The sequence below is a fragment of the Paenibacillus sp. FSL K6-0276 genome (assembly GCF_037977235.1).
In the GTDB taxonomy this organism is placed as follows: domain Bacteria; phylum Bacillota; class Bacilli; order Paenibacillales; family Paenibacillaceae; genus Paenibacillus_AQ.
In genome coordinates this window covers 173,015-230,685 of sequence record NZ_CP150276.1, presented here as the reverse complement: position 1 = coordinate 230,685, position 57,671 = coordinate 173,015, and the positions used below count along the sequence as shown (strand labels likewise).

Here is a 57,671-nt window from a genome sequence, read left to right as displayed (position 1 = left end):
CTATGTTAGCCTTTTTTATCCCTTTATAGAGTCTTTGGCTAAGGCTACTTAGATTTTAATAAATCACAGTTATATTTCCTAATGGCTACTGGATGGCTACAATTTAGTCCATAAACAAGAAAAAACCCGCTATATTAGCGGGTCTTTCAAATGGAGCCGAACCGTGGCTTTGCAAATCCACAATTCGCCGCAATATGCTGACTCGGATGTTTTCTAACGGCATCTCATTTGCTGTCTCTAAACGACTATAATATTCACAGAAGCTTTACCCATACTCTTCTAGCCATGCAACCCTCCCGTTAAACGAGGGCTATGACGATAGGGTCCTACCGGGACTTGGATTAGGCTGGTTAATCCTTGTGAATTCATCTTGTAGATCTCATCACATAATCGGGCATCAAATCCGAGGAGCGGGTGTCCCCCTAACCCGATAGCTGATGCTGCTAACAGCAAACGCTGTACAAGCATCCCTGCTTCCATCTGTTGGATGCGGTATCCCCTATACCCCATCGTTGTTGTAAGATGATCCTTGCTCCCTGCAATATGAAAACATAGCGGTACTTGGAACAGGTTCACATTATCGGAAGGCATTCCTTGCTGCAGCTGAAGCCGATGATCCCCATGACGTATCAATCGTAACGCATGAGCAGCACTATAATAATGGTAAGCTCCTTCCGGAATACCATCAACGTTATACAGACATACGTACAGTGAGACGCGGGAAACAGAGTTCTCATGGTCTCCATCTAAATCATTCCAATACCTGAAGGAAGCCGTGGCCTCCTGCAACAGTAAGGCCAGCTGCTCTTGGCTTACCTTGCTCAACATAAAATCACTGTCCGGCGAATACCGCTTTCGGCTTACTGACGCCAGATCATACAACAACCGATTCACATGGGGCAGAGCCACCACTTGATCTTCGCAGTGAACGATCTTCTCTTCCCCAATTCGCGGTATCGACTGAAGTGATTCGAATAGGGATGCTTCGTTCATTTTGATTAACATCGGAAATTCCTTGACCCTCCGGGACCGGACGTAATGATCATGCTGAACCGTTGGCAACTCCCGGCATAATTCGGTGGTAGAGACACCCCCTTCTCCTTCATTCCTATTGGCAAACCCAGGGATCCCAGGCTCCACCGACAGCGGAATCACCGCATACACGCTTTCCTCTTGTTCGGATACCCCAAGAAGATGATTCAACCCTCGATCAAGAAACTGGAAATACACCCCCGATGCAAAGCCAAACCGTTTAGCCACTTCCAAGAGCTGCCCGATCAGCGCACCCGCATCAAGTCCTTGCAGGCGGTAGGAAAAGTTATTGTATTTGACGGATTGTCAAGCTAAGTGCGACACTTCGGACATGAAAGATTCGTGAGCAGACTTCCACCCCAGACATTTCCGGGGGCGGTGGTTGATGAGATCTAGGGCGTGGGCAAGCTCCTCATCTGAAACTTGTGCAAAATCATGGCCTTTGGGAAAGAACTCTCGAAGGAGTCCGTTGCCATTCTCGTTAGACCCTCGTTGCCAGGACGAGTAGGGATCAGCAAAGTAGACATCCAGTCCATGAAAGGCTTCCAGAGCGCTATAGCAGGCGAATTCCTTTCCTCGATCCGCAGTAGCCGTTCGGAAAGTTTCTTGCGGATACTGGCTAGCCACAACACCAAAGGCGATCTCCATCGAATGAGCGGTACGGTCGGGCATCTTTACGGCCAGATACATCCGTGTCTTGCGCTCGATAAAGGTCGCGGCACAAGCACGGCTTTTTCCTCGGCTGGAAACCACCGTATCTAGTTCCCAGTGCCCGAAGGAATCTCTCTTTCGTACTCCCTTTGGCCGTTGACTAATGGTTTTCCCCACGAGGAATCGACCACGTGTCTCCAGTGGTTTACGTCGTTTACCCTTATGCCGTAGCACCTTTACTTCGCCTGCAACCAGACGACCTGCATATAGCCAACGGTAGATCGTCTTGAAGCATACGAAGGGTTGACCACTGGCTCTACGCTGTTCAGCAATCTGCTCGGGCGACCAGGTAAGTCGGAGTTTCTCATTGATCTCTCCGGCCAGTTCCGCGGTGAAACGACCTGTCGACTTACTCCCTTGTCGACGTTCGCTATACGCGATCTGAGCGGTCTCAGCAAGATAGGTATTTCCCTTGCCTCCTCGCTTCCGTTCTCTGGCAATGACGGAGTGATGACGTCCAAGTTCTGCCCCAATCGCTCGACTAGACCATCCCAATCCGTATAGTACTTCTAGTTTGCTTCGCTCCGTTATGCTAAGATGAGTGTAACCCATGGTGTGATTCTCCTTGTGTGAATGGTGTGTGGTAACTTCATTCTACACGAATCCCCATGGGCTTTCTCTGTTTAGCTGTCGCACTTCATATTACAATCCGTCATTTAAAAAAGTTTTTCCAAAACATGCTCGATACAAATACAGCACCAAAGCAAGCGGACACGTCATAGCGATTACCAAGAGCCCGTGCTAAATAGGAATCGAAGTCGCCTTCGCGCAGCAACACCAAACGATGATGCGCCACATCATAATGATATACCCCCGCAGGCAAATCCTCTATTTTCAGATACACATATAATTCATTCGGATATAACGCTCCCCCGGAGGGAGAAAATCGCCGATACAGCTGCAGCAGGCCCATGGTTTGCACCATGGAATTCGAGGCAAGGACTGACTGGGACAATTGAGTCAGCCCGAATACGTACCAGAGAAAATGACCCATTCGACGAAGGTCGGGCTTCACCAACGCTTCACTGCCTTCGAGCGTCAGCGGTACTTCCGGAGATAACGGAACCACGGGCAAACCGCGATAGAGCTTATATGCAAGCGGTCCGTCTTCCCAATCCACCACCAAGTCCGGCGGTTTGGTCTTATCAATGTCATAATGCAGATTGTGCAGAAACGCTTCCAGACTCATCCTTGTCCCTCCTTATATGAACGAGGGTGGTCAACCACGCCACGTTATTATACCTATGGAAATGGATGCGGATATGGATTGAGATCTTCTAGCTCAAGTTGCTCCTTCACGTACCCGAGTTCCGCAGGTACCTGGAGCACCCGCTCCAACCCTGCCAGGCGGGTAAAGTGATGTCCAAATGTCATCGGCAGCATCCCAGGGATCAGCACTTTCACGCAATGCAGCCCATACCGATTAATTTCCGGCGCGGTTACATCCACCACGATCACATCGAGATTCAGTCGGTGGAATGCATTAAGAATGTCCTTCAGATCATCCGTTAAATCAGTATGCCTTGCCCCCCGCTCGAATTCCTCTTCAAACGTTCGCAACGGGCGATTTTCATCCAGCAGAAATTGCAGGCGCTCCTGCGCTTGCGGCAATCCGTAAAGCAGTGAATGATCCTCCATCTGCTGCACCAGGGATGAATCATGGAACATTCGAACATACGCCTCCCGGTCCGCATCCAATTTCTCGTCAAGCGACTGCACCATGCCGGCCAACTCGTGAACCGCACTTTTCACGGCCCGTACCGGATCCGGGTGAGCTCCGGCCGTACAGATGAGATTCACTCCTGTTTGCTTCCTGTTTTTCGCTACTCCCCATACACTTGGAATCCCATTCTCCATCGTCGAATTAAAGAAATGCACATCAAACCCCGCCACTGCCTGTAAACGATCGATCATCAATCGCAATTCTTGGTCATTAGCGGAGTTTAGGTCAAGCCGCGGGAGAGGCAGCTGCGAATACCAAGTCATCAGAAACGAATCCCGCTCCACCACTTCCAATATGCCGTAAAAAATAGCCTCTTCCAAACTTCCGCCTAACGCGCACCCGTTGGAAGTTTCAAACACAAAGTTGTGCCCACAGCCCATGCTGTAATAGGCGAGCTGCTCCGGAACTAGAATTGGACGCTCTTGTAAAAACGAATAGCCCCATACCCAATCGATGGGGTGGTCAGGATTAAATGGTGTGAACGGAACCCCCGGTTCAGCATACTGTTCCTCCGTGTGCACCCCTACTTTGACGGGGTCGAGCGCTTGATCTTTCAGATCTCGGAAGCTGCCACGGACTACCGTCCGTTTGCTTCGCGGTGCCAGACCGCAGTACCGCTCCAATCCCTCCAATATGGCGGTCAGCTCGCTCGCCGCATATGAATGAGACCGACCTGCCGTTCCCACGTCCTCTGCAAACAACGGCAGATTCACACTCACATCGGCAAACGGCGACTTAAGGTCAACCATTTTCCCGTTCAAAAAACCGGTCCGACCATCCAGATAGTCTTTCTTCAGAACTTTATCCAGCTCATCCATCGAGCGACAGCGGTAACTGTCTGTGCCGATCTTTGGACTAGGCTGCAGCGAAATATGGGCTGCTGTTGATGAATCGTCCGGCAATTGACTACAAACCGGACACAACGGGTCAGGGAGCACGAGGTGAAGTGTGCTCTCCATCGTTTTCAGGTTGATCAAAAACAGCTTCCCTGCCGATTGAAACGTTTTGCCTTGTAACACCCTTCGTGTCTCTTCTACCAGCAAGTGAGCGACCTGCAAAAGTCCTGTACGTGACGCCCATGCATCACGTGGCATCCCCCCCTGTGTCACCAGCCTCTGCTGCAGCTCCCGCATCTCCTTGCGTTCGCGTCCCGCCATGAGGCGCCGCGTGTCTGCACACTGGGAGCAACCTTGTGTACCCGGACGAACCAGCGGTCCGATCACGCCTTCACCAAATGCAACGAAGCCTCGCAGCCAAGCGATGCCGGCCGGCTGCAGCACCTCTTCTGCCTTTTGATGAACGTAAGGATGCCAAGCATCGTGCAACACCAGAACCAAATCCACCGTTTCAGGTACTCTTGCCTCGAAATCGATCTGACGAACGACATCAAATTGGGCTGACAGTTCCCCATACACGCAGTCTGCCAACACCCCTTCTCCAACAATCACAATGATAGCGCTCACCGGGATCCCTCCTCTCGCAGCACCACGCCAAACACCCCTGCTATTTCCTCCTTCAAGAACGGTTCTACTGCCAGATCAAGGACCAAGAGCCTCTTACGGTTCCGATTCAAAATCTGCAAGGCGGACTGTAGAACCTCTGGTTGTGACGTTGCTTCACATGCAGGGATCTCGAGCCTTATTGGTACCTGTTCTTCCAGATGCACGGATGAAAACTCCAATGCTTGCGATTTGAGGCAATCCGGTTGGTTTTGTGCTGCTAGCAGAGCCTGTTGTAATGCCTTCCGCAAAGCCATTGTCACATTTAAGCCTACATTGCCATACCAACCATCCCTCGTACCGATCCACACCACAGGAAATCCGGACACTTCCTCTCCCAAGGCGATCATCGGCTCTCCCTTCATTGTCGTTAATGCCTGCAAATAAAAAAGGCAGTGTTTATCTACTACCGTACCTAACTGTACCCGGGAGACAAAAGGCAACTGACACGCCTGCTGCGTGCCCAGTACTTCGTCCAAACACCTTTGCAACCCTCGGCAAATACCTTCTGCAACCGTTTCTCCTGCTCCTATGCCAATAAACTCCTGCGTTTCTATCCTGCTGCCCTCTACTCCCTGATGGGAGGGCAGCGTAGAAACGAGCAGACCGGCTATTCTCGACACATATGCTTCAATCCCAGCTAGCCCCGCTTCCCGCCGCGCCTCCTCATGCGTCAGATCGGTACAGATCATGTCCGGCAGCAGCCCAGCCGGTCCTTCCGATAGCGGATCAATTGCCTGAACGCGACACTGAGAGAGCGGCAGCTGCTTTAAATACCCCTCCTCCCAAACATGAAAAATTCCTGATTCCGTCGATGTCAATCGGCTGAAGTAAGGAATCAATCCGTTATCACTTTTGTTGGATCTCCGTTCAAGCTGTAGATCGAAATCATGAATCCATTCAGGTGTGCTAAGTCCGGTCACAAGCGGATGAGGCATGAACGAATGCCACTTTCCTTCCAAAGTCTCCAGATCTAACAGATAAAATCGATTATTCTGTTCTGAATCGTTCGCTCCCGTCAACTTTTTAAATAATTCAAACACGATCACATTGGCCAACATCGCTCCCGCTGTGGAAGAAAAGGTGTGCAATTGCGGGTCTTTAGAAATCGCAGATTGGTGTATGCGACGCCATGCTGACTCCCAGCATCCCTCAACGTCCGGATGCACTAGCGGTCCCGCCAGACCCACCTGTTGCAAGCATACAGCAGAAAGAAACACCTTCTTCTCCTCCCTGCAAGCGGCATGAAAAGCTTGAAGTCCCTCGATATCGTCCTCCCGTGACACGAACAAAATCGAATCAAACGGCCTCACAACCTCCCGCCAACAACTCCCCTCCTCCTTTTGCAAGGTAACCTCCTCAACTGCCACCTCGGAATCCGTTTTATGGGCATGTACCGCCAGTTCTGCCATCCGTTGCCGATCAGTCGATTCTGAACCCGATACCAGGACATAAAACTTGGGCAACCCGGATTCAAGCAGCGCAGAAATCGCCGAGATCAAAAATGGACCAGAACCGACCACCAATACTTTGGCCTGACGATAGGACTGAAACCGATACGCACCCGAATCACCGAAATGATCCAAAAACTCAATTTGAGAAGCATACTTTTTGAGAACCTCTTCCGGCAATTGATGTGGAGCATCTTGGCTCACATCTTGCGCAAAGCCGTTACGATATAAAACTTCTGCAATTTCATATACCTGGTTACGGTGTTGGTCCGGCAATCCGTCTGTCAAATCCCCCAATCTATGCTCCCCATTGAATATCGGTATCAGCTTTTCAATCCACTGATCGATCGCCTCACCTTCCATGCGGAACGAGCTTACATTGTTTCGAAAATACACACCTCTCGAATCAGGGAGAAAAAATGTATCCCTTTTCACCTTTAGACACATGGAAGGGTTCAAATCTGTCATTCTATTCCTCCTCCGTAAACTGTTCTCAATCTGCCCCAACACTTCACAAATAATCTTATGTACAGCTATTTGTCCCTCATGTCTGTAACTTTTAGACTTCTGTCCTTTCATTGCCAACGCAAAACACCCCCTAAATTAGATTAGATTAACCCAGGGGTTTTGGGTTTTTCTAATATCTATTTTAGGGGGCGCACATCAAATTGATTCAGGGACCTTTCTCTTCTCATTAAGCAGCCGCTGTCTCCGTTAGAAAATTAGTAATAGTAGGCACAAACATTACCTTATCGGGTAAAAGACACCTTATCGTCCTCCACGGTGACAGTTGTGGCAGTTCTGGCAGTTCTGGCAGTTGTGGCAGTTATGACAGTTATGACAGTTATGGCAATTGAAGCAGTTGTGACAATTGAAACAATTGAAGAAGCAATTAAAACAATTGAAGAAGCATAGACGAGCTGATTGTTCTTCGTTTTGAGCGTTCCAAGGAGTCACCTCACTCGCCTTAAATTTGGAAACATTCAATTTCGCTAAATCATTTTGGAAATCACTCATACTCTTACCTCCATTTTTAATAAATCGTTTTGCTGGAAGAATAAACTGGCACTGGATGAAGAACAGAACCAAGATGATCAAGTAGAAACGACTGCCTCTGTGAGATCCGCCAATTCTAATACTCATGACAACATATGAATCGAGTTCCGCTCTTGTTACTGATCTAAATGCCTATATTTTATTTTTCTTCGTTAATTCAAGTTGGAAATTGCCTCTCCCTCTTAGCTGAGACTCATCAATATAAAAAAGAGCTTTTCCTACTGAACAGAGTTATACGGTGAAATGCAAAAAGGAACCTGCCACCTTTACAGTGGAAAGCTCCTTTTTCGTTGTTGTGGATTTACAGTATGGAGCCGAGCCGTGGCTTGGTAAATCCACAACTCACCGCCGCGTGAAGTTGAGCAGGTTGGGGAGAGATAGCGTAAAGCTTTAAATAGAGATAGTGGCGTCATAACCAGTTTTTCTTTACTACTTTTTGATAAAGAATTCATAATTGTATTTAGTATTAAATACCATTGCAAAAAAGTAACATACCTCTATTTTCAGAACAATGAACTTAAACCAATCGCCACTTGCGCAACCATTACTCTCTCATCTCTTCCCGCACAGGCTTCACATGCTGCGGAATTTCACGCTCCGGGATGGGAACGTACTCGATATCGAAAGAACCACTATACCCGAAAAGCGGGCCGAAGAATTTGTTGTTCACCTTTACGTCAATTCGGAACTTCTCCTTCTCATCGTCGTACCACTCACAGACATCGGCATAACCGGAGAACATCATTGGAAACCGAAAGCCTAGAATCCCCTCATAAAAATATTGCTTCCCTGACCGCAGCCTCATACCGCCATTCTCCGCAACGAACATATCAATTTCCACGGCCAAATGCTGGTGCGTGCCTAGATAGTCAATGATTTTTTGTCTTTTCTCGCTGTAAATCATTGTGGCGTCAAAGCGTCTGACCCGATTGGGAAAATGATACGTTCGAACCCAAGTAACAGTCTCTCGCCCGAAGCTATCCTGGTAAGCGTAATTCTCAATTGTGAAAGGGATTTGTGCCCCTCCCTGCGGGAAAAGGATGTTCCGCCACGTACCGAGGGCCAGGAACGGCAGCGTATACCATTTTCCATACCAGACCTGTTCCATAATCCCTGTGCCGATGGATGCTATTTGATTCTCGCTGCCGAAGCCAAATCGCTTCTGAATCTGGGGGTGAAGCTTGGCGAAGTCTTCACCAAGGACCTTATCGTAGATTGAGGTCATGCTTATTTCCTCCTTCACGAGAGCTACGCAGACACCTTGCGGCACTCGGAATCTCCGATGTGCTCAGTAAACTGATCATAGACAAGGCAATCATCGCCACATTCAGAGTGATCGGATTGAATGGCGCGACATAGGTCGCTGGATGTGCCCACGCGCTTAATCCAAGTAGGATTAGGATCACTATATTGGTCTTATGCAGAACCTTCCGCTTCTTTCCTCGCAGGATGAGGAATAAGAGGCCTAATCCGATTTCACCTAACCCCAACAAAGTCAGGAGGGGTCTCTCATAACCAGCAAGACCAGCTATCCCTCGCAAAATATCCATCTCTCCCGAGTCCGGTACTAATAGCTTAGGCACCAGTCCTTGATACACCCAAATCATAAACAGGCTGAGCGTTTGTATTAGCTCTATAATAGAGCGCCTAAATGATACACTTGGGGGAGTCCCCTGCTCCAGCCAAAGACGTAAACTGTCAAAACTCCAGGCTGTCGCCCACCCCATTATCGGTCGAAATAGAAACCGATCGAGCCAACTGCCGAATGTGCCAAAACGTGTCCTGTAATCATATCTAGTTAAGAAGCGAATACCGTCATCTGTCGGTACATACCGCCAGAAACCACTCCCCTCAGATATTAGTGATATCGGATTGGCGGAACTGAATTTCAGGCTAGAGGTCATGATGCCTTCCTTCTCCATCGAACCGGCCGTCTCGCCTTCTCCAGCAATACTGAGTCCAAAGCCGATATTGGTCTTATATAAAAAGCGCTGAGGCTGTTCTTCATGGGTTTTGGGCATATAAGTAATCTCTGAGAACCTTAAATCCCATTGTTGATGTATGTCAGGCGTCTGGGTGTATGTCCACAGCGTTTCCATTGTTGTTTTCATAAGGATTTCTACATAAATGGGTTTTCTTTTGACCATGGTTACCTCCTACTGCCTCCATTATTTAATCTTCTATATCATTCGACTTAATTGGATATTTCCCCTTTTATAGTATAAATAACTATGGTCCTGTTACGGATGGTACACATTACGTTAATTACTATATCTTTTGAAATATTAGAGTCGCCTCATCTCATTTGTAACAGTTGTGTAACGCAAAAAAAAGCTTGCCACCGTACTTCAGTGGCACAGCTCCTTTTGGTTTTGTGGATTTACAGTATGGTGGAGAGGGGAGTCGAACCCCTGTCCAAAGATAACGGCACATAAGCTTCTACGGATGTAGTCACAGTTTTGATGTTACCCGAGTATCGCTCCTCATCCAAAGAAAGTTTTATAGAAGACGAACCATAATATTTACACCGATGCTTGTGACTGAATTGCAGCTTAAATTCTCAGCATGTAGTCCAAATGATGCCGTTCCTCTCTTATGTGAAACTGAAACATACCACGTAAATACTTAACTCGTAAGAATGGCTGCGCAATCACATCATTTAACTTCCCATCCGCTGCAGTAATAATATCATTCACTTGCCTCCTCAATCTATCTATAACCTCAGCGAAGGACGGCGGCTCTTCAGTCCACGCACTAGGCCTGCTTCATTTTTTGAAACATATATAATAATATTGTGGCATGAATAAGTTTCGTTGACCTTTACTTGGCCTTCTTCAACGCTGGGTATTAAACGTTCTCCTGAGGCATAGATCTTGAGGAGCTCGAGAGAATATTTTTGAAAAGCAGATTAAATTCTTTAACTGCCTATCCTTTTGAAGATCCAAACATACAAATGTATGGTTCACAACATTCACCATCTACCAAAGCAGCTATTTTATTGCCCCCGAACTATAGCATGGCTAAAATTATCAAATCTCTCGCCCGGAAAAATATAATGGTAGAACCCATGGAGTAGCACTCTTACATCATTTCCCAAAACAAAATATTCTCAAATTGGATGTTTCCACCAATGATGTGAATCGAATTGGTTATGGTATTGAGCTAGTTATGAATGTAATAATATTAGAAAAACCAGCCAGAGGAAGTCTCTTCCTCTCGCTGGTTTGTTTTGTTCTAAAGAGTTTCTCTCCCATGCGGGAAGTACATCACTGGTTATGGATGTTGAATTTCTTAATATTGTCCTCCAGATCCTTAGAAAGTCCCTGCAGCTGAGTCAGATAACCTGCTATATCATCAATCGTAGCCAGCTGTTCCTCTGCTGCCGCGGACACCTCTTGGGTAATGGCGGCATTCTCTTCCGTAATCGCTGAGATACTGGTGAAGATGTCTGTGAGTTCATGGCGTTTTTCAACCATCAACTGGACCTGGTCGTCAACCTGGTTCGTCATGTCCATTTGGCTGTTCACGGACACCATAATATCGTTAAAGATGGATTCGGTTTCTCGAACCGCCGTTTCCTGGTCTATAAATAGTTCGCGGGATGTGCCGATGGCCTGAACAGCCGCTCCCACCTGGTTTTTTACAGTTGAAATAATGTGACTGATATTATTCGCAGCAGAAGCTGATTGCTCCGCGAGCTTGCGGATCTCGGCAGCTACCACGGAGAATCCCCGCCCATGTTCACCTGCTCTTGAAGCCTCAATGGACGCATTTAGAGCCAGCAAATTCGTCTGAGCGGAGATTTCAAGAATCGTACCGAGTATGCCGCTGATTTCACCAGTGCTGCCACTCACATGATTAATAGCTTGTGCTGTTTCCTCAGAAGCTCGTTGTGTGCTGTTAAATTTCCCTACTAACTCCTGTACAATTACGATACCGCGTTGGTTCAATTCGGCTGTACGACGAGTAAGATCCAGTATTTCCTGAGCGGATGCAGTAACTTGATCGATCGCTCCGCCGAGCTGTTCAACTCTTTCAGAGCCCTCCATAACATTGTTAGCTTCATCACTAGAAGCGGAAGCAAGTTGAATGATGGACTCGGTAATGAGTGAGGAAGCATTTTGTGTCTGATCCATGCTGTCTGTAAGTTTATCCGCCGATTGAGAGACAATTTGCCCCGAAGTAGAAATGCCGCCGATCATGTTCTGCATATCCCACTTCATCGCATCGATAGCCCGTACCATGGTGCCTACTTCACTTCGCTTGTTAAGCATAGATTGTGGAATATCGACCGCCAAGTCACCACTGCCGATCTGCTGCAAATACTGAACAGCCGCATTTATCGGCTTCGTAATCGCGCCAGCTAAATACAAAGCTACTCCGATGGCGATAACAGCGATAACAGCCATGATGAGGAAAATAATGTTTTGGATCGCATTGACTGATTCCGCTACTTCACTCTCGTCCATGATTGCAATATATTTCCAACCATTCTCCGGTGATACGTAGACACTAGCCTTGTAGTTCTGCTTATTCAAGGTGATGTCCAAATTTTTACCTGCCAGTTTGTCAATGTCAGCAAATTCGGCTATACCCAGAGCCTTTAGATTTTTAAAGTTGATTTCCGGGTTCTTAGGATTTGCGAGGATCGTACCGGTTTGATCTGCCAAGATGACATAGCCGGCTTTACCGATCTTCATGTTATTGATGGTATCGGTCAGAAAGTCCAAACTTACGTCTACACCTTGGACACCAACGATGTTACCTGTGTCATCCTTAATGGTAACCGAAGAGCTGACGATCGGAATACCTGTGGTAAAGGCAGCGTAAGCACCCGAGCGCACGATTTTGTCGGGATTCTCAACCGCCTGGGTGTACCAGGCTCTTGATCTCGGTTCAAATTTATCGGTGGAAGTACCATCTGGCCATTGTATGTATCCGCCATCCTTTGTTCCCAAATAGATATAGGGCACATTTAGATGTGTCTTAGAATATTCCAAGAAAAAGTTATAAATCTTAGCTTCTATTCCTCCATTTTTAGCTGGAGTCATCTGAAGAGTTCCATCTGCTCCTACTACATCCACATAAGAGGTGATGGAACTGTCGATCTTCTTGACGAGTGGGCTCTTGGCAAAGTATTCAACCGATTCATTCACGGTAGTAAAGTACAAGTCTATAGCACTGCTAACTTGTTCGATTTCCTTCCGAGTTGCATCGTAGAAATCCTCCGTCATTTCCTCCTTAACTTGCCGGTTGATCCCGAGTCCCATCGATAATGTCGACAGCAATACCAGGACCACCATCGTAATCAATAGTTGAAGCTTTAGATTCCACTGCAGTTTCTTTCTCAAGTTGTTTCTCCTCCATCTTGTTATGTAAACATTGAATTGTGTCTTACATAACTATCGGTAAAAGAATGGGTTTTGTTATATATTGTCGAATTCCATTCATTTATTCAGAGGAAATGACGATAACTGTTACAGGGAGAGAAAATGAGCATTAAGAACTAATTAATAAAAGACATCAGGAGGCAAGACACTTGAGAAAAAAATATATAAACCTCAAAGCTTTACTAGCTATTTTGCTAGTTTTCTCGATTTTGCCATGGAATCATGCAAATGCCGAAATAGCAAAAAGTACGTTTGATCCGTTTGAGAAAAGCATCGATGAAGTCACAAAAGCTCTGGACACAAAGCAAATTACATCGGAAGAGCTTGTGGAATACTATCTGAAACGTATTGAAGCCTTTGATAAACAAGGCCCTGTTATAAATTCTATTATTACGGTTAACAACCAAGCTCTTGAAACAGCAAAGGCACTCGATACCGAGCGAAAAACGAAAGGACCAAGAAGCAAGCTTCACGGCATTCCTTTTGTCGTAAAGGATAACTTTGATGTAGTTGGCATGCCGACCACAGCTGGGGCTGTAGCTCTGAAGAATGAAAATCCTACTAAGAATTCATTCACCGTACAGAAGCTTATCGATGCCGGAGCCATTGTAATTGCTAAAACAAACATGTCCGAGCTCGCCGCTTCCTATGGCAGACTGGGCTATAGCTCTATGGGCGGTTTGACAATTAATCCTTACAATCTGAACCGTGATGCTTCCGGTTCCAGCAGCGGTAGTGCAGCAGCGGTAGCGGCTAACTTTGCCGTATTCGGACTTGGAACGGATACTTCAGGTTCCGTCAGAGGTCCAGCCAATGTTACCGGGCTAGTAGGTATCAGACCGACTATGGGATTGACTAGTCGCAGCGGCGTTGTCCCTTCTTCCCTTTCTTTGGACGTAACTGGTCCTTTGGCACGTAGTGTCGAAGACGCTAGCTTAGTGCTTACTGCGATGGCTGGAACAGACAAAGCAGATTATGCGACAAAATCCGCGAACCGCTATGTTCAAGACTACGCCAAAGCACTGAACGCTTCTTCGCTGAAGCATGCGCGTATCGGTGTGGCGACTGACTTCTTCGGCGGCAATGATGAAGTAGATGCTATTACGAATCAAGCGATTGCTAAAATGAAAAGCATGGGAACGGAAGTAGTGCCTGTCACATTCTCCAAACAAACCAAGTACCTCTGGACTCCAGTTCTTGGACCGGTCGGGGATGCGGAATTCAAAATACAGTTTGAAAAATATTTGCGCTCGCTTCCTGCCGGTGGACCTAAAACGCTGCGAGAAGTTATCGATATTAGTGAATCTCCTGAAGTATTGAACTCGGCAACACCTGTTAACCCTGCTCGTTTAGAAGGCTTGAAGACAGCATTGGCTAAAGCAGATACTCTATATTCCAACGAGTACAAGAAGATCGTTAAGAAAGAAATGCCGCAGACCCGTAAAGAAATTGAAATGATTATGAAGAAGAACAATCTGGACGCAATCGTTTTCCCTACGATGGCCTGCCCTGCTTCCAACCGCTTTGACAAAGAAGACCCTACTTATGTCTGCAATGCGTATGATACTTATGCAGCGAGCTACGTGGCATCTGCTACAGGTTTCCCTGAAGTAACCGTACCTGCGGGAACGGTAGAAGCAGGCGTACCGGTGGGCATCTCATTCTTGGGAACAGCATACAGCGAGCAAACGCTGCTTAACCTAGCTTATTCCTTTGAGCAAGCTACGAAAGCAAGAACAGTTCCTGTACATACACCGAATTTAAGACCATAACTGGATTACAGCATCTGCAAATGCCCTTTCTCTCCCTTTCATCATGCAGGATGCAGTTGCAATTGAATAGAAACTGCTCCGCTGCATTAAACTGTACCCTATCGAGTAGACACTTTTAAAAAGTCTCTCGGTAGGGTATTTTTGTTTATAGCAAGAAGATAGGGAAGTGGAATGGTATGAGCAAGAAAATGTTCACAGATAAAGAAATCAAGCAGTTAACTAACAATCCTTATGTGAGGAACATGTCTTCAAAGGCAATTACGTATACGGATGCGTTTAAGCAATTGTTTATCTCAGAGAATAACAAGGGCAAGCTGCCGAGAGAATTATTTGAAGAATGTGGTTTTGACGTAACCATCATTGGAATCCAAAGAGTTGAATCCTCAGGAAAGAGATAGCGTGCGAGCTTCTAGGAAAACGGAATCTTAGGTTTGCAGGATACAAGAAGCCAGGCATCAGGAAAACCTCTTAAACGGGAGCTTACGCTCGAAGAGAAGCAGGCCAAGCTGAGGCTCGATAATATTCTTATATCCTTAAGTGGTTGTCTCTTCACAGTATATTTAACGTATTTTTCCATCCAATGCTCCAGAAATTCAGAGAGCATTATCTTTATAGTCTGTACCAATAAATTGCGCTGCTGGTTATATTCGAATTCATTTAGCAGTTTCTGTGCTTCAGCTTCCGAGGACAATGGACTACTGATCCCCCTAGCAATAGGGTAGCTAATATAGTCCGGACTACATTTGGACTACATTTTCTATCTATAGACGTAAAAAACCCGCTCTGGGAGCGGGTTTTTCGATGGAGCCGAGGCGTGGACGTGCAGAGCCACAATTCGGCGGGGGTTGCTGCTGGAATTGTACGAGATAGCCGGTTAGCAAAGACTCTCCATTTCCCTTGCTCTGGCTTAATAAGCCTAATCTGGATCAACTTATTACAAGTACAATTCCAAAGCCCCCCTAGCCCACGCAGGAATCTCATCTCGGCAAAAGCTAATCTGTGAACGTTTAATTTCCGCCACAACTTCAGGTTCACTGGTGTTGTCGATAATGGTGACTTCATCTGAAATCTCCATGGCAGGCATCAGGTTCCTTAAAGATTGGCCATATCTCCACCGGATATCTTCTTCCGCAATCCAGTGCCCTCCCTGTTCCACTCTTGAAGCTACCCGATCAATATGCATTTGCACATCCTGTAAACCAATATAATACATGACGACTTTATAACCTTGTTCCTTAGCTGTCTTCATATGACGTAAAACAAAACTCCCCGACAGAGTAGTTTCTATAGCAAGATTTTCTTTTCGCCCGATTAATTCCCTTATTTGCTTTACAGCTTCTCGACCGGCAGACAGGCCTGCACTTCTGGGATCTTCCGGGTTCATCCTTTTGGCAATCTGGTCAGGATCAATAATGGTTCCAACATAATCCCTCATTTGAAAACTGATTGTGCTTTTCCCGGCTCCATTAGTGCCAGCAAAAACCGTCATTACAGACTCCCGATCAGTCATGACTAACAAGCTCAGTGCGATTTCCGGCTACATCGTAAGTAATCTCGAATTTTTGCCCAGTGGCATCTTCACGTATCCGCTTGCCGTCTTTTATATAATAAATGGAGGCTCCAGCCTTTTTGGCCTCTGCGACTGCATGCTGATTGGCCTTTTTCAATAACCGTTGCAATTCTTCTCTTTGGGGCAGCATTAGGATAGCACCTCGCTCGGATTTCGAATTTATTTTATAATATTATAACACAATCCTAACGGTTAAATAATTCCTTCGTATACCCTACTCAAGGTCTTCTTCAATCCAGGTGTCCTAAATAATCGCTATACAACTCCATCATCCCATCTCCAAAACCCCAGCCATTACCCTGACTGTTCTGCGTCAATTCGTTGCATTGATCTACAAACTCTTCTTCTAATTGATTGTCCACAATATAGCTTAAAGCTTGTTCATATATGCTTGAAATAGTACGATAGAATTTTTCATCATCTATGTCTCCATATGAAAGCGTAAAGTCTACTCCACATTCCACTGTAAAAATCATTAGCTCTGCAATTTGCTCCTTATTTGTTGAAACATTACTAAAGTCCTTTAATGCTTGCTTCATAATTGGGTATCGCAGAATCTCTCCCCTGTGGTGGCCGAATTCCTTCTCAATAATTTTCTTGTACTTGTCTAAAACCTCCTCTTGATCAGGAAATAACACCGAATAATAATGCTCTTGAATAATTGGGTGTGTCTTGGCCAAATTTAAGATTTCAGCCTCAAGCTCTTCCCTCGTAAGATTGTTCAAATGCTTTTTAATGGTTGAGTTTCTTAATTTCAGCATTACTATGATCTCCTTAATCGGGTTATAATTCCCAGTATTATTACTCAGCAGCTTACAAGATATAATATAAATAAAACGTGAGGACCAATCAATGGACAATATCGAGGACAAATATAAGGTGGCTCTAGCGCATATTGAGGAACTTAAGCTGGAAGTCACCCGGTTGAGAAGTCTACTGGGGCTTTTGGATGATGACAATACAACAAGTACTAATGAACAAAAAGCCACTTATTCCACCTCACCGGCAAAAGAAAGCAAAGAGACCACTGTTGGAGAAACTAATGTTCACCAGTACTCCACCGTAGAGGACAAGCTCGCTCTATATAAAAGTTATTTTCGCGGCAGAGAAGATGTATACCCGATTCGCTGGAGCAACAAGCAAGGAAAGTCCGGATATTCGCCCGCCTGCGCCAATGAGTGGACTTCTGTTTGCGAGAAACCCCGGGTAAAGTGTTCAGTTTGCAAACACCAGAGCTTCATGCCCCTTACAAGCGAAGTGCTGTCAGCCCATTTAGATGCACGGCAAGACCGGACGATTGGTATCTATCCCATGCTGCCGGATGAGACCTGCTGGTTTTTGGCCATGGATTTTGACAAACATGATTGGAAGCACGATGTTACTGCCGTGATGGAGCTATGTAAAAGCCATGAAATCCCCGCACTCTTAGAGCGCTCACGTTCCGGCAATGGGGGGCATATCTGGATTTTCTTCAGTCAAAATATAGAGGCGGCTACAGCCAGAAGATTTGGAATGACCCTGCTGAGTCTTACCATGAACAACAGATATCAGATCGGCATGGAGTCCTATGACCGCCTGTTTCCCAATCAGGATACGCTACCCAAAGGTGGATTCGGCAACCTCATTGCCCTTCCACTTCAAGGGGGGCCGCGTAAACAGGGAAACAGTGTCTTTGTTGACGAGCGCTTTGAGCCATATGCTGATCAATGGGGTATATTATCCGAACTTGGCAAGATGGGCGAAGACCAGGTGAAGCAATTTATATACAAGCACGGGGAGCGTGGACTTTTTAGCAATGACATAATTACTACGGGATCAGACCACGACGCAGATGGATTAATCTTGTTACAAGAGAACCCGACTCAGATAGAAGAGGTTCTAATGGAATCTTTACCTGCTGAAATACAGATTCTGCAATCGGATCGCCTTTATATCCTCAAGTCTGGACTTCCCTCAAGTGCAATTCATGCTCTGATCAAAATAGCTTCCTTCTCCAACCCTGACTTTTATAAAGCACAAGCGATGCGGCTCTCCACCTATGGTAAACCCCGGGTGATCTCATGTGCCGAGGATCTGGAGAATTATGTAGTTCTGCCAAGGGGATGCTTGCAGGATTTGTTATCTTTTTTCGAGCATAATCAAGTCAAGGTATCGCTTAAGGATCAACGTTCGTCTGGAACCTCAATAGAGGCAGAATTCACCGGTACGCTGACCACTCTTCAGGATACAGCAGCCAGAGCGATTCTAAACCGGGACATAGGCGTTCTCTCGGCGGCAACCGCATTTGGTAAAACTGTCGTAGCAGCCAGCATTATCGCTTCAAGAAAGACAAACACCCTTATCTTGGTGCACCGCCGGGAGCTTATGGAACAATGGCAGGAACGTTTGCAAACCTTTCTCGAAGTCCCAAAACAGGCAATCGGATTGATCGGCGGCGGAAAAAATAAACGAACCGGCATTACAGCAATATGCAGGCCGCCTGCACCGAAGTCATGCGAATAAGGAAGAAGTGAAAATATATGATTATATTGATCTTCAGGTTCCAATGTTAATGGCGATGTTCAAGAAACGAGTGAAGGGGTATCGGAAGATGGGGTATAAGGGGGCGGAGTTGTAACAAAACGTATAAAAATAGGCTGGGCGTGTAGAACCCCTTTCCCATAAAGGGCCTTAAACCCTTGATGGGAAAGGGATTTTAGAAACTGAACCGTGGCTGTACAAAACCACAATTCGCCGGAGTGTGATGATTCGGATGTTTGGGGAGGTGGCGTAATAAATTCAATCATTCTCTTCTTCATTATACCAGCTATCATCTTCATCAATCTCGTAAGTATCATCGTTTTGGTAATTATCCTCATTGAAATAATCATCTTCATCTGCATCGAACTCGTAAGTATTTTCGTCGAATTCTTCATCGTCATCGCCTCTCGGATCAGAGGACTTTACGACATCAACATTTTCAAAGGAGATATCCTCCAAACCTAAAATTAACATTTTGTTCTCAGGATTGTTTTCCCCGGAAAGTATATCCACCTCAAAATTCAAATTAATCTGCGCCAAAGCGTTACCAACGGATGTCATTCGGGTGGAAGGCGGCATGCCAACGCTCATCTCGAAGGAAGTCTTCCAGCAGGTTCAAGAAAAGATGGACAGCAACAAACGCCAGCCTGGAGCTTATAAGGCTAAAGAAGTTTACCTGCTAAGCGGCCTCATCGTCTGTGGTGAGTGTCTGAAAAACGTTGGAACTCCCTATTCTATGATGGGTAATACGAAGTTCAGCGGAAGAAACAAACTCAAGTACGTCACCTACCGCTGTGGTAATCGTGATCGGACGAAAGAATGTAATAACCCTGAGCTACGCCGAGAATACATTGAAAACTACGTCATTTCTCAATTGCAGGAGAAGATATTTAATGAAGAGGCCATTCCGCTGCTTGCCAAGCAATTGAATGATTACCATAACTCTAAGCAATCAAACGTAAAAGGTGAGCGCGAACGCCTGGCTAAGAGCCTAGAGGGTATTGAACGTCAGATTACAAATATAGTTAATGCCATTGCTAGTGGCACTTTCAATATTGCTTTGTCTAGTAAACTTGAGGAATTGGAGCTACAGAAACTACAGCTTGAGCAGAAACTGCTCGAAGCTAAGGCTGTAACAGAAAAAGCAGCTATCACAGAGGATACTCTGCGACAACTGCTTTCTAAGTTTGGAGTCCACGTTGCTAACCACGACCTTCCTGAAATCAAAAAGTTCATTGGTAGTTATGTGGAAAAGGTAATCGTCTACAAAGAGAATGTAGAGGTAATCTTTAAATTCCAGATTGTGGATTTAACATATGGAGCCGAGGGGAGTCGAACCCCTGTCCGAAGATAACGGCACATAAGCTTCTACGAGTGTAGTCACAGTTTTGATGTCACCCGAGTATCGCCCCGTAACCGGCTATACGTTGGGTCAGCCTGATTATCTTCTTCAGCTCACCCCAGGCGGAGATGAGACAGCGTATTCCACTATTTGTTAGCCCCTAGCCCTGTCACATGGACGATGCAGAGTAGAAGCACGCACACAGTTTCTTAGGCTGCGAAAGCGTAGTTTGTTTGTTGTTTGCCGTTTAATAGGCTTTAGCGTTGATGAAGCGGACGCGTCCCCACTACTCGCTACTCATGCTCGAACTACCCCCGTCGAATCCAAGAACGGCCCCTCATTAAAAAGGGCGCTTCGGATCAAGCGGATCTTCCAAGCAAGAGAGATCCAATCCACAGCTTCTTGTACAAGAAGACTGTAACGAAGCAATTAACTTACTTACTCAGTATATCACATTTATCAATACTTTAACACGTGGGTTAAAGGAATTGAAGGTGGAAACTGGAACTCTTTCGAATCGTCTACTAAGCCTAGATTATCTGGCGATCTTTTGCTTCTCACGCAATACACGCTGGATATCACGCTGAGCATCACGTTTGGCGGCAGAGTCACGTTTATCGTACTCTTTCTTACCTTTACCAAGGCCAATCAGCAGCTTCGCATAGCCATTCCGAACATAAACCTTAAGCGGCACAATCGTAAATCCATCTCGCTTTGACAAGCCCAGCAGTTTATGAATTTGCTCCTTGTGCATCAGCAATTTACGCGTGCGCGTCGGGTCAGTAGGGTTGGCGCGGTTACCTTGTTCAAAAGGGCTGATATGCATGTTGTGAATGTGAATCTCACCGTTACGGATCGTAGCAAAAGCATCTCCAATATTAGCGCGGCCATTACGCAACGACTTGATCTCTGTACCTGTCAGTACCAAGCCAGCTTCATAAGTGTCCTCGATAAAATAATCATGGGAAGCTTTTTTGTTCTGGGCAAGTACTTTCCCGTCTGCTTTTTTACCCATGAGAATCACTCCTTGAATCATATTCATAAGTTAAAGTAACCATGTCTCTTTAATCTTAAACGACATAGTCATCGAACGTCTGATCTATATTGTAACAAATGGAATCGATTGAGCGCAAGGAAGGATCAGGCAATTGTATCTCATCCATTTTGACAACATGTTGTCAGTAAGTTTACCCAATAGTTAACTTTAATTACATTTGTTGATAAAAAAGGTGTTTGTGTTTCCATAATCACATATCCCAGTCAACTCATACCTTTTTCTATTCAATCTCTCTCCCCCGATGCTAACGCTAAAGCTACATAAATGCACTTTATACATCTATTCAGCATATTTAGAGGCTTGATGGTTGTTTAGTTGCACTTTCTACAGCTATAAATTCGAAATCATGCCGTTTTGAAGATACTGATCAGATTTAGATGTACAAAGTGCAATTAACCTCAACCTCTACTGAAACGCCGGAATTTTAATTGCACATTATGCAATTAAAATTAAGCACCGTGATAATATTGGTTACTATGCTCCAATCCACATGTCATAGTGACAAAACGACGCAGTCACATAGCTTCTGACTATTACTAAACAAACTTGTGACAGCCTATAGCCTCGGTCAAAAACGAAGATTCCACAGCCGGACTACAGAAAAAGAATGAAAAAAGCATCGCCCCCAGCAAAGGGGGCGGTGCTTAAACTTGTATTATAGAGCTACGAAGCGTAGCCCAATAACGTTATTTATTTCTTCTTTCTCTTACGAGGAGCTCCGTCTGGAGCGCTGCCTGTAGTGTCACTACGTTTAGAAGTGGCTTGTTCAGATGTCTGTACGTTGCCCGGTGTCACGGACTGGCCAATGAACACACCGCTCTTGTTCTTCTTTTTCTTGCGAGCTTTGCCAGTTGGAGCGCCATTGCGGCCTTCTCCACCGCCAAAGTTACCTCCGCGATCCTCGCGGCTACGGAACTTCGTGCTACCGTCCAGGCCGCGGGCTTCGCCGCCAGAAGAATCGGACGCAGGAGTGCCGTATCCGCCTTTGCCGGAGCCAAAGCCGAAGCTGATGCCGCGTCCACCACCGGCACCGCCGTTGTCACCGCCGCGGCCTCGCCCGCCGCTGCGCTCACGCGGCGCGCCTGCGTTGCCGCCGGCTTCGCCCCCGCGCTCGGCGCCCGGCGCCGCAACTACCCGGCTCGCATCCTCGCCGGCATCGCGCCCGCGCTTCCGCTTTCCGCGTCCGCCCGGTGCAACAACACCGGCCGCTTCGCGCGGCCCTTCACCGGCGCGCACACCAGCGCCCGGCTTGCCTTTGCCCGCGCCTACAGCAGCGCCGGGCTTGCCTTTACCGCCGCGGCCCTTACCGCCCGCGCCGCCTTTACCACCGGCCGGCGCCTTGAATCCGCCGCCTCCTGGACGGCCGCCTTTGCCACCGCGGCCACCTCCAAAACCACCGCCGCGATGCTCGCCTGGCGCGCGTGGTTTCATGTCGACCAACTCGAAATCGATCGTGTGGTCATCCATATTTACCTTGGCGACTCGAATCTTCACCTCGTCACCAATGCGGAACACCCGCGATGTGCGCTCGCCAATGAGCGCCATATGAGCTTCGTCGAAGTGATAATAATCGTCGCTCATCGCACTGAGACGAATAAGTCCTTCAACGGTATTATCCAGCTCGATGAACATCCCGAAGCTGGTCACACTGTTAACCATAGCCTCGAATTCCTCGCCCACTTTATCCTGCATGTATTCAGCTTTCTTCAGCTGCTCTGTATCACGTTCAGCCTCTACCGCCACACGCTCACGTTCCGAGGACTGCTGAGCAATGTCAGGCATCCGACTAACCAAATAATCATGCCGCTTCTCGCTCAGGGCACCACCACTCTCAATCACTTCACGCATTACGCGGTGAATGACCAGATCGGGGTAACGACGAATCGGAGAAGTGAAGTGGGAATAGTATTCCGCAGCGAGTCCGAAATGGCCTGTGCTCTCCGCATCATACTTCGCCTGCTTCATGGAACGCAGCATCATCGTGCTGATAACCGTCTGTTCCTTCGTCCCTTGAATTTGTTCCAAAAGATCCTGCAAAGCACGTGGATGAACCGAATTGCCGCGGCCCTTCACGTGATATCCGAAATTGGCCGCAAAAGCCATGAAATTCTGCAGCTTCTCTGGATCCGGATCTTCGTGAATCCGGTAGAGGAACGGTACCTTCATCCAGTGGAAATGCTCAGCCACCGTTTCATTCGCAGCGAGCATGAATTCCTCGATAATCTGCTCAGCTACAGAACGCTCTCGCTTCACAATATCTACAGCCTTGCCGTTCTCATCCACGATGATTTTGCTCTCTTCAAAATCAAAATCAACCGCACCCCGACGCATCCGCGCATCGCGGAGCTTCATCGCTAGTTCTTTCATGAGGCGGAAATCCTCAATCAGTGGACTATAGCGCTCAAGCAATTCTGGGTCTTCATCCTCCAGAATTTTGCGAACATTTGAATAAGTCATTCTTTCTTTGGTGCGAATCACGCTCGTAAAGACATCATGCTTCACTACCTTCATTTGCTCGTTAAATTCCATCTCACAGGACATCGTTAAGCGGTCTACCTGTGGATTCAAACTACAAATCCCGTTAGACAAACGGTGCGGAAGCATCGGAATAACCCGATCCACCAAATACACACTACAACCCCGGTCATAAGCTTCTTTATCAAGCTCAGAGCTCTCACGCACATAATAACCTACATCCGCAATGTGCACGCCTAGCTTATAATGTCCGTTCTCCAGTCGCTGAACATTAACCGCATCATCCAAGTCTTTAGCATCTTCGCCATCAATCGTAACAATGTTCAGTCCGCGCAAGTCGCGTCGTCCCTGCTCAGCAATTTCCTCTTCCGTGATAGAATCAGGAGCGTTGTCCGCTTCGTCCATCACTTCAGCCGGAAATGCCTCTGGTAGCTGATGCTTACGGATGATAGATAAAATATCAACTCCCGGATCATCTTTATGTCCGAGGATCTCAATAATTTCACCTTCTGCCGCTGATCGGCCTTCTGGATAATTTACGATGCGTACAACGACCTTTTGGCCGTCTACCGCCCCCATGAAGGATTGCTTCGGAATAAAAATATCACGATTGATTCGTTTATCATCAGATAGAACAAAGCCATAGGTCTCCAGGTTTTGAAATACGCCTACCGTCTGCAATACGCCTCGTTTTACAATACGTTCAACTTCACCTTCCATACGTCCGCCAGACGGACTTTTAGAGGTGATACGTATCAGGACGATATCGCCATTCATAGCTCCCTTAAGATCATTTGCATGGATATACACGTCGGGATGATCACGATCATCCGGGATAAGAAAAGCGAAGCCTTTCGCATGAGCCTGTAACCGGCCGCGCAGTAAATCCATCCGTTCCGGCACGCCATAACGTGCATTACGAGTTAGTACAATTCTTCCGTCCTGCTCTAATTCAATTAGTAATTCCTCGAACTTTTTAAACCCTGTACTATCTTCTAGAGCAAAATGGCTCACCAGCTCTTCATAAGTCATTGGTTTATAAGCAGTTTCCCGCATGAAATCGAGTAATATTTCTTGTGTTATCATGTTCGTCACCCCAGCCCTCCGCGGCTCCAAGCCGCTGGCAAATATGTATGTCTTGTCCTGCTCTGTAGTAATGCCAAGTAAAATTTACCTTTACCTACTTCATACCCTAGTATACACGAAATCAATCCTGCGCATCCCTGTTACTGTTATCCAAAGATAAACGCAGTACGAAATTTCATTCAAACGAAGAAGAAAGTCTATTTATTGATGCTCTGCCGCACCGGATTTTATACTTTCTACTATGAAAAGAAAAGCACCCACAGGTGCTTTCATCTCCTTTTTATTATAACAAAAAAGCCTTCGCTCCATTCCATTCAGAACAGAGCGAGGGCTTACTGTAGGTACTTAGTCAATGAAAACAGCAGCTAGAATCGCCATAATGAAGAATCCTGCAGCAAGTCCAACAGTTACACGTTGTAGTACGAGTTCCATACCACGAGCTTTTGTTTTACCAAAGAGATGCTCAGCACCACCGGAGATGGCACCGGAAAGACCCGCGCTTTTCCCCTTTTGCAGAAGAACGACCGCAATAAGACCGACGGAAAAAATCAGGAGCACAACTTTCAAAAAGATATCCATTCACTTCCACCTCCTACGCCTAAGCATCACTATCTATGGTAATTGAGGTTATCACGATACATAAACAGTATTCTTATTTTATCATAGCGTTGTCGGTAATACAACCGCCTAGGCTGTTAAGTCGTAGCTTTTCTTGAAAGATTAGGATAAACACACATTTTAAAAAAGACCCACCATAATGGCGGGTCTTCGTACTCTGCTATAAAAGCAGATTATCTTTTAAGGTTGTAGAAGGATTTCAGGCCGTTGTATTGAGCCAATTCACCCAACTCATCTTCGATGCGAAGCAATTGGTTGTATTTAGCAACACGGTCTGTACGGGAAGGAGCACCTGTTTTGATTTGACCAGCGTTAGTCGCAACAGCGATGTCAGCGATTGTGCTATCTTCGGATTCACCGGAACGGTGAGAGATAACTGCTGTGTAACCAGCACGTTTAGCCATTTCGATAGCATCGAAAGTTTCAGTCAATGTACCAATTTGGTTAACCTTAACCAAGATGGAGTTACCGATACCTTTTTCGATACCTGTTGCAAGACGCTCAGTGTTAGTAACGAACAAGTCGTCACCAACCAATTGGACTTTGTCGCCCAATTTTTCAGTAAGCAATTTCCAGCCATCCCAGTCGTCTTCGGACATACCGTCTTCGATTGTGATGATAGGATATTTTTCAACCCATGAAGCAAGAAGGTCAACATACTCAGCGGAAGTGTAAGATTTACCTTCGCCAGCAAGTGTGTATTTACCGTCTTTGTAGAACTCAGTGGAAGCAACGTCCATACCCAAGAATACGTCAACACCTGGTTTGTAACCAGCTTTTTCGATCGCTTCGATGATTGTAGTGATTGCTTCTTCGTTCGAACCAAGGTTCGGTGCGAAACCACCTTCGTCACCTACAGCTGTGTTCAGACCTTTGGATTGAAGTACGGATTTCAAGTTGTGGAAGATTTCCGCACCTGTGCGAAGAGCTTCTTTGAAGCTTGGAGCTCCTACAGGAAGAACCATGAACTCTTGAACGTCGATGTTGTTGTCCGCATGCTCACCACCATTGATGATGTTCATCATTGGTACTGGAAGAGCTTTAGCGTTGAATCCGCCAAGGTATACATACAAAGGTACATCCAAAGCTGCTGCAGCTGCGCGAGCTACGGCCATGGATACAGCCAAGATAGCGTTAGCGCCGAGCTTACCTTTGTTGTGAGTACCATCAAGGGCAATCATCAATTTGTCGACACCCAGTTGGTCAAGAGCGTCCATACCAATAACTTCTGGAGCGATGATTTCATTTACGTTCTCAACAGCTTTCAGAACACCTTTACCCATGTAACGGGATTTGTCGCCATCACGAAGTTCTACAGCTTCATGAGCACCAGTGGAAGCGCCGGAAGGAACGATAGCGCGGCCTTTAGCACCGGATTCAAGATAAACGTCAACCTCTACAGTAGGGTTACCACGGGAGTCAAGGACTTCGCGAGCATATACATCAGAAATAATAGTCATTTTAGTTAATCTCCTTTTAACAATGTTTTGGTCTTGATTGTTGAAGCTTAATCTTAGGTACTGTTTCCTTATTTGCGACTAGCGATCATGGATTGACCGGTCATTTCCGCAGGTTGTGGAAGTCCCATCAGATCCAGAATGGTTGGTGCTACATCCGCAAGGATACCGCGATCGCGCAATACAACATTTTCATCCGTAAGGATGAATGGAACCGGGTTAGTGGTATGAGCTGTGAACGGACGACCGTTCTCATCAAACACCATGTCTGCATTACCGTGATCGGCGATAATGATCGCAACGCCACCTTTGGCAACCACTGCGTCCACTACTTTACCAACACACTCATCAGTTACCTCTACAGCCTTAATTGTTGGCTCCAGCATACCGGAGTGTCCAACCATATCAGGGTTTGCAAAGTTAAGGATAATAGCATCCTGTCTTTCCGCTTCGATTTCTGCTACGCAGGCTGCAGCCACTTCGTAAGCACTCATCTCAGGTTGAAGATCATAAGTTGCCACTTTAGGAGAGTTGATTAAGATACGAGTTTCTCCAGGAAGCTCCTCATCACGTCCACCACTAAAGAAGAAAGTTACGTGCGGATACTTCTCAGTTTCCGCGATGCGCAGTTGCTTCTTGTTGTTCTGCACAAGCACTTCACCCAATGTGTTATCCAGGTTCTTCGGTGAATAGGCTACATAACCTTGTACCGTTTCGCTGAAAGTAGTCAGGCATACGAAGTGCAGGTCTTGCGGGAACAAAGGACCCCGGTCGAAACCGCGGAAATCTTGATTCGTGAACACTTGTGACAATTGAATAGCACGGTCAGGGCGGAAGTTGAGGAACACGACGGAATCGCCGCTCTCTACTGCCGTTACTGGCTTACCTTCACTGTCTACAATTACGCTAGGTTCAACGAATTCATCGAACACGGAATTTTGATAAGATGCAGTGATGGCCTCTAGAGCATCCGTGTATTTCGGACCTTCGCCATAAACCATAGCACGATAGGCTTTTTCTACACGTTCCCAACGTTTGTCACGGTCCATTGCGTAATAACGTCCGGATACCGTAGCAATTGTACCTACACCAACTACTTCAATTTTAGCAACCAGATCTTGAACAAAATTCTTTCCGCTATCTGGAGCTACGTCACGGCCATCCATGAAAGCATGGATATACACTTCATGCATATCTTCTTTCTTAGCCAGGTCAAGCATAGCAAACAGGTGGTTAATATGGCTATGTACCCCTCCGTCGGATACAAGCGCGTAAAGATGAAGCTTTTTACCTGTGTTCTTAGCATTTCTAACTGCGGTAACCAGTGTTTCATTATCGAAGAACTCGCCCTCACGGATCGATTTATCGATACGAGTCAAATCCTGGTATACAATCCGTCCTGCACCAATATTTAAGTGCCCTACTTCAGAGTTGCCCATTTGGCCTTCTGGAAGACCAACAGCTTCACCACAAGCAGTAAGGGTAGTATTAGGATATTGTTTCAAGTAACGGTCATAGTTAGGTTTGTTAGCTTGAGCAACGGCGTTGCCTTCTGACGTTCCGCGCAAACCGAAACCATCCATGATGATCAAAGCTACAGGTTTTGGAGCAGACATCTTACTTCGCCCCCTCAACCAATTGAACGAAGGAAGCAGGCTGCAAGCTGGCACCGCCAACAAGCGCACCATCGATGTCGCTTTGGCCCATGTACTCAGTTACATTCTCAGGCTTCACGCTGCCGCCGTATTGAATACGAACAGCTTCAGCTGTTGCTGCATCATACAGATCTTTTACAAGACTGCGGATGTAAGCAATAACTTCGTTAGCATCTTGGGAAGTGGAGGATTTACCTGTGCCAATGGCCCAGATAGGTTCGTATGCAATTACAACTTTTGCTGCTTGCTCGGCACTAAGACCTTGGAATGCAGCTTCAGTTTGTACTTTACATACTGCTTTAGTCTGATCAGCTTCACGCTCTTCGAGCTTTTCGCCTACACATACGATTGGAGTGATATCGTGACGGAATGCAGCATGCATTTTCTTATTCACGATTTCATCTGTTTCGCCAAAATAAGCACGACGCTCTGAGTGACCAATGATTACATAGTCTACGCCGAGATCGCTAAGCATTACACCACTGATCTCTCCTGTGTAAGCACCGTTATCTTCAAAATGTAGGTTCTGTGCGCCAATCTTGATGTCTGTACCTTTTGCTGCTGCTACAAGTGCAGGCAGGTTAGTAAATGGAGCGCAGATTACCGTCTCAACGCCTTCTACTTCTGCTTTGCCTTTGATATCAGCAATAAAGCTTTCTGCTTCAGGAACTGTTTTGAACATTTTCCAGTTGCCTGCGATAATTGGTGTTCTCATGACTTAAGTTGCCTCCTTCTTTACGTCTTACTTATTGTTCAAAGCTTCTACGCCAGGAAGCGCCTTGCCTTCCATGAACTCAAGGGATGCACCGCCGCCAGTGGAGATATGATCCATTTGGTCAGCCAAGTGGAATTTCTCTGCTGCTGCTGCGGAATCTCCGCCGCCAATAACAGTGTAACCTTCAGTTGTTGCACAAGCTTTTGCTACTGCAAGTGTACCTTCAGCGAATTTATCGATTTCGAATACGCCCATAGGTCCATTCCAGACAACCAGCTTGGAGTTTTTGATAATATCGGCATAAAGTTCACGAGTCTTAGGTCCGATATCAAGTCCTTCCCAACCTTCTGGGATTTCATTGTAATTAACGATCTTAGTGTTAGCATCAGCACCGAATTTATCAGCAACAACAACGTCAACAGGAAGCATGAAGTTTTTGCCAAGTGCTTTAGCTTTTTCGATGAATCCAAGAGCAACGTCAAGTTTGTCGTTGTCTACAAGTGATTTACCGATTTCAAAGCCTTGTGCTTTAGTGAATGTATAAGACAATCCACCGCCGATCAGAACGTTATCAGCCAAAGACAACAAGTTATCAATAACATCAATCTTGTCTTTAACCTTCGAACCACCGATGATTGCAGTGAAAGGACGTTCAGGGTTAGAAAGAGCTTTACCCAGAACGGACAGTTCTTTCTCCATCAAAAGACCGGATACAGCCGGTAGGAAATGAGCGATACCTTCTGTCGATGCATGTGCACGGTGAGCCGCACCAAACGCATCATTGACGAACAAATCAGCCAGTTCAGCGAATTGTTTAGCCAGTTCAGGATCGTTCTTCTCTTCGCCTGGGTAGAAACGAACATTCTCAAGCACGAGTACGTCGCCTTCGCCTAGCTCAGCAATTTTTGCTTTTACAGCTTCGCCAACAGCTTCGTCAGCTTTAGCTACTGATTTGCCGAGAAGCTCGGACAGACGTTCAGCAGCAGTAGTCAAACGCATGGAATCTACGAATTGGCCTTTAGGACGACCCATGTGACTCGCGAGAATGATCTTTGCACCGTTCTCGATCAAATATTTAATGGTCGGAAGGGTTTCGCGAATACGAGTATCATCAGTGATCTTACCGTCTTCTACAGGAACGTTAAAATCCACGCGTACAAATACGCGTTTACCCTTTACTTCTACATCACGGACGCTCTTTTTGTTCATGATTAATTCCTCCACACCCAAAATTGTTTCTAGCAGGAAACAAGAAATACATCAAGCTAAAACGCCTTTGGCGTCCTTATAAGGACGGTAGCGTTTATGCGAGAATTATAAGGAAAAAATATAGAGTGAAACATATACTCCCTTATAATTTTAGAAAGAGCGGAAACAAGGAACTTCTGTTTCCGCTCTATAGATGTTGCTTTATATCAAATCAATTACTTAGCGATTTTAGCGAATTTCTCCAAAGTACGAACCAATTGTGCAGTGTAGGACATTTCATTGTCATACCAAGCAACAGTCTTAACCAGTTGTTTGTCGCCAACAGTCAATACTTTAGTTTGTGTAGCATCGAACAAGGAACCGAAAGTCATACCTTTGATGTCGGAAGATACGATTTCATCTTCAGTGTAACCATAAGTGTCTGGATCGGAAGCTGCTTTCATTGCTGCGTTGATTTCTTCAACAGTAACGCTCTTATCAAGAACAGTTACAAGCTCAGTCAGGGAACCAGTTGCAACTGGAACACGTTGAGCTGCACCATCCAATTTACCTTTAAGTTCTGGAATAACCAGACCGATTGCTTTAGCAGCACCAGTAGTGTTAGGAATGATGTTCTCAGCTGCTGCACGAGCGCGTCTGAAGTCACCCTTAGCGTGTGGAGCATCCAAAGTGTTTTGGTCGCCAGTGTAAGCATGAATTGTAGTCATCAGGCCTTCAATGATACCGAACTTGTCGTTCAATACTTTTGCCATTGGAGCTAGGCAGTTAGTTGTGCAAGATGCGCCGGAAATAACAGTCTCAGTACCATCAAGAATGTCATCGTTAACGTTGTAAACGACAGTTTTCATGTCGCCAGTAGCTGGAGCGGAGATAACTACTTTCTTAGCTCCACCTTTCAAGTGTTTTTCAGCTGCTTCTTTAGTTGTGAAGAAACCTGTGCACTCAAGTACAATGTCAACGCCTAGGTCGCCCCATGGCAATTCTTCAGGGTTGCGGTTAGCAAGAACTTTAACTTCTTTGCCATTCACTTTGAAGAAGCCGTCATGCACTTCAACATCACCTTGGAATTTACCTTGAGTTGTATCATATTTAAGCAAATGAGCAAGCATCTTAGCGTCAGTCAAGTCGTTGATTGCTACCACTTCGATACCTTCTACATTTTGAATACGGCGGAAAGCAAGGCGTCCAATACGTCCAAAACCGTTAATTCCAACTTTTACACTCATTGAATAGTTCCTCCTAGAATTCGTTTTATTTATTCAAAACAGACCGTGAAGCCTGTCATGACAACAATGTTAAGTATTATGCAAGATATATGTTCTAGTGCCTGCAATCTAAAAGCTACGAAGTTAGCTGTAACTGATTGTCAATTTCCTTGCCTATTTCTACAGCAGCAGCCTCGTCCGTGACGAGAATATTCTCCTGCCCGAAACGCAGCATGGCGTGAATGGCTTTGGCCTTTGGTTTGCCTCCTGCAATACCGATAACGGTTTCCGTCCGAATAATATCTTCTAGACGTAGACCCATCGTAAGCATGGTATGGACAACCTGACCATTTTCATCGAAGTAATAGCCAAAGGATTCGGCCACTGCTCCCTCATCCTGGATTTCTGAGACCGTAGCCTCATCCAGCTTGCGACGACGAGTCATCTCAATGGCATCCCCAATTCCATGTACAATAATACGCGAACTGCGGATGATTTGTACAATCTCTCCAATATTAGAGTCAAGTGCTAGTGACTGGTATGCATCCCCACTAAGTAAATCAGGTACATGCAGCAACCGGTAATTCGCTCCAACCCGTTTTGCCATTGTTGAGGCAATCGTATTGGCTTGAATCTCCATACTCTCTCCTAATCCACCACGCGCCGGAACAAACCAAGCGTTCTTATAGGAAAGGGATAACGGCGGTGTCAGTTGATCAGCCATATCGGCAAGCGTTGATCCACCTGTGACAGCAACAATATCATCTGTACGAAGTACACTGAGCAGCGCTTTTGCACCTGCCCGGCCAAGCTCACGTTTGGTGAAAGGCGATGACTCACAATCACCCGGTACCACAATAACTTTATCCAGACCGTACGTTGCCCGAATTTTCTCTTCCAACTCATCCAGACCAAACAGGCTCTTAACGACCGGCTCTAGCAAATCAAGCAGTCTACGCCCAGCAGCGCTAATACGCATGCCAACGCTCTCGATCTCAATGAGCCCTTGCGATTTCAGAAGATCCGTCTCGGCACGCAGTACCCGCTCGGTCATATCAAGCGAAGCGGCAAGCGTTCTGCGCCCAATTATATCGGACAGCATGATCTGATGAAGAATCGTGTAACGTCTCTTAAGGGTTTCCATGAGATCAGGCAGAAGCTGCTTTTGGATATCTAATAAATTACGCATACTTTCACTCCTGCAACTTCGTCTTCCTCTATTCCCTTGTTCATGGTCTCAAAATGTCCCGGGTAAACTTTTTAAGTCCCACTCATATTCTAACCAAATATTGCTCGAAGTGCAAGTCTTCCGAGAGTAGAATTCTCCACCCCATGTCTTCTTATACATTTATAAGGCCAGGGAGAGGTACGGCGCCTAAAACCCATCATTAATTAACTTAGATTCTAACGCTGATTGAAAGCGAATGTATTCTTGTCCACCTTGAACACAAAGGATAAAGCCCGTGCACGGTATTATTAATACATTGCAATTGCACAGAAATTGTATTATAATCATTTTTGTTGCGCCCGTGGTCCAATGGATATGACGTAGGCCTCCGAAGCCTGAGATCCAAGTTCGATTCTTGGCGGGCGCGCCATTAATTTCACTTTCGTACATAATTTAGTAGTGCCTATACTACTACTTAACCAAAGAGCCGCGTGTCGGCTCTTTTTTTTGAATATAAGTTTGACTTTCTTTGACTTTTTGTTTGAATTTGTTTATCATGTGGGTAATACGGCAAGAGTAAAAATGAATACATTTGAAGAACCAATATCAAGGAGGTTTTCCACGTGAGTTATATTCCTATGGTAGTAGAACAGAGCAACCGCGGTGAGCGCGCTTATGACATCTATTCCCGCCTGCTGAAGGACCGCATCATTTTCCTTGGAACGGAGGTTAATGACGTGGTAGCCAATTCTATCATCGCACAAATGCTGTTCTTGGCTGCCGAAGATCCGGAGAAGGACATTCACCTTTATGTGAATAGCCCCGGCGGTTCCATTACTGCAGGCATGGCTATTTTTGATACAATGCAGTACATTAAACCGGACGTTTCCACCATCTGTGTGGGTATGGCAGCTTCCATGGGAGCTTTCCTACTTAACGCTGGCGCTAAAGGCAAACGCTTCGCGCTGCCTAACAGTGAGATCATGATTCACCAACCTCTGGGTGGTGCTCAAGGTCAAGCAACGGATATCGAAATCCGTGCCCGCCGTATCCTGAAATTGCGTGATAAGTTGAATCGTATTCTTGCAGAACGTACGGGTCAACCGCTAGAACGTATCGAGAAGGATACAGATCGTGATTACTTCATGACTGCTGCAGACGCGGCAACTTACGGTATCGTTGATAAAGTCATCGAGAAGACACTGCCTAGCGGTGTGTAAGCTATAAAACAACAACACAAAGAGGCTGTGCCCTATCCACTTGATGGTTAGAGTACAGCCTCTTTACTTTTCGGACCACTACTACACACAAATCTCAATTAAACCAAACCGCCATAACCAAGCGCATCGAGTTTCTCAGCAATCACACGGTAACCCCGGCCATTAGGATGTAAGTGGTCAATAGATAAAAGCCCTCTCTCGTTTCCTGCAAACTCACTATAAATAGAAGCAAATCCACACACTCGGCTGCTGTACTGCGATGCATAGCGATTAAACTGCCTTACCCACTCTGTCGCACCTACTACCTGAGGATAAGGATTATACAATCCCACAATTCGAATGATAAAAGGTCTGCGCGTTCCCGCCTTCAATTGTATGAGGATACTCATAATTACAGCGAAATTTTGTTTGCATTCCTGCAGTGATCTTCGCAGCTCTGTAGATAAATTTTCAGGGTGTCTAGCTGCAGATTTCGCAGCATGAATTAAATCATTTCCACCAATGGATAGAGTGATAATGTCAGCTGCTCGAATGGCTTCGCGAGTCATAGAACTCCCGCGTAGCCGCTGTTCCAACTCAGAAGTAGTCAATCCATTCACGCCCAAATTCGTAGAGACTACATTAGAACGCAGTCTCCCTTCCGCCATTCTACGGTACACCGGAACAAAACCGTTACCTGGCAGAGCGCCAAATCCAGTCGTCAAGGAATCGCCAATTGCAGTGTATTGATAGCTCATAGCTCTCCCCCGTTCATAAACTAGTTACTCCCTTTAGCATATGAATTAGAGATGACTCTGGTAAGGGGGAGATGTCCAGTGCTAACACCCACGGTTACGATTTCTCTATTTATTTGGTAAACCTACGCCCGATTTACGTACTAATTCTTGTGAGGTATTCATCATCAAAAAAAATTATAGATATTTCTAGAGTAAAGGGCTGAATAAATTCAGCCCCTCCTCATCAAACCGTACGTGAGGTTTTCCCTCATACGGCTTTCCGATGTTCGTCATTCATGGGCGTGCGGATTACAATAGCGTTTTAAGTCCATGTTGTAAGGCGATATATTTAACCTCAGATAATGAACCTATCCATCTTTTGCGTTGTCTCTTCTTTGCATACCACCGTGTTAACCGCCCCAAAATATACCAGTCTAGTTTTGCTAACTTCTTTTGGCTATAGTTCGTGTAGTAATAATTTCTCCATCCTTGAATCTTGGGATTGAGCCATTCTACATGTTCCTCGAACGATCTTGAACGCATGCTCGGCGGTGCCAATCTTTCTTTGACCACCTCACGAATACGTTCCTCTGCCTTCTGTGTTAGCCACTGCTGCGTGGTGTAGTACACCTTACCTTGGGATGTTTCTGCTTTGGTTTTCCGGTGGTGCATGCCTAAGAAATCGAATCCTTCGTTTCCTGTCCACAATCCTACAATGCGAGTTTTGGTCGGGTGTAGGGTCAACTCCAGACGTTCCATAATCGTACGTATAAGCTTATACGCATGTTCTGCGTCCTTTTTGGTTTTGCAAACCACTACAAAGTCGTCTGCATACCTCGTGAGTTCTCCTATTCCTTTTCCGTGTTTCTCCCAGAGTTGGTCGAAGTAATTTAGATAGATATTCGCAAGGAGCGGTGAAATCACTCCTCCTTGCGGTGTCCCTAAATCCGAACGTCTTACCGTTCCTTCTTCCAAAACTCCTGCACTCAGCCACTTTCGTATTATTTTAAGTATCCGCCTGTCATTGATACGCATCTGTACCAATTTCATTAGCTTCTCTTGATTAATATTGTCGAAGTAGCCTTGGATATCGACGTCGACTACCCAATTTCCTTTACGGTTGCAGGCTTTTCGGATTCTATCCAACGCACCTTTAGCACTTCGTTTCGGACGAAATCCGAAGGATACTTCCTCAAAGTCTGCTTCAAAGATGGGCTCAATCACGAGTTTGGTTGCCATCTGTATGACTCGATCGCGTACGGTGGGTATACCCAGTGGCCTTTGCTTCCCGTCTTTCTTCGGGATATAGTGTCTCCGTACAGGTTGTGGATGGTAGTTGCCTTCTTTGAGCTCTCGCTCACATGCCTTGAGAAACGGTGTTTCTCCTTGTTCCTCAATATCTGCTAGCGTCACCGCATCTATTCCTGCGGCACCCTTATTGGCTTTCACTCGTTTCCACGCTTCACACAGTACATCCCACCGATAAATCTTGTCATACAACGCATGGAATTTACGCTTTTTGTTCTCCTTGGCCGCATGACCTAGCTTTTCTTGGAGTTGTTGAACTTTTTCCTTTGGTGTCGTTAGCCCTTTGGCATTCACTCACTCGTACCTCCTCCAAAAGTATAAACAAAGCAGGGCTCCTTCCCTCCCTAAGGTTATGTTGTCCTTAGGTTCTTCGGTACTATGAGCCCCTCGGACTCCCTTCCTGCAGACCATTCACTTCACCTTTTAGGCTTATAGAATGTCTCTTTACGGGTTCTAAAAAAAAAAAAAAAAAAAAAAAAAAATCCGTGCAGGGGAGGGTCTCCCCAGTTCACTGCATTATCTTTCAGCCCATGCCGTTCCCTATACGCCGGAGGATTCTTCACTGTTGACCCAAGTTCTTTACAGCTTCCTTGGCCTTCGTCTATATGCGCGAGACTCGGCAGCCTCTCTTCCCCTTTGCAGGGCCTTTTTGACGACGCGGCAGGATTCACTTCATGTTGCGGCCTGGGTTGTTGCTCGCCCGGTCTCTGACCGGTACTTTTGTCGATGCGCTTTTACACACAGATTTCGCCATGCGTAAGCATCCTAGCTACAAAGGTGGCTTGGCCCCTCCTTTGATTGGACTTTCACCAACTAGATAATGCGTGCCTCTGGGCACGCCACACATAAAAAAAGAGGCGTCCCCCACTATTACTAGTGGAAGATCACCTCTCCTCTCTGCAATCATCTAGTTCTGTTACTATTTCAATTCATACATCACGCTCAGCTGTGTTGTAACTTTAACTACTCCCGGTTGAACGGACGTGCTTGCACCAGCATCTGCTGCAGCCATTTCCATTTTTAGATTCTGTTCAAAATAAACCGGAGTGACATTGCCATCAATTTGGCTGACTGTGATTACTTGACCCAAGCTACGTTTAGCTGCCTTAGCAATAGCTCCTGCTTTAACATCTGCGTTCGCCATCGCCTTTTCAATCACCTGAGCTTCAAAGGCAGAAGTATCTTCCACGGAAAAACGTGCATTTCCGATATTATTTGCCCCCGCCGCAGATGCAGCGTCTAGCAATTCACCAACCTTGGTCAGATCTCTATAAGACACTAACAGTGTATGATTCGCGTTGTATCCTTTCACTTGCTGTCCTTCTTTTTCGCTATAACTATAGTTGGGTTGCACATAGAATTGGGTACTTTGAATATCCTTATCTGCGATTTTCCAAGTCCCTTTCAGTAGTGTAGTGATCTTTTGGATTTTAGCAGCATTTGTTTTTTGCGCTTCTTGCGCGGTTGTAGCCGTAGTATCCACACCGATGGACAAGTATACAATATCCGGCTTGATGGACAATTCACCTTTACCTACTACACTAACGACATTTTTCTGCACATCATCTGCGTAAGCCTTTGCAGGACCTTGGAAGACACCACTCATGCTGATCCCTCCAATTAACAAACTCCCTACGATCAACACTGAACCGATTTTCTTTACCAAACCTTTCATATTAGCCAGCCCCTTTCAATTTTTGTAATTTGTTATTATCCTCTAGACGAGTCTTTTTGGTAAATGTTGCACGGCTAAATCTATTTTTTTGTATTAAAAAAAGCCCCTAGGGGCTTTTTAGTCATGCGATAAAAAGTCATTTCAAAAGATTATTGGTTCTCAAGCTCTTCTTTGCTAACGAGACTCGTCAAAGCGTTTACAGCTTGATCCGCGTCTGCACCATCCGCGCTGATATAGATCTCCGTGCCGGAACTGATCGCTAGGCTCATAATACCCATAATACTTTTGGCGTTTACTTTTTTATCGTCTTTTTCCACGAAAATCTCCGACGAAAACTTGTTAGCTTCTTGCACAAACAATGCTGCCGGTCGAGCGTGTAGCCCTGTCTTCAACCGAACAACTACCGGGTGCTTTGTCATGAAACGCTTACCCCCTAATTGAGATCTCCCCAAAAATTTCACATTAATTTTATATTATTATATCATTATAACGTAAACCACACTAGAAAAAAAGTGACTAGCCGCCTCGAACCTTGTCCGCCAGTTCATCAATCTTACGAAGTCGATGATTTACTCCCGACTTACTGACTGTACCTTTCAGCATTTCACCAACCTCTTTAAGGTTGATATCTGGATGTGCCATTCGAATTTCTGCAACTTCTCGCAGTTTATCCGGTAAGCTCTCCAGTCCCACTTCTCGCTGCAGCAGCTTGATATTCTCAATCTGCCGCACCGCGGCACTTATCGTTTTGTTGAGATTCGCGGTCTCGCAGTTCACGATCCGATTCACGGAATTACGCATATCACGCATAATTCTTACATCCTCAAATTTGAACAACGCTTGGTGCGCCCCGATCAAACTTAAGAATTCGATAATCTTCTCGCCTTCTTTAATGTATAGAATGAACCCTTTTTTACGTTCAATGCAGCGTGCGTTTAGGTGGAATTCACCTGCTAAATCGACTAGCGCTTTACAATGTTCCTCATACATTGAGGAAATCTCCAAATGGTAAGAGGAACCCTCCGGATTATTAACGGATCCACCCGCCAGAAAGGCACCGCGCAAATAAGCACGCTTACAGCAGTTATTCCCAACAATCGCTTCATCAATACCGTCGGTAAAAATAAATCCTTCGGACACAATTCTGAGATCATTTAAGATCTCCTGTACGCGACTAGGGATTCTGACGATATAAACGTTATTTTTCTTCAAACGCATTTTTTTACGCACGAGTAGCTCAATATGGACCTGGTAATATTTCTTAAGTAAAGAATATACCCGCCTTGCAATCGCGGCGTTCTCCGTCGAAATGTCGAGAATAACCTTTTTGCTTGAAAGCTGCACAGATCCATTCATACGGATAAGTGCTGACATTTCCGCCTTCTCACAACAGGGTTCACTCTCCACCATCGTCAGCTCTTTTTTGGTAAGGGCCGCAAAAGACAAGGGTCTCACCTCTTTCTGAAATAAGTACGTCATTCATATATATAAGTTATACCCTAGGGTTTCTATTTATCCAATCTTGCACAAGCTGGTAGATATGATGACTAAGCTTATCGGTATCATGCCTTAAATAAGTTCGGAATAACACTAGCTTATCCGCTATGACTTTGTATCCACTGCCATCCAGTACATCCTTGTCGAGCTGTACCGGGCGTGCACCCTTTTCCGCGTATTTCGTCTGAACCTGCTCTGGAATTACGCCGTCATTAACAATAACATAATCAAATAAATGAATCCCAATATGATCATATACTGCTTGTAGATGGTCATTTACGGTATAATTATCCGTTTCACCAGGCTGAGTCATTACATTGCAGACAAAGATTTTGATTGCATCAGAAGATACAACCGCTTCTGCTAACTTCGGAACAAGTAGGTTCGGAAGAATGCTCGTATATAGACTCCCTGGACCCAAAAGAATCGCATCCGCATTTCGAATCGCTTCCAGGGCTTCAGGCAACGGTTCCACATCAGCAGGTTCCAAAGATACCCGTTTGATGATCCCGCCGGCTTCCGGTATCTTAGACTCGCCCGTGATAATTGTGCCGTCCGACATTTCTGCACGTAACACTACAGCATCCCCTGCAGCGGGCAATACCCGTCCGCGAACAGCGAATAATCGGCTGAGCTCGCGCACAGCTGTGACGAAATCGCCGGATATATCTGTGAGCGCAGCAAGGATTAGATTACCAAGACTATGGCCTGCCAAGCCTTCACCCGTGTTGAAACGATATCTCATAATATCCGCCATCAGCGGTTCCACATCAGCCATAGCCGTTAATACGTTGCGGATATCCCCAGGAGGAGGCATTTGCAGTTCACTGCGCAAAATACCCGAGCTTCCTCCATCATCCGCTACGGTAACTATAGCTGTAATATCTAGCGGCTTTTCTTTTAAGCCGCGAAGCATGACAGATAGCCCCGTACCACCGCCCATAACGACGATACGTGGACGCTGTCTCTGTTCTTCAGCCACTATGGACCCCTTCTCTCATTAGTGCCGATCACGCTCGGAATCCCGATGACTAACGGCTACGGATTCCGTTTCGCTGACGCCCAGCATTTTACCCAAATATTCAGAAATGGCTACTGAACGGTGTTTGCCGCCCGTACAGCCAATGCCGATAATAATCTGGGATTTACCTTCCCTACGATATTGCGGAATTAGAAAATGAAGCATATCGAGCAGTTTGGTCAGGAACACCTGCGTTTCAGGCCACTTCATTACATAGTCATAGACATCGCTGTCCTGACCTGTTTTTGGCCGCAAGTGGTCCACATAATGTGGGTTAGGCAAAAAGCGGACATCGAAGACAAGGTCTGCATCAATAGGAATACCATACTTAAATCCGAACGAAGTAATGTTGACGGAAAGTGTGCTTTTTCCTAAATGCGAGAACCGAGATACAATCTTCTCTTTTAGCTGCACTGGTTTCATACTGCTAGTATCCAGACACAATGTGGCTGAATTCTTTAATTCCTCAAGCATTTTACGTTCCAGCTTGATACCGTCAAGCGGAAGTCCCTTGGGTGCTAAAGGATGATGACGCCGGCTTTCCTTGTAACGCTGCACAAGTACCGAATCCGTAGCATCCAAGAACAAGATTTCACAACCAATGGTTGACTCATCTTTGATATAGGCTAGAGACTCAGACAAAGCAGTGAAGAATTCCCGACCGCGCAGGTCAATCACAAGAGCTACCTTGGCGATCTTACCCTTCGACTGCTCAATCAGTTCTGCAAACTTAGGGATCAGCACCGGCGGCAAATTATCGACACAGAAGAACCCTAGGTCTTCCAGACTCTGTACAGCTATTGTCTTACCCGCACCTGACATTCCGGTAATAATGATCAGGGTGGCTCCAGCCGTTGGAGCATTGTCCAATTCGGTCATTAAAGCGTCCCCTCCCTAAATTAGTATATGAATACTCCCTGTCTTTTAAGAACGAAGCAGAAGGCCTGCAGCACCAACAATACCTGCATCATTCCCAAGCTCAGCAGGAATAATCGAAACACCAGTCTGAAGCGGAGCCGGTGCTAACTTAGCAAACACACGACGAACTTCTTCAAATAGAATATCTCCAGCCTTAGACACACCGCCACCAACGATGAAGACCTCAGGGTTAAGCACAGCCGCAACAGAAGCCATAGATTTACCCAGATAGTATGCTGCACGGTTCACTATGCGAATCGCTACTTCATCGCCAGCCTTAGCCGCATCAAATACTTCCTTCGCAGCAATCTTCTCTACCATTGAGAGGGAAGTACGGTCACCACGCGCTACTGCATCATTAGCCATACGAATAATTCCTGTTGCGGAGGAAACAGTTTCCAAACATCCCATTCTACCACAACCACATTGAATGGCTTCCAGATCTGGCACTACAGTGATATGGCCAAGCTCACCTGCTAGACCCGCAAAACCTTGATAAATCTTTCCATTGATAATGATTCCGCCACCAACACCTGTTCCTAGCGTATAGCAGACACAGTTTTCAATCCCGCGTCCTGCACCACTCCAAGCTTCACCCAGTGCAGCCACGTTCGCATCATTGTCTATTTTGACAGGCTTGTTCCAGCGATCTTCCAAAATGGAGCGAATCGGCACATCTTTAAATCCTATGTTGGGCGCAAGGATGATAATTCCTTCACGAATATTTGTGAACCCTGCTACGCCCGCTCCTACACCTGCAAGCTGATCCCAAGAATACGGGGAATCCTCCACAATTTGGCGAACATACTTCTCGATATTATCGATAACAGTATCGACACCTTCTGCAGTTCCTGTGGGTCCCTCGTAAGTATGCAGTAGAGTTCCCTCAGCATTGCAGATTCCAACTTTAATTGCAGTTCCACCCAAATCCACGCCAACGTAGATATTCTCAGACATGTAACAAGCCACCTTTTTTTATACTAAAATAGTTAATCCTAAGTACCAACTATAATAGAAGCCCCCTCTGTGGTCAAGGAAAGACAACACACCCGGGAATTCCTTATTTTAATACTATACTCTATTATATTCTAAAAAGACCCCCTTACGCCTAAGTAAGAGAGTCTTCTGCCTATATTATTATCTGGAAAATAGCCCAAAACACTCATTTATTCTGACAAAATACGCTTTTGACCCTCCAGCGCACGGATTGGTGCGATATTCTGTGTAAACTCCAGAGTACCCATATACCGGCCTGTCTCGTCTCGGACGGCGAAGTAACGGATATAGATAAATTTATCTTTGATGTTAATCCAAAAGTCTTCAGCGTCTTTACGACCCGCCTTGAAGTCCTCCAGAAGCTTCTCTACCACATGCACACTTTGGGGAGGATGACAGTTCTGTACCGTGCGTCCGATCACTGCTTTAGTTCGCGCAAAGATACGTTCCTTCCCGTGTGAAAAATATCGGACGACATCATTCTCATCAATAAATGTCAGATCTACTGGCAGATGATTTAGTACTGTCTCCAGCTGATGCAGTGACAACAGCCCTGTCTCAAAACGGATGAACCCTTCTTGCGGGGCGTCCCCAACTGCTTCCCCCTGTTCTACGGCGCCTTCCGGCTCTGTGGCACGCTCGGGTACCCACTCCTGCTCTGGCGCGGTTAGACAGAACCCTATCTCATCGCTTTCCCGTGCGATTTTGACCCATTCATCTTCTGTCAGCTTGTCGAGTGCCATAGGCAGTAGAATGTTCTCTTCTTTAAATATCATTTCATTAACTTCCTTGATGATCTCCGTAAGTTGTATCCCAATTTCTGATACGTTTCCGTTATAAGTGCTGAGCGCTACTTTAGCCTCTTTAATCATACGGCGGATATTATCATCGACTCCCCACATGACCTTGGTTGGACCATAAATGCCGTATTTTTCTAGGTACGGGAACAACAGATTTTCTTTTCGACTGTAGTGCTTATCTAGATCCAGCAGCAAACTAAGATCCTCCAGTAGCTTGAAGACCATATCCTCGCTGTCATTCTTCTGGAATTTGGCAGCATGCAAATCTAAACGGAAGTTCACAAGTCTTTCAATCTCACGGTTTTCTAGCTTGAAGGTGTGTACTGGATGCCCTGGCTGCTCCTCAGGCTTAGAGGAACGGTAAATTTGCTCTATAGAACCTTTAAAGATGGCCGTATGCACCGAACAAAGTCGCTGTACCTCGGATACCGGAATTCCCTCTTCGGTCATTAATGAATGCTCCATCGCAGAAATTTCCGCTACGGTAACATCGCCTACAGCTTCCTCGAAACGCGCCTTAACCTCTTCAACGCTTTTACCTGCATGCAGTTCTTTAATAATCTCCTTGAGCATGGCTTGGCGACGAGTCTGCTCCGGTGCATCAAACTCGCGGTTATTTATCAGTTCACTCATTATTGATCTCTCCTTAATGAAATTTGGTCATCATTTCCTTTATTTCATAATCTCGAAGCCATGTTGTTCAAATGCTAGCTTCACGGTGTCGAGATCCATTTTCTTCAACTTGATTCCTTTAGATAAGGTCATGAAACGGCCAGCCGTCTGCAGCATGCCAGGCTTAGCGATATCCTTAAAGCCCAGCTCTACCATAATCTCAATGACCTCCGGATGCCGTGATACCATATCGAATATGGACTCATCCATTCGCAGCATTTTTTCCATTGGACTCTTCTCCTTTTATGTGAGAACTATTCTCAACAACAGATTAGCACAGGCCGTACAGGGCGATAGTGATTGCAATCACTAAATCAGAAGAAAGCAATTGTCGTTCTTTTAAAGAGGAAGTATGTATAGTGTGAAATAAAAAAACGGCCCCCTACGCTAAAAAGCATAAGGGACAGCCTGATTCGCAATAAATCATTTATTATAGTGTTACTCCTGTTTTGAATATAGAAATCTCGCGGAAGTTATTCTTCTCATTATTAACCCATTCGCCGCTGGCCACATCAATAATGTAATTAATGAAGCTGCGCAGAACCTCATCTGGAGAGCCGTCTTCTACCAACACCCCTGCGTTAAAATCGATCCAGTGACGCTTACCTTCATACAAAGGCGTGTTCGTCGATACCTTCATCGTTGGCACAAATGTACCAAATGGTGTTCCCCGCCCGGTAGTGAAGATCACCAACTGGCAGCCAGCAGCAGCAAGTGCAGAGGAAGCCACAAGATCGTTACCTGGCGCATTAAGGAGATTAAGTCCCTTGTTAGTGATAAGCTCCCCATACTTGAGCACATCCATGACCGTAGAGTTACCGGATTTCTGCGTGCAGCCCAGTGATTTATCCTCGAGTGTAGTAATTCCACCGGCTTTATTCCCTGGAGAAGGATTTTCATATACCGGCTGCTTATAGTCCATAAAATACTGCTTGAAGTCGTTGATGAGATCAACAATTTTGTGGAATATGACTTCGTCCGCAGCACGTTCCATCAGAATTTTTTCGGCACCAAACATTTCAGGAACTTCAGTCAGTACGGTTGTACCACCTTGAGCAGCCATAAAATCAGACAGACGTCCAAGCAGTGGATTAGCAGTAATCCCGGACAGGCCATCCGAACCTCCACATTTCAGACCGATCTTGAGCTCAGAGAGTGCCACTTCTTCCCGATGATCACCCTGTACGTTATTGAAGATTTCCTTCAGCAGCTTCACGCCTTCTTCTATCTCATTCCCAACCTCTTGAGAGACTAGGAACCGCACACGATCCTCATCATAGCTGCCAAGCATGTCTTTAAAAATATGCAAGTTGTTATTCTCACAACCAAGTCCGAGCACAAGTACGCCACCCGCATTCGGATGTTTAACCGCGTTAGCCAGTATTGTACGAGTATTGTCATGATCATCGCCCAGTTGGGAGCAACCATAGTTGTGCTTAAGCACCAGCACGTTATCGAACGGAGCAATATCCCCAACCTCTACCTTAAAAATATTGATGATCTGCTCCGCCACTCCATTTACACAACCAACTGTAGGAACGATCCACAGCTCGTTACGGATACCTACAGATCCGTCAAAACGTCTGTACCCTTTAAAGGTCAAATTCTCCATGGTAAAAGGATTCGGCGTCAGTTTCTGCTCAAAGGTATATTCCTCAACCCCTGTTAAGTTGGTTTTCGTATTATGCGTATGCACCCACTGGCCCGGCGCGATAGGCGCTTTGGCATGACCGATGGGATAACCATATTTCAATACGTTCTCACCTTCGCTAATACTGGTTAGTGCAATTTTATGACCTCTAGCAACATCCTCAGTAATGGCAATCTCTTTGGAACCAATCACGATGGTATCGCCTGCTTTATAGTCCTTCAGTGCAACTGCTACATTATCGGCATCGTTAATCTGCAGTACCTCTTTCATGGTTTTGATCATATCGTTATCCACCTCCATTATATTAGTTGTGCGCAGGTTTCTTCACGAACGCTTTCAACGCTTGCTTCATACCTGTTCTCTCAATCGCAATCAAGCCTTGTGCCACCTTGTCGGTAAGTCCAGCCACTTCATTCAGGTCAATGCCCCAGCGGTTTGTTGCTGCCAGTACCTGAGCGGTCAGTGCACGCAGCCCTGTGTCTGTACCATCCCATCCTCCCCACAAGGAAGCGAACCATTCCAAAATATCCGCATCATCCGCAAGCTGAATCTCTTCTTCCCCTCTACGTCCTTTATAGAAGGCAATTAATGCGCTCAATGAGAAGATGAGCTTTTCAGGCAATTGTCCTTGCGACTCCACAAATTGTAGTAAAGAAGGTAGATCTCTTGTCTTAAATTTCGATATAGAGTTAAGAGAGATGCTCATCACGTAATGCTGTACATAAGGGTTCAGGAACCGTTCCAATACCGCATCTGCAAAAGAGTTCAATTCCTCTACCGGCAGATCCAGCGTCGGAATAATCTCTTCATAGATTAAGGACTTCACGTACGCTCCAACCTCTTTGTGCTCAATCGCCTCCGAGACCGTATCAATACCGTATAAATAAGCTACTGGGGTCAATGCTGTATGTGCCCCATTTAGAATTCTCACTTTACGCGTCCGGTAAGGCGTCATATCATCCACCACCAGCACATTAAGTCCTGCTAGTTGAGCTGGGAACTCCTCTTTAATCCACTGTGGTCCTTCAATCACCCAAAGATGGAACTGCTCGCCGACAACGACCAACTTATCCTCATAGCCAAGTTCTTCCGTAATCTCAGCAATGGTGTCTCTTGGATATCCGGGAACGATGCGATCCACCAGACTGCAGCAGAAGGTATTGGCTTCATTCAGCCATTCAACAAAGCCCTCTCCGAGATTCCACAGGTCAGCATATTTCAAAATAACCTTCTTAAGCTCATCACCATTTCGGTCAATCAGCTCGCACGGAATTATGATAAAACCTTTAGAAAAATCACCATTAAAAAATTCAAAACGTTTATACAATAAGGCCGTCAGCTTACCCGGAAAACTACTCTGTGGAGCATCGGTTAACTTATCGCCGACTTCAAAAGCAATTCCTGCCTCAGTGGTGTTGGACACTATAAATCGCAGCTCTGGATTCTCGGCAAGCTTCATATACTCCTCATGCTGAGCAAATGGATTAAGCGTTCGTGTAATGCAGTTGATGACCTCGTGTTCTTTTACCGCTACTCCATCTTTGATCCCTTGGAGATAAAGCGTATATAGACCATCCTGAGCATTTAGCATTTCTGCAAGTCCGTTGCCCAGCGGTTGTACAACCACCACTCCACCATTGAAATCCGTTTTTTGATTCATGGTATGAATCTGCCAATCTACAAACGCGCGCATGAAATTGCCTTCACCAAATTGCAGAACCTTCTCGGGATATTGCTTGTAAGCTTTCCAACTATCGCTATTCAATCTTTCCATGTTAACGCCTCCTATTTTATAAATGCACACGATAAACTAATTAATATATCCATATAAAATAGTGTTATATTATGGTTTTATTATATTTGTGCACACGTGAAAATTTTTATTTAAAAACCTTCACAAATTGTAAAGGATTTAGCCACTGTATGTGGACTATTACTATTTTTGCAACTTCCTAACCGATTCTCTCGCAATGAATTCCGTTTTGATCGAGATCGGTCCATCTTTTTCCGTAGGTTCCTTAATCAAGCTTAACAACTGACGAGCGCCTTGCTCGCTAATCTTCTCAATGGGACGCTTGACTGTGGTGAGCGAAGGATTCGCAAAGAGTGAGAAACCTATATCGTCAAAACCCACAATGGAGATGTCATACGGTACCTGTAACCCTCGTTCGAATACGCTTTTCATAGCCCCGATAGCCATATCATCGTTGGAACAAAATACTGCCGTCGGTGGTTTCTCTAAATCCAGCAACTTGCCCATCGCCTCATATCCGCTTTGCATATCGTAATTACCACTTCTCATATAGTCGTTACGCACAGGGATATTATGGTCAATCAAAGCTTTTATAAAACCGTCTCTGCGTTCCTGCGTGGATTTAAAGCCCTCGACGCCTTCAATGATCGCAATGTCTTGATGCCCGCATTCAATCAAGTGTTTGCCTGCATCATAAGCGCCTTCACGGTCATTCGAGATGATGTTGATAATGGAGCGATCATCTATCTGCCGGTTCAGCACAACGATTGGAATGCCTTGCTGTACTACATGGTAAATGAATTTATTATCTGCTTCGCTTTGACTCATTAGAATAATTCCATCAAAGCGTTTACGATGAATAGAGGAGTATTCCACATAATCGTCAATCCCACGGATGAACAGATTATATTCCACATCTATTACGCTATTCACACCACGAATCGTATCAGAGAAGAAACCTGACGTTGTGCCCTTGGCAATACTCGTGAAGAACAGACCGATGGTATAAGATCGCTGCATCACAAGGCTTTTGGCATTGTAATTGGGGACGTAACCCACTTGCGCAGCGATCTCTGCAATTCTTTTACGTGTGACCTCTTTAATTAGCGGACTATTGTTAAGTGCTCTCGATACAGTTGTATGCGATACATTCGCCAATTTGGCGATATCCTTGATTGTAGGTGCCATGGGTCAACCTTCCTTATCAAACGGGTTTGGCTCTTCCATGTAAGGATATCATAACGATTACTTAGTCACCAATGCCTGTTTCGAGAAATTAAAATAATGATCAGCGTTATTGTAACAGATATTCTTGATCATGCCGCCTAGTAGATTCAGATCATCAGGAGCTTCTCCGCTCTCTACCCAAGAACCAACAAGATCGCACAGGATTCTTCTAAAGTATTCATGTCTGGTATACGATAAAAAGCTTCTGGAGTCGGTTAACATTCCGACAAATTGGCTGAGTACGCCGAGATTAGCGAGCGTCTTCATCTGTTCCAGCATGCCGTCCTTATTATCGTTGAACCACCATGCGGTTCCGAATTGAATTTTCCCTGGAATACCGCCCCCTTGGAAGCAGCCCATTAAGCCGGCAATGACATGATTATCATTAGGATTGAGTGAGTACAAAATGGTCTTAGGCAGCGCGTTCTCACGATCCAGCGCATCTAGCAAACCTGACAGAGGCTTAGCAATCACACCGTCATTAATGGAATCATAGCCGGTGTCAGGACCTAGACGTCCCAACATTACGCTGTTATTATTGCGTAGGGCATGGATATGAAATTGCATCGCCCAATCCAGCTCATTGTACAATTTGCCAAGGAACACAAGTGTGAACCCTTTATATTTCTTTTCCTCACTCTCACTTACGGCGCCTTCACGAAGCGCTTTGGCGAATATCGCTGTAGCTTCTTCTAAGGTAGTCGGCTCAAACATTACTGCATCCAAAGCATGATCGGATACACGTCCAGCTCTGGCATGAAAGTATCTCACCCTGCTCTCCAGCGCTTCAAGAAACTGTCCGTAATTTTCAACAGCCATTCCCGAAATCTCGCTAAGCTGAGCTACCCAAGGTTTGAAGATAGGACGATTGATCTCAAGGGCTTTATCCGGACGGAATCCAGGAACTACACTGGCTTCGAACCCACTCAGATTACTGATTTTTTCATGATATTCCAAACTATCTATAGGATCGTCAGTAGTGCATACAACTGTCACCTTCGATTTAATGATTAGATCTCTTGCTCCATATCCTTCACCTTGAAGCTGTCTATTCACTTCATCCCAAATCTTCGGTGCGTTAGCCTCATTAAGCAGCTCATATACACCGAAGAAGCGCTGCAATTCTAGATGCGTCCAATGATAGAGTGGATTACCGATAATCATAGGAACTGTTCTAGCCCATGCCAAAAACTTATCATAGTCACTGGCGTCCCCGGTAATGAACTTCTCATCTACACCATTTGCCCGCATCACTCTCCATTTGTAATGGTCGCCATACAGCCAAGCTTCGGTAATATTGTTGAACGTCTTGTTCTCGTAAATTTCTTTTGGGCTGAGGTGGCAATGATAGTCGATAATCGGCATGTCTTTCGCATAGTTATGAAACAGCTGAATCGCGGTCTCACTCGACAACAAGAAGTTCTCATCCATGAATTTTCTGCTCATGAGGTTTGCTGCTCTCCTTTAAGATCAAAATGGGAGTTACGCTTAGTTTAACGTGAACATTTAATTGGTTACGATACTTCTACTTAATTACTGTTATAAACTTCAACTGAAAATGTGGAATACAGAGGATGACAATTGTTCACGTTAACATTATATCCTTATTGTAAACGTATTTCTAAAATGCGCAAGTCCTTTTCGAAGCACTTTGTTACAGTTATTTTAACATCACTTAGCTTCCTGTCACAAAAAAACAGGCAACCCTTTAAGATAAGGATCGCCTGCTTGAAATCATTCCGATTTAATTTAGGAAGAAATTAACTACCCAGTGTTTCGCTCCAGTCATGCACCATTGTGCCTTCAAGATATTTCTCAGCGTCCATTGCTGCCATACAGCCGGTGCCTGCTGCAGAAATCGCTTGACGGTAACGGGTATCCTGTACGTCGCCACATGCGAATACGCCCGGTATGTTCGTTTCAGTAGTTCCTGGATTCACCACGATATAACCGTTAGTATCCGTCGTAATCTGGCCGCCCAAGAATCCGGTATTCGGCGTATGTCCGATAGCGACAAACACTCCGTCCGCTTCAATGAGTTCTTCAAGCCCCGTCTCATTGTTGCGAACCGTTAGCCCTTTAACACCAGACTCATCCGTTGTAACCTCAAGCGGTGTACGATTAAGTGCCCACGCTACCTTACTGTTGTCACGTGCGCGATCCTGCATGATCTTCGAAGCTCTGAGCTCATCACGACGGTGAACCACGGTTACGCTGGAAGCGAATCTTGTTAAGAAGCTGGCTTCCTCCATCGCGGAGTCTCCTCCACCAACCACGATAATCTTCTTGTTCCGGAAAAAGAAGCCATCACAAGTAGCACAAGTGCTGACCCCACGGCCCACATTCTCTTGCTCTCCTGGTATTCCTAAATATCTGGCAGAAGCACCGGTAGAGATAATCACCGACTCTGCCTCTAATACACCCAAACCATCTACTGTCACTTTAAATGGACGCTGTGAAAAATCCACTGAATCCACCCAACCATTCTTGAATTCAGCACCAAAACGTTCAGCCTGCTTCCGCATGTTGTCCATTAAATCTGGGCCGAGAATCCCTTCAGGAAAGCCTGGAAAGTTCTCCACTTCCGTTGTCGTTGTCAGTTGTCCACCTGGCTGCATACCTTCAATTACAAGTGGGTTAAGGTTGGCACGGGCCAAATAAATAGCAGCAGTAAGCCCGGCCGGGCCTGTTCCGATTACAATCGTTTTGTACATAACAGTGGCCTCCTCACAATAGGGTTTATTTCAAGCATAAACGCCTTCGTCGTCCTTATAAGGACGATAAGCATTTAAGCGAGAAATACTGCATCAAGAATTTAGATATTTTCGGTAAACGGGGGAAGACTGTCGCTCACACTTCCCTGAAAACTGCATTCATCATCGATACGCCGAGCATAACGACTGACCATCGACACGGAAACGTCGTAGCGCTGAGCTACCTCACGGTAGGTGACTGGAAGGTTATGCATTTTTGCAATCAGATATTCTAAGGCAGCACACCAACCTTCCGTTTGACGGATAAAAGGTACATCTGGATATATGCTACTTACGAATTGCTTCCAAAGTAATTCAGCATCTTTTTTCTGGACGGCATCAAATCTCCGGTCCATCATACTTACCGTCTGGTCGATGACTTTTTGCCAATCTTCTCTCCATTCTGGCAATCCCTTCAGACGCGCAGTAGAAGTTTCTTTGGCTTCCTGAAGCACATTTTCCTCCGGAATACTACCAATCAGTCGTTGCAGACTGAGAAGCGCAGCTTCTTGAAGCTTTTCTTCCTGCAATGGCTGTTGCTTCAGAAGTCCTTGTAGAATCTCGGACATTTCTTCATCTTCGATCCACCGCAGAGCTTCAGTAACCTGAAGCTTCGTATTGGCATCACCGTAGCGGAGTGCCCAGAAGAAGGAAGATCGAAGTAGCGGATTGTTCCGCACCTCTTCGGCAAAGCTGCCTTTATTGTCCTTCCACAGCTTCAGCTGCTCTTGAAATGGGAGCTGATAGTTGTAGCTGACTGGAGACAGCGCTTTGCCTTCTCCCTGCGCTTGCTGTAGCTGGGCCAGAAAAAATCTCGGCACAGCCGATTCCGGATCCAGCTTGGCAGCTTTTTGCCAGCAACGCTGAGCTTCTGCATACAGACCGCTATTGCTTGCTGCTGCCGCACAGTAATGGTACAAACTGGCGTCACCGCCGACTTCCTCATCCTTAAGCAAGCGCCGAAAATGACCATATGCGGTTCTATGCCGTCCCAGAATCCCCATGGTAGTGGCCATTTTGAACAAATGCTCCTGGTGAAAAGGAATGGTCGTCTCTAGCAGACGTAACAATCCAGCTAGTTGCCCGCGGTCACCTTCATACTGCAGAAAGATCGCCAAGTTACAAAGTGCATGCAAATTCCCAGAGTCCTGATCAAGCACCCGTATAATGCATTCTTTGGCTTTGGTAAAACGACCCATATAGAAATACGCAAGGGCTAGGTTGTTATGCGCCGCCAAGAAGTCTGGCGTATTGCTCACAATCTCTTCAAGCAAAGTAACGGCTTGTGTAAACTTGCCTTCTTCCAACAGCGCTCGGGCCCGCTCATGCTCTATTACCCCTTCCCGGCTTCTAATCCGGATAAGCGGTGCAGGACGATCCAGCTCATATTGCAGAAGTTCCATCAATTCTTCCGATTCGACCAGAAATTCACCGTTCACATCTTCTTCGAGATAAGTAACGAGTGAGCGTTCTGCCTCCTCATAGCTTTCCATATTGGCGAAGTTGTTAGCCATATAGAAATAACATTCCGTCATTCCAGGATCAATATTCTCCAGTACATGGGTCAAAATGTCGTTAGACGCCTCATAATTCCCCATCTCTGATAAAACACCTGCTACGTTGCAATGATTTACCGGGTTCTCCGGTTCGTACTCTACAGCTTTGCGAAAATTCTTTAATGCCTTATCATATTGAAAGCGATCCAAGGACCGAACGGCTCTTTCAAAGAAAAAATTGGCATTCAGAGTGACAGGAATAACATTACCATTCTCCACATCATACTCTGAAGTTCTCTCCATCATGGAAGCAAGGCACCCCCTTATAAGAAGCTTCCTTTATACTAACGAAAAAATAGGAGGACGGCGCCCAATGGGGTATACCGGAGCTCCAAACTTAATCGCTATTCCGTTCCCTTTATGGGTGCGGCTATCTTCACACAGTATACCACATGTGACAGCGAGATTCTCAAGTTGAGAAAGACTCTACCACTCCATAAACAGCAACTTTTTCACGCAAAAAATAAAAAAAGACGGGGAATTAAATTCCCGCGTCTCTGAAAAGTTTATCGATCGAACCGCCCTCAAGAATAATGCGCGTAGCTTGCGCAAGCATCGGTGCAACCGATAAGACCTTAAACCGACTCGAATGATCATCTGGCAGCGCGATAGAATCGGTAATGACCACTTCCTGAACAGAGGGATGGTCCAGCCGCTGCAGCGCAGGTCCTGAGAACAATCCATGCGTTGCGCAGACGATACTGTCCTTCGCACCTCTCTCTTTCAGACCTTCAACCACATTCACAATAGTAGTCCCTGTATCAATCAGATCCTCAATGATAATCGGTGTACGTCCCTCAACATCGCCAATGACATGAGTGATTACCGATTCATTATGGGCTGGACGCTTCTTAATCATAATGGCAAAAGGTGAATCCAGCTTATTCGCCAGTTTCTCAGCCATAGACGCGCGTCCTGCATCAGGGGAGACAATCACTAGATCAGACATTGCCTTCGATTTCAAATGACTACTGATCAAATCAAGTGCAGTTAGATGATCCACTGGAATATTGAAGAATCCTTGAATCGCCGCTGCATGCAAGTCGATGGTGATCACACGGGTTGCGCCCGCGGTCGTAAGTACATCAGCTACCATCTTAGCCGAGATCGGTTCACGAGGTGCGGACTTGCGTTCCTGCCGAGCGTATCCATAATACGGCACAATAATGTTAACTGTACGCGCCGATGCCCGTTTGGCAGCATCTATCATCACGAGCAGTTCCACGAACATCTCATTAATGGGATGGGATAGGGATTGCACCAAAAATACGTCGCAGTTCCGGATGCTCTCTTCGTAATGCACGTAAATCTCGCCGCTCATGAAACGGGTCAACTTAATCTGCCCCAATTCAACACCAAGTCGCTCTGCAATATCTGCCGCTAGCTTTGGATTCGACGAACCGGAAAAAATACGTAATTGTTGATGATGCATAATACCCTCCTGCGGATTATAAATTATAGTTTGAACGGAACAGTGGTACGGCGGCGTCCCTCAAATACAGCCAGTTCACGAAAGCCTGTGTGCCAGAGCATGCTACGTGCCTCTTGCAAGCCGTCACCGAGCTTGGCAGGGTCATGTGCATCCGAGCCGAGCGTAAGCGGTATACCGAGCTTTAAGGCTTCCTGTAGCAGATGTTCCGCCGGGAACATCTCGGCACATGGCTTGGAAAGTCCTGAAGCATTCAGCTCCATGGCGATTCCGCTATCCGCTATAAACTTTAAGGTTTCCAGCTCCAGCGCTCTCACCTCTGCCTTACCTTCTGGTGTCTGTGGACCATAGCCGAACCGTTTAATAACATCCATATGTCCTATAATATCATATAATCCCGATAACGCCGACTTCTTTACAGCATCATAATAAAGACGATATACCCCTAGTTCATCCTTGCCTTCCCAGCCATGAACCTGTCGATAATCCGTGATGTCCCATTCCCCAAGAAAATGCACAGAGCCTATTAGATAGTCCCATGGGTATGGAGACAAAATCTCGCGAATTTGATCTTCGGAGCCTTCAATATAATCCGCTTCCAGCCCTAGTCGCAGGTCTATGACTCCGCGATAGCGTTCCTTCAGCGTCAGGCATTCTTCCACATAACGAGGCAGTTCAGCCATTGGCATGGCCATTTCAGGGTAATAGCTAGCGGGATCTACATGGATGAGCGGCAAGTGGTCGGATAACCCTAGCTGCTGAAGTCCAAGCTCTATCCCACGCTTCACATAATCCTCTAGCTTGCCCACGGCATGACCGCAGCGCTCATGATGCGTATGATAATCGATATGCATCGGCCAGTCCCCTCCCTAGTACTGATCCCGGCGTGGACGCTCGTGACGGGTACTCAACTCTTCCATGATCTCATCCAGCGGAAGTTTGCGCTCTTGTAGCAGTACCAGCAAGTGATAGATCAGATCACTGACCTCAAGGCGAAGCTCAGCATTATCTTTATTTTTGGCAGCAATAATCGTTTCGGAGGCTTCCTCGCCTACCTTCTTAAGAATCTTATCGACACCTTTATCAAACAAATAGGTCGTATATGCTCCTTCTGGACGCTCTACTTCCCGCTCAGCGATTACGCGCTCCAGCTCACCGAGTACAGCAAAACGTTCTCCATCCGTAAGACTCGCTGCCGGTTTCTGAGCTTCCGCGATTGGGTTATTCAAAGGTATCTCACGGAAAAAGCATGACGTAGCTCCAGTATGGCAAGCTGGTCCTTCAGGGACAACCTTCACGAGCAGCGTATCACTATCGCAATCATAGGATATGGAGGTAATCGCTTGTGTGTTGCCTGAGGTTCCACCTTTGTGCCAAAGCTCGCTGCGTGAGCGGCTCCAGAACCAGGTCTGACCACTCTCCAGCGAGAGCTGCAACGATTCCGAATTCATATAAGCAACCATCAGTACCTCTAGAGTATTAGCATCCTGCACAACGCTAGGCACTAAACCTGCTTCATTCCAGCGAATGCCGGCCAGAGCTTCTTTTTGGCTAATTGTTGTATTCTTTTCTGTTTCGCTCATCGGATCTCTACCCCTTTTTGCTTCAAGTCTGCCTTTAAGTCGTTAATAGCAATCTCTTTATAGTGAAAAATGGTCGCCGCCAGTCCCGCATCGGCTTTCCCTTCCGTAAATACATCGTAAAAATGCTCCTTCTTCCCAGCGCCGCCAGAAGCAATCACAGGAATACTGAGCAAGTCGCATACTGCCGAGGTCAGCTTCAGGTCGAAGCCATCTTTTGTACCATCTGCATCCATACTAGTGAGCAAAATCTCGCCTGCACCCAGCTTTTCAGCTTCTTTGGCCCAAGCAAGGGCACGGATGCCGGTCGGCTTCCGACCACCATGTGTGTACACTTCCCATTCACCAAAAGCCTCGTTATATTTAGCGTCTATCGCTACTACAATACATTGGGAGCCAAATCGGCGTGCCCCCTCCAGAATTAGCTGTGGATTCGTGATAGCTGCCGTATTAATGCCGATTTTATCTGCGCCTGCACGAAGAATCCTTTTCATATCATCAGGCGTAGAGATCCCTCCGCCCACTGTGAAAGGAATGGCGATTTCGCCTGCGGTCTGCCGCACAACCTCAATCATTGTCGCTCGACCTTCTACGGAAGCCGATATATCGAGAAACACAAGCTCATCTGCACCCTCACGGTCATACAGCGCCGCTAGCTCTACTGGATCTCCGGCATCACGCAGATTCACAAAGTTAACGCCTTTGACTACCCGTCCGTCCTTAACGTCAAGACAGGGGATGATACGTTTTGCTAACATTAGATGTTCCTCCTTTCATTAAAAAGCGTTTCGATCCCCTAAATCGCCCTTAGCTAAGGGGGACCCCAAGGGCCCCGGCCCTCTGGACACCCGGATTGTTGATGTAGGCGGAGCGAAAACGCACCTGGGTAACTACTTGCTATGATCGCTAACCCCTACGGGGCCGCTTGAACAATTGGTGCTCCCGCAAGGGCAAACCTAAACCAAAAATCTGAGCCCAAACCTAAGCCAAAACTACAAACCTACATAACACCTTCGTGTTCCACGTTTTTGCCCCTAGTGGGACGGCGGGCTCGCGCCTCCTGCAAGACTAACTTCAACACACACCCTATAATCACTGTGTTTCCACGATTCTTACTCCTAACAAGGAGGTGGACTGATGACGCCTGCGAGACCACATTCATACAGGCGGCCTGTGGGCTCACGCTCATGAAATAACCGGCTCATTTAGTTGCACAACGTGCAGTTATTTCATCGTCCGTCCAGCAAACCAGCCGTTTAACTGCATTTCGTACAATTAAATCCGGGAATGAGCTTAGAAATAAGCTCAACTCTCATTTATAGCTGCACGAAATACAATTAAATTAGCAAATGGTCTCTTAATTGGAACAATAGTTGTATGAAGTACACTTATATCATCCATCTGTGGAGTAATGCCCGGTTCTGCTGCCTAATTCAAACGTTCTATTGCACTCTCTGTACGCCTGTTGATTAGCTAAAAAAGGTAGAAAAAAGGCCGCCCATTCGTTAAAGTGTTTGTACCCCTACAAACATCCGAAACGAGGCGACCTCATGAAAAAGTCTACTTCAATCTCGAACATTCTGCAATCGGTGATTCCCAAAGAGAAAATCTTACTTCTTCTTCAAGAACTTGAATATGTCGATGTAGCGCGGAAATTCACTGTCTACGACCTCTTTTTGTTCTTGGCAGAAGCTTCGTTCCAGCAATGGGCTGGGTATCGGGATGGTGAAGCACGAATGGGTTTGGGTGGCCTCAGACCGGTGGACCATTCCACGCTCTCTAAAAAAGCGAAGGATGTTCCTTTCGAGCTTTTTAAACAGTTGCTGAACCTCATGATACGCTGTTGTAATCGATCTACCCGAAGACATTTAGGCATTCCCAAAGCGTTACTTCTCGTGGATTCCACCAAAATTACCGTGGGTAAAGAACGACTTCCTTGGGCTCCACTTAAAGGCGAACGAGCGGGAATCAAATTGCATGTTTCGTTGGTGGCCGATGAAGGTCGACTCCACAAAGTGATCGAAACAACAGGGAATTCCCATGATTTTAAAAGCAGTCCCGACGTGATTGACAAGCGTTTTATTGTAGTAGCCGATCGAGCGTACGGCAGCCACAAGCGATTCGATGACTATCTGGAACAGCACCAATCTTTTGTCATTCGGTTCGGGATAATACACACTTTCAAACT

General features: G+C 46.0%; 47 protein-coding genes, 1 tRNA gene, 1 other RNA gene and 3 pseudogenes (2 of these 52 running past the window's edge). 10 read left to right on the top strand and 42 right to left on the bottom strand.

Translation table 11 applies throughout. From position 1 onward, the window contains the following. Nucleotides 1-279 precede the first annotated feature (279 nt). From MHH52_RS01105 to MHH52_RS01085, 5 genes and pseudogenes are all read right to left on the bottom strand, one after another. A pseudogene (locus MHH52_RS01105) lies at nt 280-1,329 on the bottom strand (nitroreductase family protein); the annotation flags it as partial. A gap of 9 nt (nt 1,330-1,338) precedes the next feature. Continuing rightward, the gene (locus tag MHH52_RS01100) at nt 1,339-2,295 is read right to left on the bottom strand and encodes an IS30 family transposase (RefSeq protein WP_340003901.1); all 957 of its coding nucleotides are present in this window, start codon (nt 2,293-2,295) and stop codon (nt 1,339-1,341) included. A gap of 103 nt (nt 2,296-2,398) precedes the next feature. Beyond that, nucleotides 2,399-2,932: pseudogene (locus MHH52_RS01095) on the bottom strand (SagB family peptide dehydrogenase); the annotation flags it as partial. A gap of 53 nt (nt 2,933-2,985) precedes the next feature. Next, on the bottom strand, nt 2,986-4,929 hold the full coding sequence (locus tag MHH52_RS01090) for a TOMM precursor leader peptide-binding protein (protein ID WP_340006100.1): 1,944 nt from the start codon (nt 4,927-4,929) through the stop codon (nt 2,986-2,988). After that, entirely contained in the window at nt 4,926-6,884 is a 1,959-nt protein-coding gene (locus MHH52_RS01085) for a putative thiazole-containing bacteriocin maturation protein (RefSeq protein ID WP_340006099.1), read from the bottom strand. Before MHH52_RS01085 ends, MHH52_RS01090 begins: the two co-directional genes overlap by 4 nt. Before the next feature lie 315 nt (nt 6,885-7,199). Between MHH52_RS01085 and MHH52_RS01080 the strand changes: the two genes are divergently transcribed. Together MHH52_RS01080 and MHH52_RS01075 are read left to right on the top strand one after the other, a co-directional pair. After that, nucleotides 7,200-7,331 (top strand): hypothetical protein, encoded by a 132-nt coding sequence (locus MHH52_RS01080; RefSeq protein ID WP_340006097.1) that lies wholly within the window; start codon nt 7,200-7,202, stop codon nt 7,329-7,331. A 379-nt stretch (nt 7,332-7,710) separates the two neighbouring features. Continuing rightward, nucleotides 7,711-7,866: a hypothetical protein gene (locus MHH52_RS01075; RefSeq protein WP_340006096.1), complete on the top strand. Its 156-nt coding sequence runs from the start codon at nt 7,711-7,713 to the stop codon at nt 7,864-7,866. A 150-nt stretch (nt 7,867-8,016) separates the two neighbouring features. Here MHH52_RS01075 and MHH52_RS01070 read toward each other — a convergent pair whose 3' ends face one another. The 3 genes from MHH52_RS01070 to MHH52_RS01060 all read right to left on the bottom strand — a co-directional run bounded on the left by MHH52_RS01070 (nt 8,017) and on the right by MHH52_RS01060 (nt 12,823). Beyond that, nucleotides 8,017-8,697, bottom strand: a complete 681-nt coding sequence (locus MHH52_RS01070) for a DUF4166 domain-containing protein (protein WP_313636613.1) — start codon at nt 8,695-8,697, stop codon at nt 8,017-8,019. Next, a complete protein-coding gene (locus MHH52_RS01065; protein ID WP_313636614.1) occupies nt 8,678-9,619 on the bottom strand; it encodes a DoxX-like family protein in 942 nt (313 codons plus the stop codon). The genes MHH52_RS01070 and MHH52_RS01065 overlap by 20 nt, the downstream gene beginning before the upstream one ends. 1,119 nt (nt 9,620-10,738) lie before the next feature. Beyond that, nucleotides 10,739-12,823, bottom strand: coding sequence for a methyl-accepting chemotaxis protein (locus MHH52_RS01060; RefSeq protein ID WP_340006094.1), 2,085 nt, complete (start codon nt 12,821-12,823; stop codon nt 10,739-10,741). A gap of 188 nt (nt 12,824-13,011) precedes the next feature. Here MHH52_RS01060 and MHH52_RS01055 point away from each other — a divergent pair, with 188 nt between their 5' ends. Both MHH52_RS01055 and MHH52_RS01050 read left to right on the top strand, forming a co-directional pair. After that, nucleotides 13,012-14,634 (top strand): amidase family protein, encoded by a 1,623-nt coding sequence (locus MHH52_RS01055; RefSeq protein WP_340006092.1) that lies wholly within the window; start codon nt 13,012-13,014, stop codon nt 14,632-14,634. Between the two features lie 176 nt (nt 14,635-14,810). Continuing rightward, a pseudogene (locus MHH52_RS01050) lies at nt 14,811-15,143 on the top strand (HTH domain-containing protein); the annotation flags it as partial. A 425-nt stretch (nt 15,144-15,568) separates the two neighbouring features. Here the strand turns inward: MHH52_RS01050 and MHH52_RS01045 are convergent. The 3 genes from MHH52_RS01045 to MHH52_RS01035 all read right to left on the bottom strand — a co-directional run bounded on the left by MHH52_RS01045 (nt 15,569) and on the right by MHH52_RS01035 (nt 16,965). Further along, nucleotides 15,569-16,144, bottom strand: coding sequence for a zeta toxin family protein (locus MHH52_RS01045; protein WP_340006090.1), 576 nt, complete (start codon nt 16,142-16,144; stop codon nt 15,569-15,571). Next, complete coding sequence (locus MHH52_RS01040) at nt 16,137-16,334, bottom strand: hypothetical protein (RefSeq protein ID WP_038693014.1); 198 nt, start codon at nt 16,332-16,334, stop codon at nt 16,137-16,139. The genes MHH52_RS01045 and MHH52_RS01040 overlap by 8 nt, the downstream gene beginning before the upstream one ends. 100 nt (nt 16,335-16,434) lie before the next feature. After that, on the bottom strand, nt 16,435-16,965 hold the full coding sequence (locus tag MHH52_RS01035) for a DUF6155 family protein (RefSeq protein WP_340006086.1): 531 nt from the start codon (nt 16,963-16,965) through the stop codon (nt 16,435-16,437). Nucleotides 16,966-17,056: 91 nt separating this feature from the next. Between MHH52_RS01035 and MHH52_RS01030 the strand changes: the two genes are divergently transcribed. Then, complete coding sequence (locus MHH52_RS01030) at nt 17,057-18,706, top strand: DEAD/DEAH box helicase family protein (protein ID WP_340006085.1); 1,650 nt, start codon at nt 17,057-17,059, stop codon at nt 18,704-18,706. A 276-nt stretch (nt 18,707-18,982) separates the two neighbouring features. Here the strand turns inward: MHH52_RS01030 and MHH52_RS01025 are convergent, their stop codons facing one another. After that, entirely contained in the window at nt 18,983-19,315 is a 333-nt protein-coding gene (locus MHH52_RS01025; RefSeq protein WP_340006083.1) for a hypothetical protein, read from the bottom strand. Here MHH52_RS01025 and MHH52_RS01020 point away from each other — a divergent pair. Continuing rightward, the gene (locus MHH52_RS01020) at nt 19,302-20,078 is read left to right on the top strand and encodes a zinc ribbon domain-containing protein (protein WP_340006081.1); all 777 of its coding nucleotides are present in this window, start codon (nt 19,302-19,304) and stop codon (nt 20,076-20,078) included. The two genes, MHH52_RS01025 and MHH52_RS01020, sit on opposite strands and share 14 nt — an antisense overlap. Here MHH52_RS01020 and ssrA read toward each other — a convergent pair. From ssrA to MHH52_RS00970, 10 genes are all read right to left on the bottom strand, one after another. Continuing rightward, nucleotides 20,039-20,403: a transfer-messenger RNA gene (gene ssrA, locus MHH52_RS01015) on the bottom strand. The two genes, MHH52_RS01020 and ssrA, sit on opposite strands and share 40 nt — an antisense overlap. A 198-nt stretch (nt 20,404-20,601) precedes the next feature. Then, the gene (gene smpB, locus MHH52_RS01010; RefSeq protein WP_042123338.1) at nt 20,602-21,081 is read right to left on the bottom strand and encodes an SsrA-binding protein SmpB; all 480 of its coding nucleotides are present in this window, start codon (nt 21,079-21,081) and stop codon (nt 20,602-20,604) included. A 732-nt stretch (nt 21,082-21,813) separates the two neighbouring features. After that, on the bottom strand, nt 21,814-24,684 hold the full coding sequence (rnr, locus tag MHH52_RS01005; protein WP_340009436.1) for a ribonuclease R: 2,871 nt from the start codon (nt 24,682-24,684) through the stop codon (nt 21,814-21,816). Between the two features lie 345 nt (nt 24,685-25,029). Beyond that, nucleotides 25,030-25,263 (bottom strand): preprotein translocase subunit SecG, encoded by a 234-nt coding sequence (gene secG, locus MHH52_RS01000; RefSeq protein WP_042123332.1) that lies wholly within the window; start codon nt 25,261-25,263, stop codon nt 25,030-25,032. 212 nt (nt 25,264-25,475) lie between these two features. Further along, nucleotides 25,476-26,762, bottom strand: a complete 1,287-nt coding sequence (gene eno / locus MHH52_RS00995) for a phosphopyruvate hydratase (RefSeq protein ID WP_340006078.1) — start codon at nt 26,760-26,762, stop codon at nt 25,476-25,478. 68 nt (nt 26,763-26,830) lie between these two features. Further along, complete coding sequence (gene gpmI, locus MHH52_RS00990) at nt 26,831-28,375, bottom strand: 2,3-bisphosphoglycerate-independent phosphoglycerate mutase (RefSeq protein WP_340006076.1); 1,545 nt, start codon at nt 28,373-28,375, stop codon at nt 26,831-26,833. A 1-nt stretch (nt 28,376) separates the two neighbouring features. Continuing rightward, nucleotides 28,377-29,129, bottom strand: a complete 753-nt coding sequence (tpiA, locus tag MHH52_RS00985; protein WP_340006073.1) for a triose-phosphate isomerase — start codon at nt 29,127-29,129, stop codon at nt 28,377-28,379. Nucleotides 29,130-29,156: 27 nt separating this feature from the next. Beyond that, nucleotides 29,157-30,338: a phosphoglycerate kinase gene (locus MHH52_RS00980; RefSeq protein WP_340006071.1), complete on the bottom strand. Its 1,182-nt coding sequence runs from the start codon at nt 30,336-30,338 to the stop codon at nt 29,157-29,159. Nucleotides 30,339-30,553: 215 nt separating this feature from the next. Beyond that, the gene (gap, locus tag MHH52_RS00975) at nt 30,554-31,564 is read right to left on the bottom strand and encodes a type I glyceraldehyde-3-phosphate dehydrogenase (RefSeq protein ID WP_313639121.1); all 1,011 of its coding nucleotides are present in this window, start codon (nt 31,562-31,564) and stop codon (nt 30,554-30,556) included. 115 nt (nt 31,565-31,679) lie between these two features. Then, complete coding sequence (locus MHH52_RS00970) at nt 31,680-32,732, bottom strand: sugar-binding domain-containing protein (protein ID WP_313639122.1); 1,053 nt, start codon at nt 32,730-32,732, stop codon at nt 31,680-31,682. A gap of 334 nt (nt 32,733-33,066) precedes the next feature. Here MHH52_RS00970 and MHH52_RS00965 point away from each other — a divergent pair. Further along, nucleotides 33,067-33,141 (top strand) — tRNA-Arg (locus MHH52_RS00965). A 193-nt stretch (nt 33,142-33,334) separates the two neighbouring features. Then, a complete protein-coding gene (clpP, locus tag MHH52_RS00960; protein WP_060626469.1) occupies nt 33,335-33,931 on the top strand; it encodes an ATP-dependent Clp endopeptidase proteolytic subunit ClpP in 597 nt (198 codons plus the stop codon). Between the two features lie 98 nt (nt 33,932-34,029). Here clpP and MHH52_RS00955 read toward each other — a convergent pair whose 3' ends face one another. The 20 genes from MHH52_RS00955 to hisF form a co-directional block, all read right to left on the bottom strand. Further along, nucleotides 34,030-34,668, bottom strand: a complete 639-nt coding sequence (locus MHH52_RS00955) for a GDSL-type esterase/lipase family protein (RefSeq protein WP_340006067.1) — start codon at nt 34,666-34,668, stop codon at nt 34,030-34,032. A 288-nt stretch (nt 34,669-34,956) separates the two neighbouring features. Next, nucleotides 34,957-36,249: a group II intron reverse transcriptase/maturase gene (gene ltrA, locus MHH52_RS00950; RefSeq protein ID WP_340006065.1), complete on the bottom strand. Its 1,293-nt coding sequence runs from the start codon at nt 36,247-36,249 to the stop codon at nt 34,957-34,959. A gap of 625 nt (nt 36,250-36,874) precedes the next feature. Beyond that, nucleotides 36,875-37,630 (bottom strand): SIMPL domain-containing protein, encoded by a 756-nt coding sequence (locus MHH52_RS00945; protein ID WP_340006063.1) that lies wholly within the window; start codon nt 37,628-37,630, stop codon nt 36,875-36,877. A 149-nt stretch (nt 37,631-37,779) separates the two neighbouring features. Beyond that, on the bottom strand, nt 37,780-38,049 hold the full coding sequence (locus MHH52_RS00940) for an HPr family phosphocarrier protein (protein WP_036687106.1): 270 nt from the start codon (nt 38,047-38,049) through the stop codon (nt 37,780-37,782). A 97-nt stretch (nt 38,050-38,146) separates the two neighbouring features. Next, nucleotides 38,147-39,076: a DNA-binding protein WhiA gene (gene whiA, locus MHH52_RS00935; protein ID WP_340006061.1), complete on the bottom strand. Its 930-nt coding sequence runs from the start codon at nt 39,074-39,076 to the stop codon at nt 38,147-38,149. A 46-nt stretch (nt 39,077-39,122) separates the two neighbouring features. Continuing rightward, nucleotides 39,123-40,070, bottom strand: a complete 948-nt coding sequence (locus tag MHH52_RS00930; protein WP_313639154.1) for a YvcK family protein — start codon at nt 40,068-40,070, stop codon at nt 39,123-39,125. Nucleotides 40,071-40,127: 57 nt separating this feature from the next. After that, nucleotides 40,128-41,027 (bottom strand): RNase adapter RapZ, encoded by a 900-nt coding sequence (gene rapZ, locus MHH52_RS00925; protein WP_340006060.1) that lies wholly within the window; start codon nt 41,025-41,027, stop codon nt 40,128-40,130. A gap of 45 nt (nt 41,028-41,072) precedes the next feature. Further along, a complete protein-coding gene (locus MHH52_RS00920; protein ID WP_340006059.1) occupies nt 41,073-42,023 on the bottom strand; it encodes an ROK family glucokinase in 951 nt (316 codons plus the stop codon). A 209-nt stretch (nt 42,024-42,232) separates the two neighbouring features. After that, nucleotides 42,233-43,495, bottom strand: a complete 1,263-nt coding sequence (locus MHH52_RS00915; RefSeq protein WP_340006058.1) for a DUF438 domain-containing protein — start codon at nt 43,493-43,495, stop codon at nt 42,233-42,235. A gap of 39 nt (nt 43,496-43,534) precedes the next feature. Beyond that, nucleotides 43,535-43,762, bottom strand: a complete 228-nt coding sequence (locus MHH52_RS00910; RefSeq protein WP_313639127.1) for a DUF1858 domain-containing protein — start codon at nt 43,760-43,762, stop codon at nt 43,535-43,537. Nucleotides 43,763-43,964: 202 nt separating this feature from the next. After that, nucleotides 43,965-45,455, bottom strand: coding sequence for an altronate dehydratase family protein (locus MHH52_RS00905; protein ID WP_340009434.1), 1,491 nt, complete (start codon nt 45,453-45,455; stop codon nt 43,965-43,967). A 34-nt stretch (nt 45,456-45,489) separates the two neighbouring features. After that, nucleotides 45,490-46,959: a tagaturonate reductase gene (locus MHH52_RS00900; RefSeq protein ID WP_340006056.1), complete on the bottom strand. Its 1,470-nt coding sequence runs from the start codon at nt 46,957-46,959 to the stop codon at nt 45,490-45,492. Nucleotides 46,960-47,121: 162 nt separating this feature from the next. Next, nucleotides 47,122-48,126 carry a LacI family DNA-binding transcriptional regulator gene (locus MHH52_RS00895; protein WP_340006054.1) on the bottom strand — a complete coding sequence of 335 codons (1,005 nt, stop codon included), beginning with the start codon at nt 48,124-48,126 and terminating at the stop codon, nt 47,122-47,124. Nucleotides 48,127-48,183: 57 nt separating this feature from the next. Continuing rightward, entirely contained in the window at nt 48,184-49,611 is a 1,428-nt protein-coding gene (gene uxaC, locus MHH52_RS00890; RefSeq protein WP_340006052.1) for a glucuronate isomerase, read from the bottom strand. A 314-nt stretch (nt 49,612-49,925) separates the two neighbouring features. Then, entirely contained in the window at nt 49,926-50,879 is a 954-nt protein-coding gene (trxB, locus tag MHH52_RS00885) for a thioredoxin-disulfide reductase (RefSeq protein ID WP_313639133.1), read from the bottom strand. 101 nt (nt 50,880-50,980) lie between these two features. Then, nucleotides 50,981-52,720 carry a tetratricopeptide repeat protein gene (locus MHH52_RS00880; RefSeq protein WP_340006050.1) on the bottom strand — a complete coding sequence of 580 codons (1,740 nt, stop codon included), beginning with the start codon at nt 52,718-52,720 and terminating at the stop codon, nt 50,981-50,983. A gap of 235 nt (nt 52,721-52,955) precedes the next feature. Next, complete coding sequence (locus MHH52_RS00875; protein WP_340006049.1) at nt 52,956-53,906, bottom strand: ribose-phosphate pyrophosphokinase; 951 nt, start codon at nt 53,904-53,906, stop codon at nt 52,956-52,958. A 23-nt stretch (nt 53,907-53,929) separates the two neighbouring features. Next, a complete protein-coding gene (gene hisJ / locus MHH52_RS00870) occupies nt 53,930-54,757 on the bottom strand; it encodes a histidinol-phosphatase HisJ (protein WP_340006048.1) in 828 nt (275 codons plus the stop codon). A 15-nt stretch (nt 54,758-54,772) separates the two neighbouring features. Then, on the bottom strand, nt 54,773-55,486 hold the full coding sequence (gene hisIE, locus MHH52_RS00865) for a bifunctional phosphoribosyl-AMP cyclohydrolase/phosphoribosyl-ATP diphosphatase HisIE (RefSeq protein ID WP_340006046.1): 714 nt from the start codon (nt 55,484-55,486) through the stop codon (nt 54,773-54,775). Continuing rightward, nucleotides 55,483-56,241 carry an imidazole glycerol phosphate synthase subunit HisF gene (hisF, locus tag MHH52_RS00860; RefSeq protein ID WP_339318089.1) on the bottom strand — a complete coding sequence of 253 codons (759 nt, stop codon included), beginning with the start codon at nt 56,239-56,241 and terminating at the stop codon, nt 55,483-55,485. The genes hisIE and hisF overlap by 4 nt, the downstream gene beginning before the upstream one ends. A gap of 792 nt (nt 56,242-57,033) precedes the next feature. Here hisF and MHH52_RS00855 point away from each other — a divergent pair. Further along, nucleotides 57,034-57,671, top strand: the 5' portion of a protein-coding gene (locus MHH52_RS00855; protein WP_340006045.1) for a transposase. Its footprint extends 67 nt past the window's final position; 638 of the gene's 705 nt are visible here — the first part of the coding sequence; it begins with the start codon at nt 57,034-57,036; its stop codon lies beyond the right edge, outside the window. After that, on the top strand, nt 57,630-57,671 hold the 5' end (the start) of the coding sequence (locus MHH52_RS00850) for a transposase (RefSeq protein WP_340009432.1). It continues 465 nt past the right edge of the window; 42 of the gene's 507 nt are visible here — the first part of the coding sequence; the start codon lies at nt 57,630-57,632; its stop codon lies off the right edge, out of view. Before MHH52_RS00855 ends, MHH52_RS00850 begins: the two co-directional genes overlap by 109 nt.

Coding starts and splice junctions, on each gene's coding strand:
- MHH52_RS01100 (WP_340003901.1), bottom strand. CDS start 2,295: ATGGGTTACACTCATCTTAGCATAACGGAGCGAAGCAAACTAGAAGTA.
- MHH52_RS01085 (WP_340006099.1), bottom strand. CDS start 6,884: ATGACAGATTTGAACCCTTCCATGTGTCTAAAGGTGAAAAGGGATACA.
- MHH52_RS01070 (WP_313636613.1), bottom strand. CDS start 8,697: ATGACCTCAATCTACGATAAGGTCCTTGGTGAAGACTTCGCCAAGCTT.
- MHH52_RS01065 (WP_313636614.1), bottom strand. CDS start 9,619: ATGGTCAAAAGAAAACCCATTTATGTAGAAATCCTTATGAAAACAACA.
- MHH52_RS01045 (WP_340006090.1), bottom strand. CDS start 16,144: ATGACTGATCGGGAGTCTGTAATGACGGTTTTTGCTGGCACTAATGGA.
- MHH52_RS01040 (WP_038693014.1), bottom strand. CDS start 16,334: ATGCTGCCCCAAAGAGAAGAATTGCAACGGTTATTGAAAAAGGCCAAT.
- MHH52_RS01035 (WP_340006086.1), bottom strand. CDS start 16,965: ATGCTGAAATTAAGAAACTCAACCATTAAAAAGCATTTGAACAATCTT.
- MHH52_RS01030 (WP_340006085.1), top strand. CDS start 17,057: ATGGACAATATCGAGGACAAATATAAGGTGGCTCTAGCGCATATTGAG.
- MHH52_RS01020 (WP_340006081.1), top strand. CDS start 19,302: ATGCCAACGCTCATCTCGAAGGAAGTCTTCCAGCAGGTTCAAGAAAAG.
- MHH52_RS01025 (WP_340006083.1), bottom strand. CDS start 19,315: ATGAGCGTTGGCATGCCGCCTTCCACCCGAATGACATCCGTTGGTAAC.
- smpB (WP_042123338.1), bottom strand. CDS start 21,081: ATGGGTAAAAAAGCAGACGGGAAAGTACTTGCCCAGAACAAAAAAGCT.
- rnr (WP_340009436.1), bottom strand. CDS start 24,684: ATGATAACACAAGAAATATTACTCGATTTCATGCGGGAAACTGCTTAT.
- secG (WP_042123332.1), bottom strand. CDS start 25,263: ATGGATATCTTTTTGAAAGTTGTGCTCCTGATTTTTTCCGTCGGTCTT.
- eno (WP_340006078.1), bottom strand. CDS start 26,762: ATGACTATTATTTCTGATGTATATGCTCGCGAAGTCCTTGACTCCCGT.
- gpmI (WP_340006076.1), bottom strand. CDS start 28,375: ATGTCTGCTCCAAAACCTGTAGCTTTGATCATCATGGATGGTTTCGGT.
- tpiA (WP_340006073.1), bottom strand. CDS start 29,129: ATGAGAACACCAATTATCGCAGGCAACTGGAAAATGTTCAAAACAGTT.
- MHH52_RS00980 (WP_340006071.1), bottom strand. CDS start 30,338: ATGAACAAAAAGAGCGTCCGTGATGTAGAAGTAAAGGGTAAACGCGTA.
- gap (WP_313639121.1), bottom strand. CDS start 31,564: ATGAGTGTAAAAGTTGGAATTAACGGTTTTGGACGTATTGGACGCCTT.
- MHH52_RS00970 (WP_313639122.1), bottom strand. CDS start 32,732: ATGCGTAATTTATTAGATATCCAAAAGCAGCTTCTGCCTGATCTCATG.
- MHH52_RS00955 (WP_340006067.1), bottom strand. CDS start 34,668: ATGAGCTATCAATACACTGCAATTGGCGATTCCTTGACGACTGGATTT.
- MHH52_RS00945 (WP_340006063.1), bottom strand. CDS start 37,630: ATGAAAGGTTTGGTAAAGAAAATCGGTTCAGTGTTGATCGTAGGGAGT.
- MHH52_RS00940 (WP_036687106.1), bottom strand. CDS start 38,049: ATGACAAAGCACCCGGTAGTTGTTCGGTTGAAGACAGGGCTACACGCT.
- MHH52_RS00930 (WP_313639154.1), bottom strand. CDS start 40,070: ATGGGCGGTGGTACGGGGCTATCTGTCATGCTTCGCGGCTTAAAAGAA.
- rapZ (WP_340006060.1), bottom strand. CDS start 41,027: ATGACCGAATTGGACAATGCTCCAACGGCTGGAGCCACCCTGATCATT.
- MHH52_RS00920 (WP_340006059.1), bottom strand. CDS start 42,023: ATGTCTGAGAATATCTACGTTGGCGTGGATTTGGGTGGAACTGCAATT.
- MHH52_RS00915 (WP_340006058.1), bottom strand. CDS start 43,495: ATGAGTGAACTGATAAATAACCGCGAGTTTGATGCACCGGAGCAGACT.
- MHH52_RS00910 (WP_313639127.1), bottom strand. CDS start 43,762: ATGGAAAAAATGCTGCGAATGGATGAGTCCATATTCGATATGGTATCA.
- MHH52_RS00905 (WP_340009434.1), bottom strand. CDS start 45,455: ATGAAAGAGGTACTGCAGATTAACGATGCCGATAATGTAGCAGTTGCA.
- MHH52_RS00900 (WP_340006056.1), bottom strand. CDS start 46,959: ATGGAAAGATTGAATAGCGATAGTTGGAAAGCTTACAAGCAATATCCC.
- MHH52_RS00895 (WP_340006054.1), bottom strand. CDS start 48,126: ATGGCACCTACAATCAAGGATATCGCCAAATTGGCGAATGTATCGCAT.
- uxaC (WP_340006052.1), bottom strand. CDS start 49,611: ATGAGCAGAAAATTCATGGATGAGAACTTCTTGTTGTCGAGTGAGACC.
- trxB (WP_313639133.1), bottom strand. CDS start 50,879: ATGTACAAAACGATTGTAATCGGAACAGGCCCGGCCGGGCTTACTGCT.
- MHH52_RS00880 (WP_340006050.1), bottom strand. CDS start 52,720: ATGATGGAGAGAACTTCAGAGTATGATGTGGAGAATGGTAATGTTATT.
- MHH52_RS00875 (WP_340006049.1), bottom strand. CDS start 53,906: ATGCATCATCAACAATTACGTATTTTTTCCGGTTCGTCGAATCCAAAG.
- hisJ (WP_340006048.1), bottom strand. CDS start 54,757: ATGCATATCGATTATCATACGCATCATGAGCGCTGCGGTCATGCCGTG.
- hisIE (WP_340006046.1), bottom strand. CDS start 55,486: ATGAGCGAAACAGAAAAGAATACAACAATTAGCCAAAAAGAAGCTCTG.
- hisF (WP_339318089.1), bottom strand. CDS start 56,241: ATGTTAGCAAAACGTATCATCCCCTGTCTTGACGTTAAGGACGGACGG.